Annotated in this window: 44 protein-coding genes; 7 read left to right on the top strand and 37 right to left on the bottom strand. The window is 41.8% G+C overall.

The genetic code is table 11. The annotated features are described in order from the left end of the window. Positions 1–333 precede the first annotated feature (333 nt). The 15 genes from dnaI to citZ form a co-directional block, all read right to left on the bottom strand. Complete coding sequence (dnaI, locus tag Q1J64_RS07640) at positions 334–1,275, bottom strand: primosomal protein DnaI (RefSeq protein ID WP_301108484.1); 942 nt, start codon at positions 1,273–1,275, stop codon at positions 334–336. A gap of 1 nt (position 1,276) precedes the next feature. Next, entirely contained in the window at positions 1,277–2,644 is a 1,368-nt protein-coding gene (locus Q1J64_RS07635; protein ID WP_301108483.1) for a replication initiation and membrane attachment family protein, read from the bottom strand. Between the two features lie 35 nt (positions 2,645–2,679). After that, positions 2,680–3,147: a transcriptional regulator NrdR gene (gene nrdR / locus Q1J64_RS07630; protein ID WP_301108482.1), complete on the bottom strand. Its 468-nt coding sequence runs from the start codon at positions 3,145–3,147 to the stop codon at positions 2,680–2,682. Positions 3,148–3,264: 117 nt separating this feature from the next. Beyond that, positions 3,265–4,287, bottom strand: a complete 1,023-nt coding sequence (locus Q1J64_RS07625; RefSeq protein WP_301108481.1) for a glyceraldehyde-3-phosphate dehydrogenase — start codon at positions 4,285–4,287, stop codon at positions 3,265–3,267. Between the two features lie 303 nt (positions 4,288–4,590). Next, positions 4,591–5,190 (bottom strand): dephospho-CoA kinase, encoded by a 600-nt coding sequence (gene coaE, locus Q1J64_RS07620; protein WP_301108480.1) that lies wholly within the window; start codon positions 5,188–5,190, stop codon positions 4,591–4,593. Between the two features lie 12 nt (positions 5,191–5,202). Beyond that, positions 5,203–6,075 carry a bifunctional DNA-formamidopyrimidine glycosylase/DNA-(apurinic or apyrimidinic site) lyase gene (gene mutM / locus Q1J64_RS07615; RefSeq protein ID WP_301108479.1) on the bottom strand — a complete coding sequence of 291 codons (873 nt, stop codon included), beginning with the start codon at positions 6,073–6,075 and terminating at the stop codon, positions 5,203–5,205. 10 nt (positions 6,076–6,085) lie between these two features. Beyond that, on the bottom strand, positions 6,086–8,710 hold the full coding sequence (gene polA, locus Q1J64_RS07610) for a DNA polymerase I (protein WP_301108478.1): 2,625 nt from the start codon (positions 8,708–8,710) through the stop codon (positions 6,086–6,088). Between the two features lie 314 nt (positions 8,711–9,024). Next, positions 9,025–10,047: a protease modulator HflC gene (gene hflC, locus Q1J64_RS07605; protein ID WP_301108477.1), complete on the bottom strand. Its 1,023-nt coding sequence runs from the start codon at positions 10,045–10,047 to the stop codon at positions 9,025–9,027. Beyond that, positions 10,044–11,030, bottom strand: a complete 987-nt coding sequence (gene hflK / locus Q1J64_RS07600) for an FtsH protease activity modulator HflK (RefSeq protein ID WP_301108476.1) — start codon at positions 11,028–11,030, stop codon at positions 10,044–10,046. The genes hflC and hflK overlap by 4 nt, the downstream gene beginning before the upstream one ends. Positions 11,031–11,114: 84 nt before the next feature. After that, positions 11,115–12,521: a two-component system histidine kinase PnpS gene (pnpS, locus tag Q1J64_RS07595; RefSeq protein ID WP_301108475.1), complete on the bottom strand. Its 1,407-nt coding sequence runs from the start codon at positions 12,519–12,521 to the stop codon at positions 11,115–11,117. A 5-nt stretch (positions 12,522–12,526) separates the two neighbouring features. Then, positions 12,527–13,222 (bottom strand): response regulator transcription factor, encoded by a 696-nt coding sequence (locus Q1J64_RS07590; RefSeq protein WP_301108474.1) that lies wholly within the window; start codon positions 13,220–13,222, stop codon positions 12,527–12,529. Further along, positions 13,212–13,697 (bottom strand): MaoC/PaaZ C-terminal domain-containing protein, encoded by a 486-nt coding sequence (locus tag Q1J64_RS07585; protein ID WP_301108473.1) that lies wholly within the window; start codon positions 13,695–13,697, stop codon positions 13,212–13,214. Before Q1J64_RS07585 ends, Q1J64_RS07590 begins: the two co-directional genes overlap by 11 nt. Positions 13,698–13,841: 144 nt before the next feature. After that, a complete protein-coding gene (gene mdh, locus Q1J64_RS07580) occupies positions 13,842–14,780 on the bottom strand; it encodes a malate dehydrogenase (RefSeq protein ID WP_301108472.1) in 939 nt (312 codons plus the stop codon). Between the two features lie 70 nt (positions 14,781–14,850). After that, positions 14,851–16,119 carry an NADP-dependent isocitrate dehydrogenase gene (gene icd, locus Q1J64_RS07575; RefSeq protein WP_301108471.1) on the bottom strand — a complete coding sequence of 423 codons (1,269 nt, stop codon included), beginning with the start codon at positions 16,117–16,119 and terminating at the stop codon, positions 14,851–14,853. 71 nt (positions 16,120–16,190) lie between these two features. Beyond that, a complete protein-coding gene (gene citZ, locus Q1J64_RS07570) occupies positions 16,191–17,306 on the bottom strand; it encodes a citrate synthase (RefSeq protein WP_301108470.1) in 1,116 nt (371 codons plus the stop codon). A 183-nt stretch (positions 17,307–17,489) separates the two neighbouring features. Here citZ and Q1J64_RS07565 point away from each other — a divergent pair, with 183 nt between their 5' ends. Beyond that, positions 17,490–18,455 carry an AI-2E family transporter gene (locus Q1J64_RS07565; protein ID WP_301108469.1) on the top strand — a complete coding sequence of 322 codons (966 nt, stop codon included), beginning with the start codon at positions 17,490–17,492 and terminating at the stop codon, positions 18,453–18,455. On the opposite strand, the gene Q1J64_RS07560 is transcribed toward Q1J64_RS07565, so the two are convergent. The 8 genes from Q1J64_RS07560 to Q1J64_RS07525 all read right to left on the bottom strand — a co-directional run bounded on the left by Q1J64_RS07560 (position 18,448) and on the right by Q1J64_RS07525 (position 28,426). After that, positions 18,448–18,831 (bottom strand): FxsA family protein, encoded by a 384-nt coding sequence (locus Q1J64_RS07560; protein WP_301108468.1) that lies wholly within the window; start codon positions 18,829–18,831, stop codon positions 18,448–18,450. The two genes, Q1J64_RS07565 and Q1J64_RS07560, sit on opposite strands and share 8 nt — an antisense overlap. Positions 18,832–18,888: 57 nt before the next feature. Beyond that, on the bottom strand, positions 18,889–20,649 hold the full coding sequence (gene pyk, locus Q1J64_RS07555) for a pyruvate kinase (protein ID WP_301108467.1): 1,761 nt from the start codon (positions 20,647–20,649) through the stop codon (positions 18,889–18,891). A gap of 37 nt (positions 20,650–20,686) precedes the next feature. Beyond that, positions 20,687–21,646: a 6-phosphofructokinase gene (pfkA, locus tag Q1J64_RS07550; protein WP_301108466.1), complete on the bottom strand. Its 960-nt coding sequence runs from the start codon at positions 21,644–21,646 to the stop codon at positions 20,687–20,689. 64 nt (positions 21,647–21,710) lie between these two features. Continuing rightward, positions 21,711–22,664: an acetyl-CoA carboxylase carboxyl transferase subunit alpha gene (accA, locus tag Q1J64_RS07545; RefSeq protein WP_301108465.1), complete on the bottom strand. Its 954-nt coding sequence runs from the start codon at positions 22,662–22,664 to the stop codon at positions 21,711–21,713. Continuing rightward, on the bottom strand, positions 22,661–23,533 hold the full coding sequence (accD, locus tag Q1J64_RS07540) for an acetyl-CoA carboxylase, carboxyltransferase subunit beta (protein ID WP_301108464.1): 873 nt from the start codon (positions 23,531–23,533) through the stop codon (positions 22,661–22,663). Before accD ends, accA begins: the two co-directional genes overlap by 4 nt. Then, the gene (locus tag Q1J64_RS07535) at positions 23,530–24,192 is read right to left on the bottom strand and encodes a FadR/GntR family transcriptional regulator (protein WP_301108463.1); all 663 of its coding nucleotides are present in this window, start codon (positions 24,190–24,192) and stop codon (positions 23,530–23,532) included. The genes accD and Q1J64_RS07535 overlap by 4 nt, the downstream gene beginning before the upstream one ends. A gap of 203 nt (positions 24,193–24,395) precedes the next feature. Next, a complete protein-coding gene (locus Q1J64_RS07530; protein ID WP_301108462.1) occupies positions 24,396–27,500 on the bottom strand; it encodes a DNA polymerase III subunit alpha in 3,105 nt (1,034 codons plus the stop codon). Further along, positions 27,485–28,426 carry a DHH family phosphoesterase gene (locus tag Q1J64_RS07525; RefSeq protein WP_301108461.1) on the bottom strand — a complete coding sequence of 314 codons (942 nt, stop codon included), beginning with the start codon at positions 28,424–28,426 and terminating at the stop codon, positions 27,485–27,487. The genes Q1J64_RS07530 and Q1J64_RS07525 overlap by 16 nt, the downstream gene beginning before the upstream one ends. 118 nt (positions 28,427–28,544) lie before the next feature. Between Q1J64_RS07525 and Q1J64_RS07520 the strand changes: the two genes are divergently transcribed. After that, on the top strand, positions 28,545–28,865 hold the full coding sequence (locus Q1J64_RS07520; RefSeq protein ID WP_301108460.1) for a YtpI family protein: 321 nt from the start codon (positions 28,545–28,547) through the stop codon (positions 28,863–28,865). 27 nt (positions 28,866–28,892) lie between these two features. Here Q1J64_RS07520 and Q1J64_RS07515 read toward each other — a convergent pair whose 3' ends face one another. Both Q1J64_RS07515 and Q1J64_RS07510 read right to left on the bottom strand, forming a co-directional pair. Continuing rightward, positions 28,893–30,200, bottom strand: coding sequence for a DRTGG domain-containing protein (locus Q1J64_RS07515; protein WP_301108459.1), 1,308 nt, complete (start codon positions 30,198–30,200; stop codon positions 28,893–28,895). 130 nt (positions 30,201–30,330) lie between these two features. Next, positions 30,331–31,008 carry a metal-dependent hydrolase gene (locus tag Q1J64_RS07510; protein WP_301108458.1) on the bottom strand — a complete coding sequence of 226 codons (678 nt, stop codon included), beginning with the start codon at positions 31,006–31,008 and terminating at the stop codon, positions 30,331–30,333. Positions 31,009–31,115: 107 nt separating this feature from the next. Here Q1J64_RS07510 and Q1J64_RS07505 point away from each other — a divergent pair, with 107 nt between their 5' ends. Continuing rightward, the gene (locus tag Q1J64_RS07505) at positions 31,116–32,210 is read left to right on the top strand and encodes a M24 family metallopeptidase (protein WP_301108457.1); all 1,095 of its coding nucleotides are present in this window, start codon (positions 31,116–31,118) and stop codon (positions 32,208–32,210) included. Positions 32,211–32,255: 45 nt separating this feature from the next. On the opposite strand, the gene ald is transcribed toward Q1J64_RS07505, so the two are convergent. Next, positions 32,256–33,377: an alanine dehydrogenase gene (gene ald, locus Q1J64_RS07500; protein ID WP_301108456.1), complete on the bottom strand. Its 1,122-nt coding sequence runs from the start codon at positions 33,375–33,377 to the stop codon at positions 32,256–32,258. Positions 33,378–33,614: 237 nt separating this feature from the next. Here ald and Q1J64_RS07495 point away from each other — a divergent pair, with 237 nt between their 5' ends. Then, positions 33,615–34,067: a universal stress protein gene (locus Q1J64_RS07495; protein ID WP_301108455.1), complete on the top strand. Its 453-nt coding sequence runs from the start codon at positions 33,615–33,617 to the stop codon at positions 34,065–34,067. A 47-nt stretch (positions 34,068–34,114) separates the two neighbouring features. On the opposite strand, the gene Q1J64_RS07490 is transcribed toward Q1J64_RS07495, so the two are convergent. The 5 genes from Q1J64_RS07490 to sppA all read right to left on the bottom strand — a co-directional run bounded on the left by Q1J64_RS07490 (position 34,115) and on the right by sppA (position 38,540). Further along, positions 34,115–35,338: an acetate kinase gene (locus tag Q1J64_RS07490; protein WP_301108454.1), complete on the bottom strand. Its 1,224-nt coding sequence runs from the start codon at positions 35,336–35,338 to the stop codon at positions 34,115–34,117. A gap of 154 nt (positions 35,339–35,492) precedes the next feature. Next, positions 35,493–36,407, bottom strand: coding sequence for a class I SAM-dependent methyltransferase (locus tag Q1J64_RS07485; protein ID WP_301108453.1), 915 nt, complete (start codon positions 36,405–36,407; stop codon positions 35,493–35,495). A 46-nt stretch (positions 36,408–36,453) separates the two neighbouring features. Next, on the bottom strand, positions 36,454–36,957 hold the full coding sequence (gene tpx / locus Q1J64_RS07480) for a thiol peroxidase (protein ID WP_301108452.1): 504 nt from the start codon (positions 36,955–36,957) through the stop codon (positions 36,454–36,456). A 27-nt stretch (positions 36,958–36,984) separates the two neighbouring features. After that, on the bottom strand, positions 36,985–37,521 hold the full coding sequence (locus Q1J64_RS07475; protein WP_301108451.1) for an RDD family protein: 537 nt from the start codon (positions 37,519–37,521) through the stop codon (positions 36,985–36,987). Positions 37,522–37,535: 14 nt separating this feature from the next. Then, positions 37,536–38,540 (bottom strand): signal peptide peptidase SppA, encoded by a 1,005-nt coding sequence (sppA, locus tag Q1J64_RS07470; protein WP_301108450.1) that lies wholly within the window; start codon positions 38,538–38,540, stop codon positions 37,536–37,538. A 106-nt stretch (positions 38,541–38,646) separates the two neighbouring features. Here sppA and Q1J64_RS07465 point away from each other — a divergent pair, with 106 nt between their 5' ends. Beyond that, positions 38,647–39,447: an NAD kinase gene (locus Q1J64_RS07465; protein ID WP_301108449.1), complete on the top strand. Its 801-nt coding sequence runs from the start codon at positions 38,647–38,649 to the stop codon at positions 39,445–39,447. Between the two features lie 64 nt (positions 39,448–39,511). Here Q1J64_RS07465 and mbcS read toward each other — a convergent pair whose 3' ends face one another. Next, positions 39,512–41,089, bottom strand: coding sequence for an acyl-CoA synthetase MbcS (gene mbcS, locus Q1J64_RS07460; protein WP_301108448.1), 1,578 nt, complete (start codon positions 41,087–41,089; stop codon positions 39,512–39,514). Positions 41,090–41,131: 42 nt separating this feature from the next. On the opposite strand from mbcS, the gene Q1J64_RS16700 reads away from it, so the two are divergent. Further along, positions 41,132–41,302: a helix-turn-helix domain-containing protein gene (locus tag Q1J64_RS16700; RefSeq protein WP_367183437.1), complete on the top strand. Its 171-nt coding sequence runs from the start codon at positions 41,132–41,134 to the stop codon at positions 41,300–41,302. 115 nt (positions 41,303–41,417) lie between these two features. Continuing rightward, a complete protein-coding gene (gene rpoN, locus Q1J64_RS07455) occupies positions 41,418–42,704 on the top strand; it encodes an RNA polymerase factor sigma-54 (protein ID WP_301108447.1) in 1,287 nt (428 codons plus the stop codon). Between the two features lie 102 nt (positions 42,705–42,806). Here the strand turns inward: rpoN and Q1J64_RS07450 are convergent, their stop codons facing one another. From Q1J64_RS07450 to Q1J64_RS07430, 5 genes are all read right to left on the bottom strand, one after another. Continuing rightward, positions 42,807–43,016, bottom strand: a complete 210-nt coding sequence (locus Q1J64_RS07450) for an alpha/beta-type small acid-soluble spore protein (RefSeq protein ID WP_301108446.1) — start codon at positions 43,014–43,016, stop codon at positions 42,807–42,809. A gap of 76 nt (positions 43,017–43,092) precedes the next feature. After that, positions 43,093–44,295 (bottom strand): tRNA uracil 4-sulfurtransferase ThiI, encoded by a 1,203-nt coding sequence (gene thiI, locus Q1J64_RS07445; RefSeq protein ID WP_301108445.1) that lies wholly within the window; start codon positions 44,293–44,295, stop codon positions 43,093–43,095. Continuing rightward, positions 44,292–45,425 (bottom strand): cysteine desulfurase family protein, encoded by a 1,134-nt coding sequence (locus tag Q1J64_RS07440; RefSeq protein ID WP_301108444.1) that lies wholly within the window; start codon positions 45,423–45,425, stop codon positions 44,292–44,294. Before Q1J64_RS07440 ends, thiI begins: the two co-directional genes overlap by 4 nt. 75 nt (positions 45,426–45,500) lie before the next feature. Further along, positions 45,501–47,192 (bottom strand): septation ring formation regulator EzrA, encoded by a 1,692-nt coding sequence (gene ezrA / locus Q1J64_RS07435; RefSeq protein ID WP_301108443.1) that lies wholly within the window; start codon positions 47,190–47,192, stop codon positions 45,501–45,503. A gap of 75 nt (positions 47,193–47,267) precedes the next feature. Next, positions 47,268–47,545: hypothetical protein (locus Q1J64_RS07430; RefSeq protein WP_301108442.1), on the bottom strand; the 278-nt coding region annotated here is incomplete at its 5' end.

Raw genomic sequence — 47,545 nt, 5'->3', positions numbered from 1 at the left:
CGAGGCTTGAGCTCGTGGTTCCACCCTTCTTCCTTCTATCCGTTAAACGGAAAGACGAAGCTTTCGATCGGCTAACGGGCCGTTACCGTCATCAGTTACTTATGTTCACTGACGCTGCTTGGAGGTGGTAAATGTATTTTTTCTGCCTGCAAGGGTTTCAGCCGTGCCCCTGCTCTCTGGAAGGTGAAAGAATCACTGTTGTCCTCTTCAATGCATTTCGATAAATTTATATTGAACTGAGTCATATTATAGAAAACTCTGCGGGAAAATGCAAGTATATTTTCTTATTTGATTTTTCCATAAGCTAACGCTAAATAATTTACAGGCAGGCGATCAATCACGCCAGCTTTTCCCGCCTAATATGAAGGGCTGACTGACCATGCGGATTCTCTCCATAATTCTTGCTGCTTTGATTGGTTCTTTTTCTCCTCGCTGAGAAGTTGTCAGATGGTGTTCCAGTTCGTTGTAATTGAAATTGGACGTGAAGAATACAGGCAGCTTTTCAGCCATGCGGTATTGCAGAATCGTACCCAGCACTTCGTCTCGAGTCCATGTAGACATCGTTTCAGCCCCAATATCATCAAGCATAAGAACCGGGGCTTTTTTAACGAAATTCACTTTTTCATCGAGCGTCTGATTTTGAATGGACTGCTTCATTTCACGCAGAAATTCCGGTACATAGACAACGACCGTCTGGACTTGGCGTGTAGCCAATTCATTTGCCAAGGCACCTAAGATAAAGGACTTTCCAATTCCAAAGTCACCATATAAATAAAACCCTCTGTCCGGTACTTCGCCTGTAGAATCAATAGTATTCAGGAAATCTTTTGCAGCCCTCATCACACGAACACGGCTGTCTTCCGAAATAAAGTCGACATTTGAAAGTCTCGCCTCCATAACCTCTTTCGGCATATACATGCTGTTGACCATTTTCGATACATTTCGACGCTCATCGTCAAGCTGCTTTGTTGGACAGATAACATAATCTAAATCAATCAAACGCTGTGAAATGACCAATTTCGGTTCAAAACCTTTCATGACGTTGATACAGCCCTGTAGATTCGGACAGCGATCGCATTTATGGGAAGCGGTCTTAAATTCATAAAGCTTTCCTAAACTACGGTTCACTACTTCTGTATTGATCTCATCAGAATGTTCGCTAATAAACTGCTGTACAGATGGATCTTCAAGTACTTCTGTTCGAAGTTCATCATATTGCGACGCTAATGAAGGTGCATTGACAACTCGCTTCATGGCATCTCCAATTCGTTCCATTTTACTTCACCTCGTTCTCCTGTATACCTAGTTCTTTCATTAATTTCTGCCGTTCTTCTTCCACATCAAAATCAGCAGGCACTTCTGCTATTTTCTTTTTATCATTGCGTTTAGAGAACCACTCAGGAACTTTTTCTTCTCGAGTTGCTTTCTGTTTTCTATTCGCGGTCTTTTTACCTTCAGTCTTCCATGCCAAATACTGATCATGCTCTTCTCTGGATAAACGCATAGCCGTTTTGGCATCCTTCACACCTTTTGATGCCCAATGTGAAGCAATGCGTTCAGCATACCCTTTGGTGATTTTACCATCATTACGAAGTTTTAAATATTGGAAAAGAACATTCACAACCCCCACAGGAAGCTCATGGGTTATAATCAGCGTTTCCGCCAACTTGAGATCTACTTCGAAGGGCTCTTTACCGTCACTCATATCACGCAACATCTCTTTAGGAGATATATTCTCTAAATAATGAATGTACTCCTCTTCCTTGCTCATAGCCGCTTTTGGAGACTCTTTCGATTGTGGTGTAATGAAAGCTGTTTGCAATTTCGGTGGCTTTTTTGAACGATTCATTTTATAAAATTCAGAAGCCGCTCTTTTCAGCCGTTCCTCTGTCACTGTATGATTGTCATCCATCGCCATCATCATGACACTTTGCATATCAAGCGGATTTAGAGAATATAAAAAGGCCAATTTTGCAATCATTTCCTGGGAAATGCTGCGAAGTGCAGATCTCGGCATCATCTGTTCTGACAGACCGCCATAGAACAATTCAAAATTGAAATCATATTGTTTAAAAGGGATGCCTGGCGCGGCTGTTTTCCCTTGAAAATGACTGCCCGCGGTGATTTCTACTGCCTGCTGATCTCCTCGGGAAGGCTGGAAAACATCTAAAAATGTACGAGAAATATCCGCATATTCTTGTTCCTCAATAGACTCGGACAGAAACCGGCTACGCAGCTGCCGATATGGCTTCTCCCCGATTTTACTGAATAAAAAAGTAGATAATAATGGATCATTAAAATAAGAAGGCGCATCCAAAGGGGGCAGTAGTTCATAAAGAAAAGAGCGCTTTTCATTTTCATTCCGCTTCTTATATGTACGAAGCAGCCCGATCGCTTCCAGTGTAATTCTCGCTTGAAAAATTTGTTGTAACGGAAATGACAGAACATTCATCAAATAATAATGAGAATGTTCTTGTGGTTCTTGGTTCTCTGCATCCGTCCAAAGCGTCAAAAATAAGCTGACGGCTTCTGAACCGATCAACGGCTGATAAAACAATGTGATCATCTGCCGATCGTACGCAGAAAAAGGGTGCGTTAATTTCACCCGGAAGGAATCGACAGGCTGCAGTTCTGTATAAAGCATGGTGACAATCGCCTCCTTCTATGGTCAAGGGTCCCCTATTCCTGCAAATCTTTTCTATTTTGCAAATGCTGTAATTCATCTATAAAGACCGTGATATCTTTGTACTGGCGGTAGACAGAGGCAAATCGTACATATGCGACTTCATCCACATCTACAAGTCGCTCCATTACCATTTCTCCTACTTGGTCAGATTCGATTTCGACAACTCCCGAGCTTCTTAACTCTTTTTCAATCGATATCACTATATCTTTCAGTTTTTCGACAGGCACAGCCCGTTTTTCACAAGCTCGAATTAAACCGCGAAGTAGCTTTTCACTGCTGAATTCCTCGCGAGTCGAATCCTTTTTGACCACGATCAACGGGGAATGTTCTACTTTTTCAAATGTTGTGAAACGAAAACTGCATTTTTCGCATTCTCTTCTTCTGCGAATTGAACGATTTTCTTCCGCCGGACGTGAATCGATAACACGCGTTCCATTGTAATGACAAGCTGGACATAACATAGTCGGTTCCTCCGCAATTCTATTAGGTATGTTCATTATAACAGAAACTCTCGGCACAACAACATGAGGGCAATGAAAAGCACTTCACCGTTCGAGGTGAAGTGCAGGATCTCGCTATTACGAAGTTACTCTATTGTTTAAAGCTGTTGCCACTTTTTTGGTCAGCTGCACAACACGTGCCGAGTAGCCCCATTCATTATCATACCAGGCAAGCACTTTAATCTTGCGGTTGCCCATGACCATCGTGGAAAGACCGTCAATAGTTGCAGATTCTGTTGTTGTTTTGAAGTCGATTGATACAAGAGGTTCTGTTGTGAAGCGAACGATTCCCTTTAATGGACCATTTGCTGCTTTTAAGAACGCATTGTTTACTTCTTCAACTGAAACGTCCTGCTCGACGTCTACTACTAAATCTACTAGAGATACGTTTGGAGTCGGGATACGCAATGCCAAACCATGAATTTTCCCTTCTAATTCAGGTAGCACTAAGGCCAATGCCTTCGCGGCACCCGTCGATGTCGGGATGATTGATTCACCGCATGAACGTGCACGGCGTAAGTCTTTGTGAGGATTATCTAAGTTTTTTTGGTCATTCGTATAAGCATGTACTGTTGTCATGAGTCCATTGATGATACCGAACTCATCGTTCAGTACCTTTGCCACAGGAGCCAGACAGTTTGTTGTACAGCTTGCATTCGAGATAACACTGTGTTTTTCTACATCTAGTTTGTCATCATTAACACCAAGCACAATTGTGACATCTTCATTCTTACCAGGTGCTGTCAAGATTACTTTCTTGGCGCCTGATTCCAAATGAAGCGCTGCCTTCTCTCGTGAATTAAAAACGCCTGTTGATTCGATTACAATATCAACACCGAGTTCTTTCCACGGCAGCTTTGAAGGATCACGCTGTGTGATCAGCTGTACGCGTTTACCGTCTACAATGATCGCATTTTCTTCGGCTTGAATATCACCGTCGAAAACTCCGTGTGTGGAGTCGTATTTTAATAGGTGAGCAATCGTTTCAGCTGGATATGTCGCGTTTACCGCAACTAAATTAACATCATCTTCCTTGATAATCTGACGAAAAACCATCCGTCCAATACGGCCGAGTCCGTTAATTGCAATTGTAGTAGTCATGAAAGTGATCCTCCTGCATGTATGTTATACTTATTATCCTTTATCGTTAATTAGTATAACATATATTACGATTAAGCCAACACTATTAGGTATTTATTTTAAAAAATAAATTTTCTGAACACATTTCCTCGTCAGCATTGAAGATATCCTTTTTGGATTAAATGCCGTAATCACTCATCACCTTTGACTTATGTAGCAGGAGAAAGCCTTTTCAATAGCCCACGATGTGTAGCATTTGACATTGCGAGTAACAAAACCATTGAGTATAGCTTAATTAGAATAAGGTTTATTATATAGACTGTTTCAAACTGGTTGGGCCTGCCAACTTTCGAGAATTTTGATTAATTGTCGCTTCGTTTCTTCGATAGTTCCATCATTATGAATGACTGCATCAGCGCCTTGTTCTTTTATTTTTAAGTCGAGCTGAGAAGCAATTCTGGCATCGGCTTCTGTTTCAGACAGTTCATTCCTAGCGATTAGCCGCTCCTTTTGCAGCTGTTTGGTGACTGATACAACTAGAATCTTCTCAACATATGACTGCAGCTTGCTTTCAAACAGCAGGGGTATATCCATGATCACTGTCTTAAATCCTTGCTCTACATATTGCTCTTTTTGTCTGACCATTTCACCCCGAATAGCAGGATGCATCAGTTCATTAAGCTGACGGCGCTTCGTCTCATCGGAAAATACGACACTTCCAAGCTTCTCGCGATTAAGTGAACCATCTTCCTGAATGACTTCATCGCCAAATACATTTTGAATTTCATTTAGTAAAGGTGAACCCGGTTCGACTACTTCTCGTGCAATGACATCCGCATCGACAATAGGGTAGCCTTTTTCACGCAGCATGTTTGCGACAGTACTTTTTCCGCTCGCAATGCTGCCAGTCAGTCCAATGATCATATCTCACACTCCCTATCTTTGGCAGGCAGGACAATAAACAGAAGTTCTGCCTGCAATCTGCATGCTCTTTGTAGGTTTTCCGCAAGCTGTACAAATCTTTTTGCTATACATATGCAAGCGGTCCTGCATTGTCCCCGCATTGCCATTAACCGAACGATAGTCTGAAATTGTGCTGCCTCCAGCATCGATACTCTCCTGCAATACACGGACAATTTCTTGAAAGAGCAGAATTTTGCGTTTTCTGCTGATTCTCTCCGCTTTTCTGCCTGGATGGATATTCATATGGAACAATGACTCAGTGGCGTATATATTCCCGCATCCTGAAATGACTTTGCCGTTCATAATGACTTCTTTGATCTGTTTGCCTTTATATTTCATTGACTCCGCCATCTCAAGAAAATGTTCCAATGCCCCTTCAGAAAAAGGCTCCGGCGCCATCTCCAACAACGGCGGAAAATCATCCTCTGATTGCAAGAGCCGCATTTCCCCAAATCTGCGAATATCAGAATAGACCAACAGACCGCCGTCTTCCATTTCTAAGAAAATATGTGCATGCTTTCGAAACTTTTCTTCTGTAATTTCATCAGGCGAATTCACGACAAACCAAGCGCCCGTCATGCCTAAATGGCTGACGAGCAAATGAGGCTGGTCTTGTTTTTGCAAATGAAAATAAATATATTTACTGCGGCGGACGATTTTCTGAATCTGCATCTGTTCCATATCTTGCAGAAAGTTCTCTACCGTTTTACCTTTGATGATCGTTTCTTTTCCAGCTGATTTGGAAGTAACAACCGTATCCGAAACAGACAGCTGTTTGATCGTCCGTCCTTCCACAAGCGGCGCGAGACCACGCACCACCCCTTCTACTTCAGGCAGTTCTGGCATAAATAATCACTCACTTTGTTTCGTACCAAGATTCGCCGTAATCCCAATCGACTTTCAATGGAACATCGAGCTGAATTGTCTGCTCCATTACTTCCGGTACGATTTCTTTTAATTTCTCCAACTCTTCAATCGGAGCTTCAAATATCAATTCATCATGCACTTGCAGCAGCATGCGAGCCTGCAGGTTTTCCTGTTCGAGCCGGGCATCCATATCAATCATTGCTTTCTTAATGATATCTGCTGCCGTACCTTGAATCGGCGTATTCATCGCCGTCCGCTCTGCAAAACCACGTAAATTAAAGTTCGAGCTCGTAATGTCCGGCAAATAGCGTCTTCTCTTAAGAAGTGTTGTCACATAGCCCTTCTGCTTAGCATCGATAATACTGTCATCCATATATTGCTTGACGCCCGGAAAGCTGGCCAAGTAGGTGTCAATGAACTCTCCTGCTTCTTTGCGTGTAATATTCAGACTCTGTGACAGTCCATAATCACTGATTCCATAAACAATACCGAAGTTCACGGCCTTCGCTGCACGACGCATATTGCTGTCCACTTCATCTTCTCCTACACCAAACACATCCATCGCTGTTTTCGTATGAATATCCGCACCATGACGGAAAGCATCAATTAACTTTTCATCCTGTGAAATATGTGCGAGTACCCGCAGTTCAATTTGGGAATAGTCTGCTGCGAACATAATCCAACCTGGTTTTGACGGAATGAAAGCAGCACGGATTTTGCGACCTTCTTCCAGACGAATCGGGATGTTCTGTAGATTGGGATTGATCGAGCTTAAGCGCCCCGTTTGAGTCAGTGCCTGCTGGAAACGGGTATGAATTTTTCCGTCTTCATGAATTTCTTTCGACAAGCCCTCAATATAAGTGGAATTTAATTTTCCAAGTTGGCGATATAGTAAAATGTGTTGAATAATTTCATGTTCACTCTCAAGCTTCTCCAGTACATCTGCTGCAGTAGAATAGCCGGTTTTCGTCTTCTTGATTGGAGTTAGACCAATTTTTTCGAATAAAATAACGCCAAGCTGTTTAGGAGAATTAATATTGAACTTTTCCCCTGCCATCTCATATATGCTTGTCTCAATCAATGACAGCCGTTCGGACAATTGTCGGCCGATTGTTTGCAGCACCTCTAAATCCGTCTTCACTCCTGCCACTTCCATCTTCCCTAAAATCTTCGCTAACGGCAGTTCGAGTTCATGAAATAACTCCTGCTGTTCATTCTCTTCAAGTTGCTTCTTGATGACTGGATAGAGTTCCCACACTGCATGCGCTTTTCTTGCTGTATGATCAACCAGTTTTTCAGAAGACGGCAATGCCCGTTTCGCCCCTTTTCCATAAACTGCTTCATCGCTCTCTACGCCATGATAGCCAAATGATCGGGCAATTTCTGAAACTTCACCAGTTGAGAAAGATGGATTGACGATATAGGCAGCCAGTATAAGATCAAAATCAGCTCCGTTCAGCTCCATACCGAGCCGCGCAATTGCCGCATATGCAGACTTCGAATCCGAAGCATATTTCAACTTCGTTTGGTCTCTAAGCCACTCTGTAAGTACAGTAGAGGATTTTGCAACTTCTATCGGAATGAAATACGTATGTTGTTCATCTGCCAGCCCTATCCCTAGGATTGCAGCAGACAAATAGTTGTCTCCATCAATTTCTACATGAAGAGACATCGTATCCGTTAACATGTCAGATGTAACTTCACTGAGAGTCTGAACATCCACTACTGACATAGGCTGTACTTCAACAGGTGCATCCATCTTTTCAAGAAGTGAGTTAAACTGCAGCTCTTTATAAAGTTGAAGGACTTCATCATCGTTCTTTCCTGCATAGTCCAAGTCATCCAATTTCTTGCTGATTGGTGCATTCACTTCGATCGTTGCCAGTTCTTTACTCATGAAAGCCTGCTCTTTATTGTTAACTAAGTTTTCCTTCATCTTCTTCGCAGTGATCTGTTCGATCGATTCATAGACTTTTTCCACTGAGCCATATTCCTTCAACAGCTTCAACGCAGTCTTCTCGCCAATTCCAGGCACTCCTGGAATATTATCAGATGCGTCGCCCATCAAACCTTTCATATCGATAATTTGCAATGGCGCAATGCCATACTTTTCTTCAATATGTTCAGGCGTATATTTTTCCAGATCCGTAATCCCTTTTCTTGTGATGCAGACAGTCGTGTGTTCATTTGCAAGCTGCGTCAAGTCTTTATCTCCTGAGATGATGACTACTTCTGCTTTTGCTTCACTGCATTCACGGCTCAGTGTGCCAATGATATCGTCCGCTTCATAGAGATCAAGCTCATACTGCTCAATCCCAAACGCTTCGACTAATTTACGAATATACGGAAACTGTTCAGAAAGCTCGGGCGGAGTCTTCTGTCGCCCGCCTTTGTACTCGGTGAACGTACTGTGGCGAAAAGTGGTTTTTCCTGCATCCCATGCGACCAATACATGCGTAGGCTTTTCATTATCTAGAATATTTTCTAGCATCATCGTGAATCCATATACGGCATTGGTGTGAATTCCTTTATCATTCGTCAGTAAGGGCAGCGCAAAAAATGCTCGGTACGCCAGACTGTTGCCGTCAAGTAAGACAATTTTCTTTTCCGTCAATGTATATTCCACTCCTTATAATCACTCGTTTCATACGTCAAAGCTGCTGTGCGGCAGAATACGCCGCTTCTGGAAAGCTCTCCAACGCCTGTCGGAGCTAAACGGCGTCTTCCGCTTTCGTAACCATCCAGCTGCAGCGGCTAGAGGCTCGGGTCATAAGTCAAAGCTGCTGTGCGGCAGAAAACGCCGCTTCGCATCTTCGCCTTATGCCTGCCGCCTCTAAACAGCCGCTTCCGCTTTCGTAAATAAAACATGCGTCATTTTCATCTAGTTTACCATGTAGGCACCTAGAATTGAAAATGACGCACTTTGTATTACTGTAAAGCTCCGGTTAACAGCTTGGCATATGGTGAGTCTGCAGGCAGGATGATCATTGTTTCATCATCTACAACCTTAGAATACGACTGCAGTGTGCGGTACAATTTATAGAACTCAGGATCTTTGGAAAAGGCATCATTATAGATCTTTGCCGCTTCCGCTTCCCCTTGCGCTGTAATGATTGCCGCTTCTTTCTTCGCTTTTGCCAGCATTTCCTGCACTTCTCTGTCTGTTTCCGCTTCGATTTTACGCTTCTCTGCATCCCCTTCAGATAAATAGGACTGTGCAGTAGACTGACGTTCAGAAATCATACGTGTATAGATAGACTGTTCGTTTTCTTCAGGAAGATCAATCCGCTTCATGCGCACATCAACCACTTCAATTCCGTAGTTTCCATCTTCCAGGAAATTATTGACCTTCTCTGTCACACGATCGTTCAAGCTTCCCCGTGAGGAGTCTTCGTCATTAACAACATCCACATAATTCAGACGTCCCATTTCATTTCGCACGACAGAATAAATGAATTCTTCTAAACGTGCTTCAGCGTTGACGATATTACGTGCGTTGGAAATCATTTTCCCGGGGTTAGTAATATGCCAAACTGCATAGTTATCGATAATAATACGCTTTTTATCCTTTGTCGTGATTTCAGCTTCCGATACATTAGATGTCATTTGATTTTTGGGCAGCGTGGATAAACTTTGAATGAAAGGTATCTTTATATTAATTCCCGGTTCTTGCACAATACGTGTGATTTCACCGAATTGGCGGACGACCCGGTATTCATTCTCTTTTACTATGAAGAGATTGGAAAGCAAAATGACGATGACAGCAAACACAACTGTTAATCCGATAATCAATTTAGCATAACGTTTGACATCAACATTTTTCTTAGGTTTGATCACTTTTACTTTGGGATCTCCTTCGGGCGATTTATGAGTTGCTTTTTTCTTCTCAGTTTCACTCATTTTCTTCATTGCTTCTTCTATCTTCTTGAAAGGATTCTGTTCATTGCTCATGAAGCTTTCCCTCCTTTCTCAGCTGATTGTCCAGCATTGTCGGAGTCGCTTGATTCAACAGGCGGAACTGGCTGCATTTGCTGCAGCGGTAAGTACTTCACTGTTTCACCGCTGTCGTTCATAATATAAAGTTTAGCCTTTGGAAGAACTTGCTCAAGCGTTTCAATAATCAAACGATCGCGTGTGATGACCTTGTTTTTGGCATACTCAGTGTACAAGTCTGTAAATAACGCAACATCTCCCGTAGCCTGTTCGACACGGGCAGTTTTCTTACCCTTTGCCTGAGATTTAATGGCATCCCGCTCACCAATCGCTTCTTTCGTTTTCTGGTTTTCATATTTCTTCGCTTCATTTATTTTTGTGTTTTTCGTTTCACGCGCATCTGTTACAGCCGTAAATGCTGCTCGAACTTCCGCATTTGGTAGTTCCACGTCCTGAAGTTTGACGCCTTGGATTGCCAGTCCGATATCATAATTATCTACCAGATTCGTTAACAAGTCGCGTGTTTTCGCTTCAATTTCTGCCTTCCCGTCTGTCAGAGCGGCATCGATTGTTGAGCTGCCGATCACTGAACGAATGGAAGCAGAAGCAGCGTCACGCAATATTTCAACTGGTTCTTCGGCATTAAACAAATATTTCTTCGGATCAACAATTCGCCACTGAACCGTTAAATCAGTCAGAACGATATATTCGTCGCCTGTAATCATTTTCGTTTCCTTATCGACGATTTCTCCGCTTTTATCCTGCTTATAACCGAAATGAATACTGTATGTTTCTTTTGATAATATTTCTGCCCGTTGGATCGGCCAAGGCAGTTTGAAGTGCAGACCTGATTCCACAACCGGCTCTCCCGCTTTCCCGAATGAAATCACTACGGCCTGTTCAGACTCATCTACTGTATACCATGTCGTAAAGACAATCAGTAACAGCAGTAATCCAGTAATTGCTAAACCGAGTGTCACAAGGATTCTTTTTGTTCCCATGCTAGTTCCTCCCTTTTCTATGTATGAATACTCTACGGAAGAGGAGGCGGTTTAGTTTCAACAAACCGATTTTTGTTTCAATTATTATTTAATTGGCAGCTGTAAACTGAATGTCGTTCCGATTCCTACCTCACTGTCGACCGTCACTGTTCCTTGATGAGCCTCGATAATATGTTTGACAATCGCTAAGCCGAGACCGGTGCCGCCTGACTCTCTGCTTCTAGCCCGATCAACACGGTAGAAGCGTTCAAATAAGCGCGGTAGCTCCGAAGACATAATCCCTATCCCTTGATCAGCGACCGCTATAGTAACGCTGCCTGACACTTCCTGGACGGAGATTGTAATGATGGTCCCATCCTGCGAATACGAAACGGCATTGTTGAGCAAATTCACCATTACCTGAACTAATCGATCATGATCTGCTTCGATCGACGGACATTCAGGTGCCTCTACGATAATTTTCATGTCTTTTTCTTGAACTTTTGTTTGAACAATTTGAATGGACTGCTCTATGACATCCATCAAATTGACTGAACGCCTAGTAATTTCAAAGCTTCCACGCTCCATACTGGACAAATGTAGCAGGTCTTCAATTAATAATTGCAGACGATTACTTTCCTTATAGATAATTTCAAGAAACTCTCTTTTAACAGCCGCATCATTAACCGCACCGTCTAGCAACATCTCTGAGAATCCTTTAATGGACGTTACAGGCGTTTTCAGTTCATGTGAAACATTTGCGACAAAATCTTTACGTACTTGTTCCAGACGGATTAATTTAGTGATATCATGCATGATAATTACAATTCCTAACCAATTGCCGTTTTCACCGATAACTGGCGCTCCGTACACTTCCAGATGGCATATTCCGTCATCTAGATAAACTTTTGATTGGAATGAACGCTTTTCTTCCGTTAAAAATATCGCTTCGATTTCTTTCTCTATGTCAGCCGGCAAGCCAATATCCTTATACGTTCTACCGATGAGTTCCTCGCTGTTTTTATGAAACGTTTCTTCATATACACGATTCACCAGATTTACAGCTCCCTGTCTGCCGAACATCAGCAAACTGCTGCCAATACTGCTGATCAACGTTTTCAATCGCTCTTGTTCCATCACCCGCAGTGTTGAATTATCTTGCAGATTACGCGCAATATGATTGATCGCCGCCGTTAATCGCTGATTCATTTGACCGTCCTCACGGTGTGCTCTAGCCAAATAATCACCTTGTGCCAACTGATGCGCGACGTCTGTGAAATGGTCAATTGGCTGCACATATTGCTGGAGTAATTTAGCCATCACGAACATCATGACGGTAAACACCAGCGCAAAAGTGAATAATAGGTAGACCCAGTATGTCTGCTGAATGACTGGATCAATATCTTTTGCAAATAAATGAAAAAATTGCCCTAAGATAATACCTAGCACAATTAATAAAATCGATAAAATGACTGCTGATGCAGCCAATAATCTTGAGTAATAATTCTTCATACTATTTACTCTCCGAACTTATAGCCGACCCCTCTCATCGTCTTGATATATCGGGGCTTCCTAGTATTTTCTTCAATCTTATCACGCAAATGACTGACATGAACGTCTACGATTCTTGTATCTCCTGCAAAATCATAGTTCCAGACAGCTTGAAGCAATTGACCGCGCGTCAGCACTCGATTTGGATGACGCATTAAGTATACGAGCAACTCAAATTCTTTCCGGGTGAATTCCAGTGGGATATCTTGAAGATAAACTTCAAAACGATCAGGGTAAACGAGCAATTGTCCAGCTTTCAGCATTTCTTCTTTCGGCTTGGCCCTTTCTCCAGTTCGCCTAAGGACCGCTCTTACTCGTGCAGCGACTTCTCTTGGACTAAAAGGCTTGGTCATATAATCATCAGCCCCCATCTCGAGACCTATAATCTTATCCATTTCCTCGCCTTTTGCAGTCAGCATGATAATTGGTGTATCAATATCTTGCCTACGAAGTTGCCTGCATACCTCAATACCATCTATTTTTGGCAACATTAAATCTAAGATGATCAAATCCGGACTTTCTTCCGTAACCATTTGAATGGCCTGCTCTCCATCCTGAGCAATTGCCGTCTCGTAATTTGCCTGTCTTAATGTAAATTCCAATAGTTTTTGAATAGGCTGCTCATCTTCTACAATCAGTATCTTCGACAACCTATTTTCCATTGGCGGTTTCCTTCTTCTCAGATCGGTCTGAATTAGACCTCTCAGGCGCTTTTACGACCAGCTCGCCACTCATTACCCGTGCACCCGCTTCATCTGTAGCGTCTACTGAAATCGTCACCTGATTGGTTTCTACATCCAGCTTGGTAATTTCTAAAATAAATTCGACAATTGCATAATGATATACAGGTTTCGGAAAATGAAGCTGCTGATTAATTATATGCGCACCTGGGCCCGGCAAATGTTTAGAAATCGCAGATGTCACAATTCCTGTGAGCATAATAGGCGGAACGATCGGCTGTCCATAAATCGTTTCGGCTGCATAATCATGTTGAAGATAAAGCGGATTTGCATCATTTGTCAATCCTAAATAAAGCATTAAATCTTTATCTTCAATTTTCTCCGTTAAACTAAGCCTCTCTCCCACTTCCAGCTCAGATAATTCTTTCCCCATCAATTTACGTTTACCTTTCAACAAAGAAATCTCCCCCTACGTATTCTTGTATGGTGCAGTAAAATCAGAAACTTTTTTGAATTAGATAAAGTATACCAATCCATCTGTAGAAAATCGAGCAGCAAAAAATCGGACAGCTAGTAAGCTACCCGATTCATGTGAAGGTTATTATGCTAAAACGTTCATGACCGCGCGAACAGAGTCGGCTGATTGCTCAAGACCGGCCTTTTCATTGTCTGTCAATTCAAGTTCTATGATTCTTTCAATACCACTTGCGCCTAATACAGTCGGCACACCTAAATAAATTCCGTCCATTCCATATTCTCCTTCTAAGAATGCAATTGACGGCAATACACGTTTTTGATCTTTAAGGATCGCTTCTGTCATCTCCACTAAAGCAGCAGCAGGCGCATAGTATGCAGAACCATTACCTAAAAGATTAACAATTTCAGCTCCGCCTTTACGCGTACGATCAACAATTTCTTCCAAGCGACCGGCAGAAATCAAGTTTTCAAGCGGGACACCGCCTGCAGTCGAATAGCGTACTAACGGAACCATGTCATCTCCATGACCGCCTAATACGAATCCTGTCACATCTTTCACTGACAAGTTTAATTCTTGCGCAACGAATGTACGGAAACGAGCTGTATCCAGTACACCTGACTGTCCTATTACCCGCTCTTTAGGGAAACCCGACTCTTTATACACTGTATATGTCATAGCATCCACCGGGTTAGTCAATACGATGATCGTCGTATCTGGAGAATGCTTTACAATCTCAGCTGTTACTGATTTCATTACTTTTTGATTGGTCTGAACTAGATCGTCCCGGCTCATTCCAGGTTTGCGTGCAATTCCCGCTGTAATGACTACTACATCGGAGTCTTTTGTATCTTCATAATTAGATGTACCAATGATATTCGCATCAAACCCTTGAACCGGACCAGCTTCGAGCATGTCCAATGCTTTGCCCTTTGTCGGATTTTCCATTTGGGGAATATCGACGATTACGACATCACAAAGTTCTTTTTGAGCTAAAAGGAATGCAGTTGTTGCTCCAGTAAAACCAATTCCGATAACCGATACTTTTTTACGCTTCAATGACATGTAAAACTCTCCTTTTCAGATAAAATATAATAGAAAAAGGGGGAACGAATCCCCCTTTCACCTATGTTTCTTATAGATTTTTGATTAGCTCATCAGCAAAACCTGATGTGCTGACTTCAGTTGCATTTTCCATTAGACGTGCGAAATCGTACGTCACAACTTTAGACGCAATTGTGCTTTCGATAGATGCAGTGATTAGATCAGCTGCTTCGTTCCAGCCAAGGTGCTGAAGCATCATAACACCTGAAAGAAGAACGGATGAAGGGTTAACCTTATCTAGTCCTGCGTACTTAGGTGCTGTACCGTGAGTTGCTTCGAAGATCGCATGTCCAGTTATATAGTTAATGTTTGCTCCTGGTGCGATTCCGATTCCGCCTACTTGTGCAGCAAGCGCGTCAGAAATGTAATCTCCGTTCAAGTTCATAGTAGCCACTACGTCGAACTCTTTTGGACGAGTAAGAATCTGCTGCAAGAAGATATCTGCAATTGCATCTTTTACGATGACTTTTCCCGCAGCTTCTGCGTCAGACTGTGCTTTGTTGGCAGCATCTGTTCCTTCTGCTTCTTTAATGCGGTCATATTCTCTCCATGTGAATACTTTGTCGCCGTATTCCTGTTCAGCAACTTCATATCCCCAGTTAGCGAATGCTCCCTCTGTGAACTTCATGATGTTTCCTTTATGAACAAGTGTCAATGATTTACGGCCTTCTTCGAAAGTATATTCTAAAGCAGCACGTACCAAACGCTTTGTTCCATCTTCAGAAATCGGCTTAATACCAAGACCTGAAGTTTCAGGGAAACGAATATTTTTAACGCCTAATTCTGTTTGAAGGAAGTTAACTAATTTCTTTACTTCATCGGAACCTTCCTGATACTCAATCCCTGCATAGATATCTTCTGTGTTTTCACGGAAAATAACCATGTCACAATCTTCAGGGCGTTTCACGGGTGAAGGTACTCCTTCGAAATAGCGTACTGGACGCAGGCAAGTGTATAGATCCAATTCTTGACGCAATGCTACGTTCAATGAACGGAATCCTCCACCGATTGGCGTTGTAAGAGGTCCTTTAATCGCAATTAGATACTCATCAATTGTGTCTAGAGTTTCTTTTGGAAGCCAGTCACCAGTTTCATTGAAAGCTTTTTCCCCAGCAAGAACTTCTAACCAATTAATTTTCTTTTTACCATCATAAGCTTTTTCGACAGCTGCTTCGATAACACGTGAAGCTGCGTTCCAGATGTCTGGACCTGTACCGTCTCCGATAATGAAAGGAATCGTTGCGTGATCTGGGACGTTTAATACACCGTTAGTTACTGTAATCTTTCCATCATTAGCCATTGTTGATATCCTCCTGATTTCAAAATCAGTGGGCCGGTATACGAGATACCGCCCCACAAATTTACTAGTTTTTATCGTTCATTGATTGGAACATACTTTTGCATGTCTGGTCCAACGTACTCTGCACGAGGACGGATCAGACGGTTGTTTTCGTATTGCTCCAGGATATGTGCAATCCATCCTGAAAAACGGGAAACTGCAAAAATAGGTGTGAAAATATCATGATCGATGTCTAATGAATGATATACCGAAGCGGAGTAGAAATCAACATTTGGAGGCAATTTCTTTTCTCCAGTTACAATTGATTCGATTTTCTCTGACATGTTATACCATTTCTCCTCACCGCGTAGAGCTGTGAGTTTTTTAGACATTTCACGTAGGTGCTTGGCGCGCGGGTCTCCCTGACGGTAAACACGGTGACCAAAGCCCATGATTTTTTCTTTGTTAGCCAGCTTTTCACGAATATATGGCTCGACCTTATCTTCATCGCCGATTTCCATTAACATATTCATAACTGCTTCGTTTGCTCCGCCGTGTAACGGACCTTTAAGAGCGCCGATTGCAGCAGTAACACCTGAATACATGTCAGAAAGAGTTGCAACACAAACACGTGCTGTGAATGTAGATGCGTTCAACTCATGGTCCGCATGAAGTACAAGTGCTTTATTGAATGCTTCTTCAGCGATATCTGCAGGCTCTTCCCCAGAAAGCATATAAAGGAAGTTTGCCGCATAGCTAAGACCTTTTTTAGGTGCAATTGGCTCTTGTCCTTTACGGATACGTGCGAAAGCAGTAACAACTGTTGCAACTTTTGCTTGAAGTTTGATCGCCTTTTTGTAGTTCTCTTCAGGTGACATATCTTCAGCTTTATCGTCGTATAATCCTAGAAGTGAGATCGCTGTGCGAAGAGCTGCCATCGGATGCACTTTATCGATTGGATACATTTTAAAGTGGTCGATTACCCCTTGCGGAATTTCAGCATGCTCTTCTAGCTGCTGTGATAATTCAGCAAGCTCGTCTGAATTTGGCAGACGCTTATGCCAAAGAAGGTAAACTACCTCTTCAAAACTAGCGTTATCCGCTAAATCGTCGATGCCGTATCCTACGTAAGTAAGAGTGTCTTCGATAATGGAGCTAATTTGAGTTTGTGCTGCAACGATACCTTCCAATCCTTTTGTAGCTGTCATGATATTCTCTCCTTCTTCCCAGTTTGGCCATCCTCAGAGAAGCTGAGTGCAGAATGACGGCCACCTGCTAATTATATTTTTATCTAAAACGCTTACAAAATCCATTATAAGCATCTTTTATAGATTTGTGAATGGTAAAGACTCTTTTTATTTATAAATATTCTAAAAGGCTGGCGAAAATCTATGATTACAGTTGACTCAAAACGCTTACAAACCTACACTCGTCAATGGTTACCTGCAGTACTCATTGTTTTGTTTGTATTGATAATACCCCCTATCGGATTTGCAGTGATTTTAGCTTTTCTAACTGCACCGCTAGTAACTTCTTTGATTTCATTAACTAGATTACCCGCTTTTTTAGCAACATTAATCATCATGGTTACTATAGGTATTTTGTTGTATGCTTTTGTTTTTTTCTCTATCAACGGATTTATTTCAATTATTTGGACCATCGAGGATCAGCTCGCACTTGTCTTAGAGATGATCAACTTTAAAGGCTTGCAATTTGATGTAGCAGCAGAACAAATTATTCAGTCAAGCCATGAAGCAATGGAAAATGTTCTTGCATTCTTCCAGAAGCTGTTTCAGCATATATTCAGTCTGTTTATGTTTTTGCTCGCTTATTTCTTTGCTCTGCGTGAGAGTGCATTAAATCGATTTTGGTTTTTAGTTTATTTCCCTCAAAAGTTCCGTCCTGCGGCAAAGAGGATTTTTTCAAAGGCAAGTCGCCTGATGGGACATTTTTTCTCAGTCCAGATTCGTCTCTTTATCATTACCTTTTTACTTATGAGCGCAGGCTTTTGGCTGCTTGGTTTTGAATCACATTTCACCAAAGCTTTTTTGGTGTCTTTATTCGACAGTATCCCATTTCTAGGGATAGGACTGGTGTTTTTACCGATGATTGCCTTTATGTTGTATGTCGATAACGTCCAGTTAACAATTGGATTACTCATTTTATATATCTTATTGCTCATTGTCCGACAGATGACAGAGTCGTATTTGTGGGCACATACTTTCAAATTGCGAACAGTTCATTCTTTCATCATCACTGCCTGCGCAGTGTATTTATTCGGATTATATGGCATTTTATTTTTACCGTTTTTCCTATTCCTCGCATTAAAAGTAAAGGAACATCCAGCATTCACATAACCCGGATTTGACCTTTTTTCATTTTATTGTAAAGCCATTTTACGATAAACGGATACAGTATTTTACGAGGCCCGCTGAATAATAGTAATAAACCAGTCAGATCCGTAATAAATCCAGGCATCAGTAAAAGTAATCCACCAATGAAAATACACGCACTGTCAATTAAAGCTTTGCCTGGCGTTTCTCGATTCGTCAAACGATATTGAAGATCTCTCCAAGCACGGAGACCTTGCTTTTTAGCCAAGTAGGCACCGCCGACACCTGTGGCAATTATGATGAAAATCGTTGGTAGAATGCCCAGCGCCTTGCCCGAATACATCAGTAGCGCCAGTTCTGCCGTTGGAACAATGATGAAAAGTCCTACTAACCATTTCATAACGTAACCTCCGAAAAGACCGCCTTCTCAAATTAAGAGAACGGCGGTCTGAATGTTTTACAATACTTTAGCATGCCCATTATAAATAACGCCTGTCGCTGCGTCCATTGTAATATCACTGCCATTTTTAATAATCGATGTAATATTTTCTGCGCCTACAATTACAGGAATTCCTAAGCTCAATCCAACTACCGCAGCATGGCTGGTCAATCCGCTGGTTTCTGTGATGATCCCCGCACATTTTTCAAGAGCGGCGTACATATCACGATCAGTAGACCGCGTCACGATAATGTCTCCTTCAGCTATTTGAGTCAAAGCTTCTCTTGCTGAAGTGATGATTTTAGCTTTACCAAACGCGACATTTTTACCAATTCCCTGTCCGCGGCCAATTAAATCACCAATAACATGAAGTTTCATCAAGTTGGTTGTACCTGCTTCACCCACCGGTACGCCTGCGGTGATAATGACTACGTCACCGTGCGTTACATATTGATGTTTGACACTTTCTTCAACTGACTCTTGAAGGATACCGTCTATATCGAGTGCTTTTTTACCGACAATCGGATAGACGCCCCACACAAGCGTTAGCTTATTGGAAACTGTTTCAGAACGAGTAACTGCAATAATTGGAACACCTGGACGGTATTTTGCAATCATTACCGCAGTTTGACCGCTTTCTGTAGGAGCCAAAATAACTTTTACATTCAGATTAAGTGCTGTGTAAGCAGCAGCCTGTCCAATCGCTTCCGTAAGATTCCCTTCTTTTTCCTTAGTTCGTGTGGAAACAACTGAATGGAAATCCATAGATTCTTCTGTAGAAATAGCAATCTTGTTCATGACTTTTACTGATTCGACCGGATAAAGTCCTGCAGCTGTCTCACCCGAAAGCATGATTGCATCCGAACCATCTAAGATCGCATTCGCGACGTCACTTGCTTCAGCCCTTGTAGGACGTGGATTTCTCTGCATAGAATCCAGCATTTGCGTTGCTGTAATAACCGGTTTACCAAACTGATTACATTTTTTTATCATCATTTTTTGCACAAGTGGTACTTCTTCGGCAGGAATTTCCACACCTAAGTCTCCACGCGCAACCATTAATCCATCCGACAGTTGAAGTATTTCATCTAAATTGTCGACGCCTTCTTGATTTTCAATCTTCGGTACAATATGAAGGTGTCCGCCATTATTATTTTCAAGCAATTCTCGGATTTCCATTACGTCTGAAGCACGGCGAACAAATGATGCTGCGATAAAGTCGACGCCTTGCTCAATACCAAAGAGAATATCTTTCTTATCTTTATCTGTAATACCCGGCAGCTGAACAGAAACATTTGGCACATTTACACCCTTATTATTCTTTAAAGGGCCGGCATTAATAACTTTTGTGTGAATTAAGCCTTTTTCTTCATCTTTACCCGTTACTTCCAATTCGATTAATCCATCATCAAGAAGTACAAACGATCCGCGATCAACGTCTTTGATCAATTCTTCATAGGTTACAGAAAATACCTCTTCTGTTCCAAGCACTTCTTTCATCGATATATCGATTGCCTGTCCTCTTACCAATTCAATCTGTTCGTCTTTCATTTTATGCGTCCGAATTTCAGGACCTTTTGTATCCAATAAAATACCGACGACTTTTCCTTTTTCTCTTGCCACTTTACGAATTCTTTCAATACGTACTCTATGTTCTTCTTGGGTGCCGTGGGAGAAGTTCAAACGCGCAACGTTCATCCCTGCGTCAATCAGTTTGCCCAGCAATTCATCCAATTCACTTGCCGGACCGATTGTACACACTATTTTTGTCTTTCTCACTAATTATCGCTCCTCTGCGTTGTGTTGACTCATGCAATTAAATGGATAGGGTTTCTGCTAAATCCAATAATGATAAGTCTAACTTCTCTCGTTTCGTAAAGACTTCTTCTAAATTATAGTCTACCACTTTATGATTTCTCATACCAATAGCAACATTAGTTTTTCCTTCCAGTAATGCTTCAACTGCTCTTGCACCATACTGACTCGCAATAACACGATCCCGCGCGGAAGGAGATCCCCCTCTTTGAATATGGCCTAAAATAGAAACCCGCGTGTCGACGTTCGCTTCTTTCTTGAGGATTTCAGCCAGTTCATTTGCAGGCATCATTCCTTCAGCGAGTACGATAATACTATGTTTTTTCCCACGGTTTGTACTTTGTTTTATTCGGTTAATAATGGAATCGACTTCAAATTCTTTTTCAGGTAATAAAATTGATTCCGCTCCGCCGCCTAAACCGGCCCACAATGCTAAATCGCCTGCGTCGCGTCCCATCACTTCAATGATGAATGACCGTTCATGCGAAGTTGCCGTATCCCGAATTTTATCAATTGCTTCCACAACCGTGTTCAATGCAGTATCAAATCCTATTGTAAACTCGGTACCGTTAATATCGTTATCAATCGTAGCGGGTACACAGGCACATGGTACGCCAAGCTTCACCAGTTCATTCGCTCCTCTGAATGAGCCGTCACCACCAATCACAACTACACCTTCTATACCATGCAGTTTAATTTGGTTCAGCGCTTTTTCCCGGCCTTCAACTGTGGTAAATTCAGGGCATCTGGCTGAACGTAATATCGTTCCGCCTCTTTGGATAATATCCCCTACCGAACCCAATTGAAACTGTTCGATTTTGCCATCAATTAATCCCTGATAACCATTAAATACCCCTGCCACTTGCAGCTCTTCGAAAATCGCTTTTCTGACGACGGAACGAATAGCTGCATTCATTCCAGGAGCATCTCCGCCACTTGTCAACACGGCAATCTTCTTCATTTCGCACTCCCCTTTCCTCGTTAACTGTTATGTAATGAGCAAAAGATGCGGTTGCCCGCACCTTTTATTCGGAAAATACACCAATATTACGGAATTTCTCATAACGCTGGTCAATTAATTCATCAGCAGAGAGTTCACATAATACATTCAAAGATCTGCGCAGAGTTTCCCGCATTTCTATTGCTTGCTGCGCTGCGTCCCGATGCGCTCCTCCAAGTACTTCCGGAATAATCTCATCGATAATCTTCATGTCTTTTAAATTCGGAGCAGTAATCTTCATCGCTTCAGCCGCCTGTTTAGCAAGTGACGGATCTTTCCACAAAATTGACGCAGCACCTTCTGGTGAGATAACAGAATATGTGGAGTTTTCAAGCATGTGAATATGGTTCGCGACACCTAAAGCTAAAGCACCGCCGCTTCCGCCTTCACCAATAACAACGGAGATTACGGGAACCTTTAAACCTGCCATTTCCACTAAATTACGGGCAATCGCCTCACTCTGTCCGCGTTCTTCCGCTGCCTTCCCCGGATACGCACCTTTTGTATCAATGAAGCAGACAATTGGGCGATTAAATTTTTCGGCCTGTTTCATTAAACGCAACGCTTTGCGGTACCCTTCAGGATGTGGCATGCCGAAATTCCGTCTGACATTCTCTTTCGTATCTTTCCCTCTTTGGTGTCCAATAATCGTAATTGGCATGTTTTCAAATGAAGCGATGCCCCCGATGATTGCCTCATCGTCCGCAAAATTTCGGTCACCGTGTAGCTCAATAAAATTTTCAAAAAGACGTTCAATATAATCAATTGTGGTAGGTCTTGCCGGATGTCTTGCCACCTGTACACGATCCCACGGTTCCATCTTTTCGTATATATCTATTTCTAATTTCGCTAAACGGTTTTTCAAATTAATGATCTCAGAAGAAAGATCCACATCATTGACAGCGGTATATTCTTCTAACTCATTAATTTTTTCACGCAGTTTCACAATTGGTTCTTCAAAAGCTAATGTTTTACTCATGCCAGTTCTGTCTCCTTCCCTGCGTGAAGTTGAATGATTTTACTCATCACGTCCACCATATCATTTCGATGAACTACTGCATCTACCTGTCCATGACTAAGTAGAAATTCAGCTGTTTGGAAGTCTTCCGGCAATTTTTCACGGACGGTTTGTTCAATGACACGTCTTCCCGCAAATCCAATCAGCGCTTTAGGTTCAGCAAGATTAATATCACCCACTGATGCAAAGCTTGCTGATACGCCGCCTGTTGTCGGATAAGTCATAATGGATACATACAGCAAGCCTTTATTGGAATGACGCTTTAACGCAACACTCACTTTTGCCATTTGCATTAAACTCAGTACCCCCTCCTGCATTCGGGCGCCGCCGCTCGCTGAGAAAATCAACATCGGAATACCAAGTTCTGTAGCTTTTTCTACAGTTCGTGTGATTTTTTCACCTACGACTGACCCCATAGAACCCATACGGAAATGTGCATCCATGACAGCAATTGCAACTGGTCGACCCTGGATCTTCCCAACGCCTGTCAACACCGCTTCATTCAAACCCGTGGCAGCCGCATCTGCTTTGATTTTCTCTGTGTATGAAGGGAAATCCAGAGGGTTTTCAGTTATCAGATGATCATCCATCGATGTAAAACTCTCAGCATCCAGTAACTGTTCAATCCTTTCGTGAGCAGTCATTTTATAATGATGCTGACATTCAGGACAGACCTTGCAATTTTTCATCAGATCTTTTGTCAGGATTACATGTTTACATTCCGGACATTTTGTCATGATACCTTCCGGTACATCGCTTTTTCCTTTTGCAGAAGGCATCGTAGTGTTTTCTTCTTTTGATTTCTTTTTAAACAATTCTCGGATACTCATTCTATTTCCCCTCTTTCTACTTCAACTCGGTTCATCCATTGTGTATAGCTGTTAATTGCCTGTTCTGTGTTTCCTGCCATCATTTCATCCAGCAGTGCGCTTACTGTTTCCACTTCATCGTATTCCATGATAGCCACGTCAAAAGCCACTCCGCTATATTGTTTTAATAAAAACCAAATTTTTAAAGACAGGCGATTTTCAGTTGCAACAATTGTTTCGCGAATTAAATCTTCTCTCAGGAAAACTGAATCTGCCTCACGCAGTTTCGTCTGCATGCCATGCCATACTGGCAAAGCACGTAATTCCTCATCCTCTGTCACAGTGATAATGGCTGCCCGTTCATGTATCATTCTGGTCTCTGTCACGTCTTGTACTGACCGAGACTGCTGCATAATGAAACTGGACAGCACCTCAACTAACTGATGCTTTTTAAAATCAGACAAATAGGTTCCTTCACCGCGCCTTGTCTCGATTAATCCAAGCAGTTCCATACTTCGCAGGGCTTCACGGACTGCCGACCTTCCAACCTGCAAATGTTCAGCAAGATGGCGTTCAGAAGGCAGTTTATCGCCATATTGAATGCCTTTTTCTTTAATCAGTAATTGCAGTTCTCCGATAATATCCAAAAATCTTTTGGATGAAGATTGTGAATTTTGCATAGAAGAACTCCTTTAATGTTCTGTCGGCAAAGTGGTCAGACCACCTTGTTTACTAGCATACAAAAAAGATTACACTCCGTAAAGGAAAAACCTGAAATTTCATCAGTTTTTTTCATCCTGACTGAACGCTCGCTTTGTAATAGATGGAGTTGTAGCCAGTAACAGCATGAGCTACTGGCTATCACAATCTAAATGATTGATTATTATTTCGCTTCTGGAGATAACGGAATGCACCGATCTACAATCAGCTGTACCGATTGATTGCGATATTCTATGGAGCCGGCGACTTGAACAAATTGATTTTCTGTCAAATGAATACTGATTTTCGCATACAGTTTCGGAAATACGGTACAGGAAATTTCTTCTGATTCATCTTGCAGTGTAAAAAAGGCCATTGCCTCTCCTTTTTTCGTTCGGATTCTTTTCACTGATAAAATCAATCCCATACAATTGACTTTCGTGCCAGATCGCATAGTAACTGCAGAATCGATGGAGTGAATGTTGTCAGACGAATGCTGTTTCAGCTGCTGAATCGGATGTTCCGATAAATAAAATCCTAAAGTATCCCGTTCAAACCGCAGCATTGTCATACGGTCCATCGTTCCTCCAGGCGTGTACTTCGGCCGTGAATTAAATTGAAACTGGTCACTGAATGCGTCATCCCCAATAAATAATGCATGAGAATGCGCCGCCTCAAACGAAGCAAGAAGAACAGATCTCGTCTCCCCAAATTCATCTAAAGCACCAGCTTTAATTAGAGGGATGAGTGCTTTTTCAGTGAAATGATCTGCGCCCATCGCTATAGCCATATCAAACATGGAATTCCAGTGATTTTTTTCACGCGCCTCAGCCAGCTGCTGATAGAAATTATAGGTTACTCCTTTAATCGCTCCCAGCCCCAGACGTATGACGTCACCTTCTACCGTGTGCCCGAAACGGCTTCTCTGAACGGAAGGAGGAGCAATCTTTATTCCTTTGGCTTGAATTTCGCGGATCAGTTCCATCGTCTTTTCTTTACTGCCAGTAAGAGAAGATAGATAAGCTGCATAAAAATACAGTGGTTCATTTGCTTTAAAAAAGGCCAGCCGATAAGAAATTAGCGTATATGCCACTGCATGACTCTTCGGAAATCCATAATCTGCAAATTTGACGATTAAGTTATAAACATTATTCGCTTTGAACTGGTCAAATCCTTTTTTTGTTGCACCGGCAATAAAATGCTGACGCTCTTCTTCCAATATTTGCTGATTCTTTTTACTAATGGCGCGACGCAGCAAATCTGCCTCCGCCATGGAGAACCCAGCAATTTCGACAGCAATTTTCATAATCTGTTCCTGATAAATGATAATGCCGTATGTATCCGACAAAATCGGCTGAAGTTCAGGAATTTCATAAACTGTCGGTTCCTGACCTTTTTTGCGTCGGCTATACAGTGGAATGAATTCCATTGGTCCTGGCCTGTACAGCGCATTCACAGAATATAAGTCCTTGAAATCATCCGGCTGAATAGTCTTTAGCGCCTGACGCATGCCAGGAGACTCAAACTGAAAAATCCCTGTCGTATCCCCAGTCTTAAATAAGCGGTACGCAGCCTCATCGTCTAATGGGATTTTTTCAAAATCGATATCCTGCTTTTTATTATATTGAATCATGGAACGGATACGGTCGAGCAGCGTAAGATTTCTCAAACCTAAGAAATCCATCTTCAATAAGCCAACTTCTTCTACATCTTCCATTGCCCATTGTGTTAAAAACACTTCCTCCGTACCTAGCTGAAGCGGGACAAAATGGACCAGTGGTTTTGATGACAGCACTACTCCTGCTGCGTGGGTTGAAGCGTTCCTTGGTAAATCCTCTAGCTTTTCAGCCGCTTGCTGCCATAGTGCTCTGCGAGGATCTACCGCTATCCAATCCTGCAATTTTTGCGATTGCTGAACGGAATCCTTAAATGACAGACCCCTATTGAGTGCGTTAGATATAAAGCGTACTTCTTCAGAGGTAAAATCCAAGACTCTTCCTACATTCCGCGCAACAGCCTTGGTCGACAGAGTGCCGAATGTAATGATTTGTGCAGAATATTGTTTACCGTATGTCTCCGCTACATAGTTTACGACTTCAGTCCGGCGATTATCTGCAAAATCAATATCGATATCAGGCATTGTTACCCGCTGAGGATTTAAGAATCGCTCAAACAGCAAGCCGTAATGAATGGGATCTACTTCTGTTATTCCCAATGAAAATGCCACCAGCGAGCCAGCAGATGATCCTCGACCCGGCCCTACAAGAATTTTTTGGCTTTTTGCGAATTGAACATAATCCTCAACGATCAAAAAGTAATCGGTAAAGCCCATTTCTTCAATTATAGATATTTCGTAATGCAATCGATCCATATATTCTTCCGGTATTTGCTGAAAACGTTTCTGAAGCCCTTGCAGACACTTTTCTGCAAGCAAAGAAGCGGGTGTTTGTCCGTCAAGAACCGGGAATACAGGCATCTGAAAAGGCCCTTTTGAAAGCTCTACATGACAGGAACCAAGAAGTTCTTCCATTGTCTGAAGCCACTGAGGTACATCGCGGAACCATTTCAACAGTTCATTCTGTTCTGGTAAATAGGCCTGCCGATAGCGGTTCGGCGGCTTTTGTGGATCATTTAGTTTATAGCCGTTGCGGATGGCAGAAGCTACTTCATACGCAGGAAAATCTTCAAGATGGAGAAACCGCGTCTCCTGACAAGCCGCAATACGCAGGCCACAGTCTTCGGCAAGTTGAATAATTGCTTCCTCTTCCGGATGGCAAACACCTGCGGGACGTGCAATCCCAATGAAAGCAGATGTTGAGTCTCCCCTACTTATGATCTGACGAATCACTTCATCTGAACGATAATTAGCCCAAGAGGAATCGGTTACCGCGCAAACTATGGAGCACGATTCTCTGTACGCATTCAGCCAAGCCAGCGGCAAGTTTTCTTCCTCACGTGTAGAAATGGCGCTGCTCATTTTCATCAGATTAGAAAAGCCTAGCTGATTGTGGGCATAGACATATACCAGCAGATCTTTTTCTTCCACTGTGACATATACCGAGAGACCAATGACAGGTTGGATACCATATTTCAACAACATCTTACTAAACGAGCGTACCCCGTATAATCTACTATTTACGATTGCAGCAGAACGGGCCCCTCTTTTTTGTAAAAGAGGAGCCAGTTCGTCTAATTTAACTATTCCACGCAGCAGATCTGCGCCTGTAATGATTTGCGGGTACACCAGGTCCATAGCAATCCCCTCAGCTCTGCTTAGTAATTTCGGCAAAGTTCCTGTAACTTCCCAATGACTTCATCTGCTTCTTCCCATGAATAAACGGTTGCTCCGGACGCGAGCGGGTGTCCTCCACCGTTGTATTGCATTGCAAGTTTATTGATTACTGGTCCTTTTGAACGCAGACGTACTCGAATCTGATCGTCTTCCTCAACGAAAATAATCCAAGCACAAATTCCTTTTACATTCCCTAGAGATCCGACTAATTCAGATGTTTCAGCGACTGTCACATCAAATTGCTTCAAAATTTCCTGTGTTAATTTGATATAGGCAGCTCCGTTTTCATCAATCGTAAAGTTTTGATAAATATACCCCTGCAAATGTAGAATTTTACGGTCCACTTCATACATATCAGCAAATAATTGTGTACGGTCAAAGTTTTGTTTAATTAAAGAACTTGCCACTTCAAAAGTTTTTTCAGTCGCACTTTGGAACATGAAGCGACCAGTGTCACCGACAATTCCCGCGAATAAAAAACGGGCGGCTTCTGGTGACATGTCCCAGCCGAACGAAGCCTTACCTTCTTCATATAGGGTATAAATCATTTCAGAACAAGAGCTGGCATCTGTATTCACCCAGCGTTCATCACCATACGGGTCTTCGTTCGGATGATGGTCAATCTTCAATAGCAAAGCGCCCCGATCAAAGTAAGATCCGTCAATTCTATCCGTATTTGCTGTATCTGTAACAATGACAAGCGCTCCATTATAATCTTCTTCTGTTACTTCATCAGGTTTAGATAAATAATTTAACAGCACATCATGTGTGCCTGCTGCCAACACACGCTTCTCTGGATAGTTGTTTTCCAATAAAGCTTTTAATCCCATCTGAGAACCGTAGGCATCCGGATCTGGACGGACATGTCGATGGATGATGATCGTCTCATACTGTTCAATTGTGTCAATGATTTGTCGTTTCATGCGGATTCCCCCAAGTTCTTGTACTAGTATTCGCAATTGCTGTGAAAAGCCGCTACAATATATAATGACTAAAAGTTAGAAACCAATAGATTATTTTTATGTAATGGAGGCTTTTTTGATGGAAATGGTCAATTTTCTGTTTGTATTTGGTATCGTCGCTTCCGGCGTTTTTTATTTCGTGTTTAAGACACGGCAATTTCGCACGAGCCATATGTTTCCTATTCGTAAGAAGATGTATGCCAGCATGGCAGGAACTGCACTTGGTGCCCTACTAATCTTTTTCGGTATCAATCAAATGCTGCTGTTTGATGGAATTCTGACATACATCGTAGTTGCGATTTTCATTTTATTCGGCGGCTATGTTGCGATCTTCAACTTTAAAGCAATGAAGCACTACAAGCAGTTCGTAGCAGAAGAACGTGCAATTAATGAAAACTGATGTCAATAGACATCAGTTTTTTGTAATTTATTTATCAAATAGCTGGAACATACCCATCGCTTTTGCGACGATGCTTCCGTTTGAAAACAATTCGATTTCGAGTTTAATAAAACGCCGGCTCAGATGCAATAGTTTAGGCTCCACTTTTACCGTTGCCCCCAACTGAACTTGTTTAATGAAATAGATCGTAATGTTTTCAGGAACACTTTCCCCTTTTTTCTGAATACGGATAGCCCGGCTGCCCGCCTCATTCAAAATAGTCAGCATCGCGCCATATGACAGAGAACCGAATTGATTCGTCATTTGCGGCACGACAGAGAATTCGATATTTTCCGGTTCATTCGGAATCGCCTTCATTTGATTTTTGATAATATCATCTATTGTTTCTCCTTGCTGAGGCTGACGCTGAGTCATTTGCAAGGCCTTTAATACGTCCTGACGGCTGATAATGCCCTCTAGAATGCCTGCATCTGATACAACAGGCATGAGATCAATTCCTTCCCAAATCATACTGTGACCAGCAGAAGCAACACTCACTTTCCCGCTGACCGTTATAGGATTCGGTGTCATCACTTTTCTGATAATATCTACGTTGGGCTTGCTCACTACATCACGCGAAGTTAGAATACCCACCAATTTCCCGTTAGATTCCACTACTGGATAGGCAGAGTGCGAAGTTTGATGATTGACCTCAAAAAATTGATCCACCGAGTCTTCAGGAGACAAAGTCACCGTTTGCGCGATCGGCGTTAAAATATCTTCTACCAATAAAATTTCCTTTTCAATTAACTGGTCATAAATTGCACGATTGAGCATGGTGGCCACCGTAAATGTATCATAGCTTGTCGAAATGACAGGCAAATTCATTTCATCCGCCAGCTGTTTCACTTCATCCGTTGCATCAAAACCTCCAGTTACGAGGACTGCAGCACCCGCTTTTATAGCAATTTCATGTGCTTTCAGTCGATTCCCTACAATGAGAAGACTTCCTGCGTCTATGTAGCGGATCATATCATCAAGCTGCATTGCGCCTATTACAAACTTTGTTAATGTCTTATGTAATCCGTCACGACCGCCCAGCACTACTCCATCTACAATATTAATGACTTCCGCAAATGTCAGGCGTTCTATATTTTCTTTTTTCTTTTTCTCTATCCGAATGGTACCGACGCGTTCAATCGTGTTGACAAGTTTTTGGTTTTCGGCTTCTTTTATAGCACGATATGCAGTTCCGTCACTTACTTCCAGTGCTTTGGCTACTTGACGGACGGAGATTTTTTCTCCAACTGCTAAACTTTCAATATAACGCAAGATCTGTTCGTGTTTTGTTGACATGGCTTCACCTTTTTCTTCAAGCTGTTTTGAACGATTTAGGCTTTTTGCTAATCATACCATAAATTAATCAAAAAGCGGTCAAAGACGACAGCAAAGCGTCTCGACCACCATTTTGCTTTTGGCAAATAATTTATAATTCGATAGTATCTCCGGCCTGCATGATTTTGACTTCATAGGGGGTTACAAGAGATGTAAAATCTTCCGGGTCCTGCTCGATCGGAGGAAACGTATTATAGTGGACAGGCACTGTTAACTTCGGTTTTAGAATTTCTACAGCCTTCGCCGCGTCTGCCGGCCCCATTGTGAAATTATCGCCGATTGGAAGGAAAGCAATGTCAATTGGATTTTCTGCGTACAATTTCATATCACTGAACAATGAAGTGTCTCCTGCGTGATAAATAACTTTCCCTTCAATCGTCAGCAGCAATCCTGCTGGCATGCCAGTATAAATGATTTCATTATCTTCCGTTGTATAAGAGGAACTATGGAACGCCTGTGTATACTTAACAGTACCAAAATCAAACTCCTTAGATCCTCCAATATTCATACCATGCGTCTGCAATCCTTGGAATCCTAAATAAACAGCCAACTCGTTTGGTGCTACCACAAGAATATTTTCTCTTTTAGCAATGTCCAATGTATCTCCGACATGATCATTATGTCCATGCGTCAATAAAATCACATCTGGCTTTTCATCTGCCGCATTAAGATCTGTTAACTTATTGCCTGTAATAAATGGATCAATAAGTATTGTTTTTCCTTTCGTCTCAATTTTCACGATTGAGTGGCCGTGATACGAGATTTTCACAAAGATCACTCTCCTAATTATAATGACTCGCTATACCTATTACCTTCTCTAAAACAGCATAAAACCCTCTTTTTTGTTATACTGACAGAAACAAAGGAGGCAACATCATGTCAAACTTGAAGAAAATTCAGGATTTTTTGGTTGAACGTCAAATTGACGCGGCATTAATCACAAATCCTGATAATATATTTTATCTGTCCAATTTCCGCAGCGATCCACATGAGCGGTTACTTGGCGTCATTATTTTTAAAGAAAAAGAACCGTTTATCATCTGTCCTTCAATGGAAGTATCCGATGTCAAGGCTATCGGCTGGCCGCATGATGTCATCGGTTATAAAGATACTGATAACGCCTTTGAGTTTTTGGAGAAAGCAATCATGGAACGTATTGCCGAGCTGACATTACTGGCGATTGAAAAAGACCATTTGACAGTCGATCGATTTGAAATTCTTCAGGAGCGTTTCCCTGCCCTGCTGTTTGCAAAGATAGATGATGCACTTGCAAAAAACCGTTTAATTAAAGACGAGAGAGAAATCGAACACCTACGAAAAGCCGCGCAATTGGCCGACTATGCAATTAAGGTAGGCTGCAGCGAAATAGCTGAAGGCAAGACGGAACTGGAAATCGTTCAAGCTGTCGAGCAGGCTGTGAAGCAAAAAGGTGCAGAAAAGATGTCATTTGAAACGATTGTTATTTCGGGTAAAAAAACAGCTTCTCCTCACGGCATACCCGGAGACCGCAAAATCGAAAAAGGTGATTTCATTCTTTTTGATCTAGGTGTGGTTTATAAAGGGTATTGCTCGGATATTACGCGGACTGTCTCATTTGGTGCACCAACTGAAGATAAGCTAAAAATTTATGAAACTGTTAAAAAAGCACAGCAGGCAGCCATCGACACTGTGCGTCCAGGAGCTCTTGCAAAAGAAGTCGACTTAGCTGCACGCACTATTATTGATGAAGCTGGCTATGGCGAACTTTTCCCTCATCGAATCGGGCACGGACTGGGTATTTCCGTCCATGAATATCCATCCATTACTGAACGCAATGAAATGCCGCTCGAAGAAGGTATGGTATTCACGATCGAGCCGGGGATTTATGATCCAGAAATTACAGGTGTTCGAATTGAAGATGATGTACTCGTCACCAAGGACGGTGTGGAAGTGTTAACGAAATTCCCTAAAGACCTTATAATCATTGAATGAACAAAAACAGTCCAACACGCATTTACGTGTTGGACTGTTTTTAGCTTATATTGTTTCTAAAACGTTATTTACATCAGTATGCTCGAGCTCTTGAGCTTCCGCCACTGCTTTATACGTAATTTTACCAGCTAGTGTGTTGATGCCTTTACGCAAAGCTTCATTATCTAAACATGCTTGCTTGACGCCTTTATTAGCAATTTGCAATGCGTATGGAATCGTCACGTTTGTTAAAGCCACAGTAGAAGTCTGCGGAACTGCACCTGGCATATTTGCAACTGCGTAATGGACGATGCCATGCTTAACGTATGTCGGATCATCATGCGTTGTTACACGGTCAGACGTTTCGAAAATTCCGCCTTGATCGATCGCGATATCAATCACTACAGAACCAGGTTTCATAGATTTCACCATTTCTTCCGTAACCAATGTAGGAGCCTTCGCACCAGGAATCAGTACGCATCCAATAACCAAATCTGCGTCTTTCACAGAATTCGCAATATTATACGGATTAGAAACGAGTGTTTGAATATCTTTTCCGAACTGCTCGTCCAGGTGGCGAACGCGCTCTACAGAAAGATCAAGGATCGTGACGTGTGCACCGATTCCGATAGCCACACGCGCAGCATTCGTTCCAGCTTGTCCTCCGCCGATAATAGTAATCTTACCGCGTGAAACACCAGGTACGCCTGCAAGCAGGATTCCTTTTCCGCCTTTAGTTTTTTCAAGATACTGTGCACCAATTTGAGTCGCCATCCGGCCGGCAACTTCACTCATCGGCGCCAATAATGGTAACGCACCGCTTGGTAATTGCACTGTTTCATAGCCAATTGCTGTTACTTCATTTTCAAGCAGCGCTTGGGTTAAGTTCACTTCTGGAGCTAAATGTAAATAAGTGAATAAAATTAATCCTTTACGGAAGTATTGGTATTCAGATGAATCAGGTTCTTTTACCTTCAATACCATATCAACATTCCAGGCTTCTGCAGCAGTTGCAACAATTATCGCTCCTGCTTCCTTGTATTCTTCATCCTGAAAGCTTGAACCCAATCCTGCACCCGTTTCGATTACTACTTCATGTCCGGCAGTTTTTAATGTTAATACACTTGCAGGGGCTATTGCCACTCGATTTTCATTGTTTTTAACTTCTTTTGGAACACCTATACGCATGCAAAATCCTCCTCAATTGAAAGTTACGTTAATCGCCCATGTAATCTTGCCGATTAATGTCAATTTAATCTTATCAGAAAATAAAAGTTTTTTCCTCTTTTTTTTTCAATGTACTCCACCGTTTTCAAATTAGAAAATTTTGAGAAATAATTTCGACAAAAAAGAAGGAATCTCATAAGCTATGACGAATAGAGTAGGTGTAGAAACAATTTAATTTTAAGGATGGAGTGGGTATTTATGGCACTAACGTACAAAAACATCATCGTAGCTGTAGATGGTTCTGATGAAGCAAAATGGGCTTTCAAAAAAGCTATGGCGATTGCAGATCGTAACGATGCAATTCTTCACTTAATTAACATCATCGATACACGTTCGTATGCAGCAGTTGAAGCATATGATCGTTCAATCGCTGAAAGAGCTCAAAAGTATGCAGAAGAACTTCTGACTGAGTATCGCGACGAAGCAACTAAAGCTGGAATTACTAATACTCAAATTCACGTGGAATATGGTTCACCAAAGACTTTAATCCCTCGTGATATTGCGAAAAAATTAGATGCAGACCTAATTATTTGTGGTGCTACCGGTCTTAACCGTGTGGAACGCTTCCTAATCGGAAGTGTTTCAGAAAACATCGTTCGTTCTGCAAAATGTGATGTACTTGTAGTCCGTACGCCAGAACACTTAGCTTAATCGAAAAACTCGTTCTCCATAACGGAGAACGAGTTTTTTATATCATGTTATTTTGCAGTTTCAAGTGACATAGACTCTACTAAAATATTTGCGATACGTATCGTATCACGAGCCAGCATGATTTCTTCATTTGTCGGGATTATTAATACTTTAACAGGAGAATGCGGGAAGCTGATATAAGCTTCTTGTCCTCTAACATTATTAAGGCTCGGATCAAAATAAACACCCATGAATTCTAATCCGTTCATTACTTTTTCACGCACAATCGTACTATTCTCACCTATTCCAGCTGTGAAAATAATCGCATCGACCCCGCCCATTCCAGCTGCGTACTGACCGATATGCTGGTGAATCCGATCGGTAAATACATCAAGCGCTAATTGCGCACGTTCGTTTCCTTGTTCAGCCGCTTCCGTAATATCACGTAAATCACTCGAAAATCCGCTTAAGCCAAGCAGTCCGGATTTTTTATTCAGCACGTTGACGACTTCGTCAGCTGACTGCTCTGTACGTTCCATCATATATGGAATTAGAGCTGGGTCTATATTTCCTGAGCGAGTGCCCATGATGACGCCTGCTAATGGAGTAAAGCCCATCGACGTATCGACTGACTTGCCTCCCTTTACTGCTGCTATACTTGCACCGTTTCCTAAGTGACAGGAAATGAGACGTGTGTCTTCAAGCGGACGGTTCAAAATCTTCGCCGCACGTTCAGTTACATATTTATGACTTGTACCATGGAACCCATATTTACGAATACCGTATTTCTCATAATATTCATATGGCAGTGCATATAAAAATGCTTTTTCAGGCATTGTCTGGTGGAATGCAGTGTCAAAGATCGCAACGGCCGGCACGTTTGGCAGCGCTTTCTTAAAGGCTTTAATTCCAACGATATTAGCCGGATTATGCAATGGCGCGAAACTGGAAATTTCCTCAAGCCTCTCAATAACTTCCTCATCAATTAAAACTGAATCACTGAATAGCTCTCCCCCATGAACTACCCTGTGGCCTATTCCGTCAATTTCAGCGTAAGATTCGACAACACCTTCACTCAGCAAATGCGCAAGCAGCATACTGACTGCCTGGGAATGATCAGTGATATCAGAAACCTTTTCAATTTTCTTTTCATTTGTGGACATTGAAAAAATAGAATTGTTCAAACCGATTCTTTCGAATAACCCCTTTGTAATCTCTTCTTCTGTCGTCATCTCGATCAACTGAAACTTTAAAGATGAACTTCCTGCATTAATCGATAAAATTTTCGGCAAATTTACCCACCCCTTGATCACTATTACGTTATTGAACGTTTTAAATAAGTATAATGCCTACTAATTTGAAACGCAATTGGAAAAATGAAATTTGCGTTATTTTTCTGAGAATAGTTTTGTAATGTAAAAAAAGAGAGAGAGAGCGACTGCTCAGTCACTCTCCCTCTTTCTCCATCCAAAGACTTACTTTAGCAAAAAAGCTTTGCATTGCACGCGCGTCACCTAATTCAGGAATCTTCGCAAGCAACACTTCCGGTATTACCATCTGTTCTTCTGGTTGCTGTAAAAGTAAAATACTTTTCGCAAAACGCTGATCAGCGAATAATGAATCCGGAAGTTCTAATAACCCCCTCAGCAGCTGGTGTTCTTTCAGAAACGTCAAAAGAGGTTCAGCGCCTTCCGCTGTCAGAATTCTGGACGGTACGACAAAAAATCCATAGCCTCCCGGTTTGACATAGCGCATTGACTGTTCAATATATAAGTAATGTGAAAAAGCGTGTCCTTCTTCAGGCATAAGTTCATAGTCCAATGCAACTTCATCATCTGGATAATATCCGACTGGAATATCACTGACAACCGCATCTACCAAATCCATCGGCAGCGGACGCATAGCATCCTGCAGATAAAATGATACGGGCAGCTCCAGTAAATTTGCAGTTGCGGCAGCAATTTGAATCAGTACATCGTCAATTTCCACTGCGCTTGCCGTGGCGTTTCCTTCGAATTGATTCAACACGGTAAAGAGCAGATTACCTGTTCCAGCAGCCGGATCTAAAAAGGTTGCGTCTTTTGCCTGCTTCAGAAATTTGTTAACCAAATAGCCAATCAAATAACCAATAGAATCAGGTGTCATTTGGTGATGCGCTTGAGCTGACTGCTTCATTCCTTTCAATAAAGCCAGCTGTATGCCTTTTCGTATTTCTTCAGGTTTTACGGGACTCTCCAATTCGACGGCACTTGGATCATCAAGCCACTTTTCACTGGCTGCCAGTACCGCATCTACATACAACCCATCTGCATTAGCTGCATATTCGTCATAATAGGTAAAAACTTTTTCCATATTGTTCATTGCATTTCCTCCATGAAGAAACCCACCTCATAAGGTGGGTCGCATTTTAATTCAGTTCTTTTACCGCTTTAATTGCTGCATCATAGTCAGGATGATCTGTTGCTTCACTGACATATTCCACGTATGTTACCTTGTCGTCACGATCCACGACAAAAATGGAACGTGTCAATAAACGAAGCTCTGTAATCGCTGTACCGAATGCCTTTCCGAATGAAAGATCGCGGTGATCGGAGTATAGATTCAGATTTTCTACCCCTTCAGTCTCTTTCCATCTCGCCTGCGCAAAAGGAAGATCAACTGAAATGGTCATGACTTCTACATCGTCCCCTAAAGACGTTGCTTCGTCATTGAAACGCTTTGTCTGCAGAGAACAAACACCCGTATCTACAGATGGCACAACACTAATCAGACGAACCTTGCCTTTTGAATCCGCCAGTGTAACAGGCTGTAAACCATTAGAAAGAACTGTAAACTCAGGTGCTTTGTCTCCAACCCTTACTTCTGAGCCTTCCAAATGAATAGGATTGTTTTTAAATGTAACATTTACCAAATCAATCACTCCTTTTAAGCTAGTGTACTAAATGCCGGGGTCTTCTTGCAACTGATGCTGTTCAGGGGCAGAGTTTTCAACCATTTTCATTTCTTCATAGACTCGTTCATGTACTACCGCTGTATCTGCAAAAATATCGTGCAGTGCAGCTTTTTTCGGAGTAAAAAGCACTAACAGGTAGGGAATCCACAACATTTGCGAAATAAAACGTCCAATTCCTTCTCTGAATAACACCGTGCTCCAGTCCAGGTTTTCCCCGTTCAGCTTAACAACCCGAATGCCCATGATCATTTTGCCTACAGTCTGACCCGCCAATTTGGTCATCAGGATAAAGTAGAGTAGCAATAATAAAAGTACTGCAATTTTATACGGACTGAATAAAAAGGCGAATGGTTTATTGATGGCAATATCAACCAGGCGGAATACAGGCTTGATAAAGATGCCACTGATTGCTGAAACCATTAAAAAGTCAATCACAAAGGCCCAAAATCTGATCCAGAATCCCGCATACTTCTGCTGGAAAAGAGATGGCTGTTCTGAATTCAGCATTTCATTCGTCATCATACATACCCTCCTCCTTACTCACCATATAGATACATCATCCGCGGCGCTGTATTTTCCGAAAGCAGCTTTTTCATGATTTGAGATTCAACATCTCCACCGAATACATCATGTGCTTTTAATGATAAAAGTGATGCTAAATTGTCAGTGGCACCATATTCAAAAACGGATGCATTTTCCAAATGATAGTCTTCCTTCATTGCAGAAATCACAGTAGGTAACTTTCCATAGTCATCCGCTAGACCTGCTTCTATCGCCTGACGTCCATTCATCACGCGGCCGTCCGCTACTTTTCGTACGTCTTTTTCATCCATTCCGCGCCCTTTCGCAATGATATCCACGAAACGATTATATGAATCATCAATCATTTCCTGAAGCATTTTTCGCTCTTCAGGTTTCATCTCTCTCGTCGGACTCATCATATCTTTATATGGGCCAGATTTAATTGTCGGGAAGTCGACACCGTATTTTTCAGCCAGTTTTCCATAATTGATTGATTGCATGATCACACCAATCGATCCAGTCAATGTTTCTGGATGAACGAAAATCTTTTCCGCTGGAGCTGAAATATAATAGCCGCCTGAAGCCGCCATTCCGCCCATGGCTACATAGATAGGAATATCTTTTGATTCTTGCATTTCAATGAACGCATCATAGATATCAGATGATTCCAATACACCGCCACCCGGCGAATTTACGGATAGTACAATACCTTTCACCGAAGGGTCCTCATTCAATTGAGATAACTGTGTCATAAACCGTTGGTGGTTATATTCTGTACCGCTGAATATAGAAGCCTCACCCGTATCTTGAATCACGCCGTCAACTGAGAGTACCGCAATTCGTTCATTCAAACTTCCATCTTCCACTACCGTCTCTTGCAGTTCCTGATCAATAGCCGTAATTTCATTAAGAAGATTATTCCAATCTCTTGTAAAGAACCATGACATTGTATTAATTCCAATCGATACAAATATCAAAGTTGCTGCTACTGCCACTGCAATCCATCTTTTCACTGTCATTCGTTAATTTCCTCCTTTGTCCACAACTTACTGTACGTTTCTAATCGTTCAAATGTTTCATTCATGCTACACTTAATCTATTAACTGAAAAAGGAGACGATTTCCAATGGCTACCGAACAGACAATCTATTTATTCAGCCGGCTTGACGAAGATATGATTCACAAGAAACTCTATGTCGAAAAGCAACTGACAAAAGAAGGTTTCTCTCTTACTCATGATCATGCGCAAGCTACTATTATTATCAGTATCGGCAGTGACGGCACATTTCTTCAAGCAGTGAGGAAAACGGATTTCCGACAGGACTGCCTGTATATTGGCCTTTCTGTAAAAGGTGAGCACGGCGTGTACTGTGACTTCAAATATGATGATATCAGTTTATTAGTGCAAACATTAAAACAGCCGAATGTAGAAGTGCGTCATTACCCGCTGCTTGAAATAACGATCAATCAACATAAACCCTTCCTTTGTTTAAATGAATTTAGCATCCGATCAACAATTATCCGCACATTCGTAATGGATATTTTCATTGATGAGTTGCTGTTCGAGACATTTTTAGGAGACGGATTGATCATTTCCACACCGACGGGCAGCACAGCTTATAACAAATCTGTCCGCGGTGCAGTGATTGACCCGCTGCTTCCTTGCTTCCAAGTTTCTGAACTGGCATCGGTCAATAATAACCGCTACCGAACACTTGGTACTTCATTCATTTTAAGCGGCAATCGAAAGCTGACGCTTGATATACAGCAGGAAGGTAATGAATTTCCATCCACTGCCGCCGATAATGAAGCACTCGGCGTGAAGCAAGTGGAAAAGGTGGAAGCTGTGCTCAGCGATAAGGTTATTCTTACAGCTAAATTGTCCAATAACTCCTTTTTCGAAAAGGTTCAGCGCACATTTTTCTGATTCAGAAAGCAAAGGACTGTTCAGAAGTCGGATAAAAACGACTTTTGGACAGCCCTTTCCATTTTTAATCTATTGGAGTCTGTTCTTTTTTACGAAGTTCTACACGCATAATTTTTCCTGAACTCGTCTTAGGTAATTCCTCCAAAAACTCAATTTTACGCGGATACTTATAAGGCGCAGTCATTTGTTTCACATGATTTTGCAAATCTTTGATCAGCTGTTCTGATGCCGTATCTGCATCACGCAGCACGACGAATGCTTTTACTACATTGCCGCGTTCTGGATCCGGACTGCCGACTACCGCGCATTCGCGTACAGCAGGATGCTTTATCAGCGCATCTTCTACTTCAAACGGTCCGATTGTATAGCCAGAGCTGACTATGATATCGTCTCCGCGTCCTTCAAACCAGAAGTAGCCCTCTGCGTCTCTCCTTGCCCGGTCGCCTGTTACATAATATTCGCCCCTAAACTGCATTTTTGTCCGTTCAGGATCATTCAGGTATTCTCGGAACAAGGCAGGCGTTGATCGATGTACTGCAATATCTCCTACTTCATCTATAGCCGCGATTGTACCTTCATCGGTAATGATCTCCACCTGATTTCCGGGTGTCGGTGTCCCCATGGAACCTGGTTTCGCTTCCATACCGATCATCGTGCCCACAAGAAGCGTATTTTCCGTCTGACCATAGCCGTCACGTACAGAAAGTGAAAATTGCTTATCAAAAATATCGATGACTTCACGATTCAGAGGCTCCCCCGCGGATACGGCGCTTTTAATAGAAGCTAATGAATAGTCACTGAGGTTTTCTGCTTTTGCCATGAAACGATACTCTGTTGGTGTACAACAAAGTACTTTGATTTGATATTCATCTAGGAAATTCAAATATTTATCTACATTAAATTTACCGTTATAGACAAACCCTGTTGCCCCACTTCCAAGTACAGATAGGAAAGGCGTCCAAATCCACTTTTGCCAGCCCGGAGCCGCAGTAGCCCATACACGATCGCCTTCCTCAATGCCCAGCCAATTCGGTGCAGTCGTACGCAAATGGGCATATCCCCAAGCATGCGTATGAATCACGCCTTTTGGTTTGCCTGTAGTTCCAGATGTATAGGACAGGAACGCGGTATCCATACCTTCTGTATCGCTCGCCGTAAACTCGTCTGAAGCATTTTTCTGCTGTTCAGTCAGAGGGATTTCTCCTTCCTCCGCTTTACCAATAATAAAAATTTTCACTTCATCAATATTGCTGACATGTTCCAACTGGTCATTGAAAGCATCGAACGCAATAATCGCTTTGGCTCCACTATGCTCGATTCGATATTCAATATCAGAAGAACGGAGCATTTCTGAACTAGGGATGACCACTAGACCTGCTTTAAGCGCACCAATATATGTAACATACGCTTCAATCATACGAGGTACCATAACTAATACCACATCACCTTTTGCCAAGCCATTTTCAGTCAGCACATTGGCTGTGCGATTGGCAGCTTTCATGAGTTCATCATAGGTAACTTCCTGCTTCTCATGTTGAGAATCTACGTAAATTAACGCTTTTCTACCGTCGCCCGTGGCATATTTTTCGAATTCGGAAACGATGTTGTAACGAGCTGGTGCGAGTAATTCTTCTCGGTTCATGTTCATTCCCCCTTTACATAATAGTATAAGTATACAAATACCATGAGTACATTTCAAAATTTTAGGGTCATTTTCTTCAATGAAAATATAATGATTCATTTAAACATACAATTAATACAATCCGCATTGGAACAGACTGACTGGAACATTTCTGCGGCAGCTCGTAAACTTAATATTTTAACATCCTACCTAACCTTCCAACAGGACCAGTAAAATATAGAAGATGTTTATAGGAATCGCGGTTTATTATGTTATGATGAAATCATCAGAATGTAAGCGCCATCATTTATTATAATTTGTATAACTTAATTATAGGGAGGTTTGAACTATGGAAATGATTCTACAACAAAAACAAGAGTTACGTTTGCGGATGACGCCTGAGTTACGTCATGCCATTGAGTTATTACAATTATCCACCTATGATTTAGAACAATATATTAGGGAACAGGAATTAGAAAACCCTCTGATTGAGTTACACGAAGCAGATAGAGGCGATACTTTTCAAGAAACTGCGACCAGTAAAACAGCCGCTCAAGGAATGGAGCAGCCGGATTGGATAAAACAGCATGAAGATAGTCGACGTGATCAACTGATCAAGCAAGTGAATTTGACTTTCGCTGACTACGACACACAACAGTTGCTGAAGACTTTAATTGATAATCTTGACGATAATGGATATCTATCTGGAAACATACACGTTCCAGACGAATCCAAATTAGAGTCAGGAATAGAACTACTACAGCAAATTGGACCTCCTGGCATCGGAGCACGCAATTTACAGGAGTGTCTAATACTGCAGGCAAAACAAAGTGAAAACTGCCCAGAATTGGCAGAAATCTTTATTCGGGATTATCTTATACTTGTTGCAGAACACAAATGGACCGAGATTGCTAAGGGTATGGAACTATCATTACATCATGTAAAAGAATTGCATGAGTACGTATTGACATTGAATCCCAGACCCTGTCCTGATCTCTCCATTTCTTCTACGGAATTCATGGTCCCCGACATCATCATCGAAGAGAAGGAAGGTAAGTTGTCATTCCGTTTAAATGATAGAGGGCTTCCAAAGATTGGATTACAAAGGGATTATGTATCTACTATGCAAGGGAAGTCAGAGTTATCCTCTTACCTTCGGGATTATCATAAAAAAGCTCAATGGTTGCTGTCGAGCATTGAACAACGTCGAAACACAATCATCCGTATCGTTACCAGCTTAATTCAATTACAGGAGGAATTTTTCAGGAGAGGTGCAGAGGCACTGAAGCCAATGACATTGAAAGATATTGCAGACAGCATTGGGATGCATGAATCAACAGTGAGTCGTGCGGTGTCTAATAAGATTATGCAAACACCTGTCGGTTCATTTGAAATGCGAACATTATTCACTTCTAAATTACCTGCACTGGATGGAAACAATATTTCACAATCAGCTGTTAAGTCTTTAATGCAAAAATTAATTGGAAAGGAAGATAAACGCAAGCCATTATCTGATCAAAAGATTGCTGATTCATTTTTAGAGGAACAAGGAATTTCGATATCAAGGAGAACTATTAGTAAATATCGTGAAGAACTTCTAATTCCATCATCCAGTAAGCGAAAATTGATTTTATAATGAAAGCAATCACAAAATAAAATCCATCGAATACACATAATTTGTGAATTCTAATGCAAAATAAAAAGACCGTTCTGCGTGAGCAGAACGGCCGACTTACAATTACTTAGAATATCCGTTCATTTGTGATTGAGCCTGACGCACTAATCGCTTAGTAATTTCTCCGCCGACGGAACCGTTGGCACGCGATGAAGCATCTGGTCCTAGTTGTACACCGAATTCAGAAGCGATCTCTTCTTTCATCTGGTTTAGTGCTTGTTGTACTCCTGGTACTAAAAGCTGGTTTGAGTTGTTGTTGTTGCTGTTTGCCATGTCGTTCACCTCCTTGTGACTATAGAATGGTCACTTTTGAAAAAATCATGCAGGAGATGTAACAGGAAATATTTTCTTAAAGTAAATCATCGAATTCCTCTTCAGTCAGCTTGCTCGGAATGACTGTCACACGGCCGTTTACCGCATCTTCAATCATCTCATTAAAGTCCTGGAAGCTCTCATAATAACGGACTTTTTCTACTTGAGGCTTCGTTTTTGAACTGGATGGCGTGAATACCGTACAACAATCTTCATACGGTCGAATAGAGATCGAATAGGTACCGATCTTTTCTGCGATTTGAATGATCTCTAATTTGTCCATTGCGATCAAGGGACGAAGTATTGGTGTATTCGTTACTTCATTGATTGCAGTTAGGCTGTCGAGAGTCTGACTTGCTACCTGCCCAAGACTTTCCCCTGTAATCAAACCAAGCGAGTTGGTCTCTTCACGTACACGATCTGCAATTTGCATCATCATCCGTCTAGTTGTCGTCATCGATAAATTGCTCGGAACTTGTTTGACGATCGCTTGCTGCAGTTCCGTAAACGGTATGATATGCAAACGGATCGTTGCGCCAAATTTCGACAGTTGCTTAATAATATCTTCGACTTTTTGTTTTGCAAGCTCACTCGTAAACGGCGGACTGGCAAAATGAATTGCATCAAACGACACGCCCCGCTTCATCATTAAATAACCTGCCACCGGACTGTCGATTCCTCCGGATAACAATAGAAGAGAATGACCATTTGAACCGACCGGCATTCCGCCAGCACCTTTATATATGTGCGATGAGATATACGCACCTTGTTTCTGGATTTCTACATATAATAAAATTTCAGGTTTCTTCATTTGCACAATCAATTCGGGAAACGAGCGAAGGACATGTCCACCAAGCTCCTGTTGCAGTTCACCTGTTACAAGCGGAAATCTTTTATCGGTACGCTTCACTTCCACTTTAAATGTTTTGCCAGCTGTTTCGGTTTTACTTAATACTTCAAGTGAAGTCGACTTAATCGCTTCAAGTGTTGGCTCACAAATTGCAATCGGACTGAACGACTGAATTCCGAATACGCTCGGTAATATTTCTATCGCTCTTTCCAATTCTTCGGGATGGTCTGAATATAAAAACATTCGGTCGCGTTCTGCGCGCATCGTAATGCCAGCAAGTTCCTGCAGAGCAGCTTTAATATTCTCTTTTAACTTACGTACAAATTTACTTTTATTTTTTCCTTTGAGAGACATTTCGCCATATCTAATTAAGATAGTATTCCAATTCATTTTCCAGTTCCCCTTTTCAATAGCTGCATCAATTGATGGATTGCATCCTTCAGCTGCTGAATTTCTTCTATAGTCTGATCTTTCCCGAGACTGATACGGATTACACCTTTTTCAAAATTTTTCGGAACTCCGATTGCTTCTATTACATGACTGACGCCTTCTGTTTTTGAAGAACAGGCGCTTGAAGTCGAAACATAAATTCCTTTTTCCTGCAAAAAATTAACTGCAACTTCCCCTGTAATATTTTTAAATGCAACGGCCAATATATATGGTACGCTCGCATTCGGAGCAAGTACCCTGCAATCTTCAATCTCTGAAAAAAACTGAATTAATTCATTTCGCCACTGAGCAAACTTTTCGAGATTATTTTCTTCCTTCATTAAACGGGCTGCTTTTGCCAAGGCAGCAGCGTGCGGTACAGAAACCGTGCCATTTCGCAGTCCACCTTCCTGTCCCCCGCCAAATGAAATCGGCTGGATCCGCAGGTTTTTCCGATAAGCCAAAAATCCGCTGCCTTTGATTCCATAAATTTTATGTCCGGACAGCGTTAGAAGATCCGGTGCGTCCTGAAAATCACCAGGTACTAATTTGCCAAAACTCTGAACACAATCCGAATGAAACACTGCACGTGATTCCCTATGAATAACTTTTGCACACTCAGCAATCGGCTGAATTGTCCCTATTTCATTATTCACATGAATAATACTGACTAAAAGGGTATCCCGTCGTAAACGCGACCTGAGCTCCTCGATAGAAATCCGCCCTTCATTATCTACAGTCAGGTATTCGACGTCAAAACCTTGTGTTTCTAAGTACTGAAATGTGTTCAGAACAGATGAATGTTCGATTTGAGTGGTGATCAGATGACGGCCTTTATGCTGATTAGTCATTGCATATCCAATGATGGCAAGGTTATTCGCTTCCGTACCTCCCGAAGTGAATATCCCTTCAGTCAGCCCCATTCCAATAATTTCGAGCAACTGAAAACGCGCCCGTTCCAATAATTTTTCCGACTGCTTGCCAGCTGCATGCAAGGAAGCGGGATTTGCGTAATACGCAGACGATACTTCCACGAAAGTCTGAAGTACCCTTTCATCCGCTTTAGTCGTTGCACTGTGATCAAAGTACATATTTATAACCTGCCTTTTTTTCAGAATGAGCGAAACAAAGCCACCGGGCAAACCGGTGGCTTTGTCGGAATATAATTACACGTTATGATGTAGCATTTCCTGTATCTTTTTCATTGCGCCCGGTTCAACATCTTCAACAGCAGTTGCAGCTTCTTCCAATGCCTTCATATATCGGAACTGCATAAAGGAATCCTCTGCCTGTAATAGCTTCTGATGAACTTGTGGATGAGAAGCACGATAACGGTTACCATACTGAATGATTCGCTCCACCAGCATTGCATTCTCAATCATATCTTCCGTTTTTCCACATACATCATCGACGACAGCTGTCGCCTTTTGAACATATGATTCTACTAAGCCCATATTCAGCGGCACTTCTTCCAGACTTTGCTTTACCAGGAAGATCTGTTCATCCGCTTCTTCCAGTTGAATCTCCATTTCATCTGGAATCCCAGGAATATTCGCACGATGCAGATTGCGATCTGCTGTCTGAAGCTGCTGAGATAGTCCAAGAAGTCGTGAGCGAACCTGATTTTCATCAATCCGAAGATTTTTGATTCGGTTGCTGAAGCTTTCTTGCTCTTCCACTAATGTATCCAATTCTTCCGCAATTTCCTGAAGCTCCGTCTGAAGCCCGGAATACGCAGATTCGTGATTATTTTGGCGTTCAATGAACAATTCTATACGTTTCGCTAAGGCATTCAGTTTCTTCATTGCATTTTGAGGAATTTGGGATTCTTTTTCATCCAGTCGATAGCTTTGCTGAACAAAATCCACTTCCCGTATCGATTCTTTAATAGTTTGCTGCAGTTCTTCAAACAAATCGAGCACATCATCCCAGCGTTCTTCTACATAATGACGCGAGCTTACTTCTTCCTCTAAAAGATCGTAGAAAGATTCGATGCGATCATGCAAGCAGGCTACTTCTTGTCCTACTTCAGCTACTTCCAGTAGTACAAGCTGCTGTTTCAATTCCAGTAACCGCTCTTCCATCTCATTAAATTGGGCAGGGAGGTTAAGATGGCCTAAATAGTAAGACTGCTCTTCCATTTCTGTGATTCCGTTACGCATTTCACGTAAAGAAGAGGGGATTTTCGATTGTATTTCCGTCAGCAACGAAGGTATCTCATGAATGATATGCGAAAGTCGGTCTCCTTTTGATGCCAATGAAATCACAATTTCTCTCGCCTGAAGATAATTTCCGTTTTCAATCAATGCATCATACTCTTCAAACCTCGGCATAAATGATTCCCACTCTGCCTCCAAAGGCTCCACGGCAGGTCCGAATGAATGTTGGTGCGCTAATATCGCTTTGCGTGCAGCACGATGCTGCTCTTTAATCGTTTCCATTTCAATACGATTTTTTTCTTCACTGCCGATTAATTCATTCAGTTCATCCAAAATAACGTGCATTTCTTTTTCGCATTGAGACAGAATTTCTTGAATGTGCTTTTCCGTTTCACTCGCTTTTTTAAAATGGAAGCGGTCTACTTGATCTTCTACATCAAACAGTAGCGAATCAACTTTCGGAATACGGTCATCAATTACTTCTGTCCATACGCTGCGCCAACGCTCAAATTTCTCTTCCGTCTGACCTGTCATATTCAATTGTTTAACTTTCGTCATTTCTTCAAATATCGGTTTATGTTGAATTTGTAGTTTTTCTTGTTCCAGTTTCCCAATTTCTTGTAAATGCTTTCGCCTAAACAGAAATGCGATTACTGTCAGTACGATGACAATAATTAATGGAATGATGAAATATTTCATCGTAATATGATCCCCCTATCCCACACTTCGCACACTAAGTCATTATATTAGATATTATAGTATATCGTAACACGTTTAAAGTATTTTCGTCTTGAAATCACATATTTTTTGAGAAATAACAGATATTTTATCAATTAGGCATATATTTTGGAGAAAAATAGATGCTTTCGTCTCTTTTTTTCTGATTTTTACCGTTGCTGTACAACGTCCTCTACTGTTTGGATATTCAAAACCGCTTCCCAAGATCAATTCACCAATGTATGCGTTACCTTTTGGTATCACATAAACTTTGGCAATTAATCGTTTTCTACTAACTGTATAACGAACTGTGCAGCTAAATGTTCCGTGACAGA

It is taken from the genome of Sporosarcina sp., from assembly GCF_029257255.1.
Lineage (GTDB): Bacteria > Bacillota > Bacilli > Bacillales_A > Planococcaceae > Sporosarcina.
This window is presented reverse-complemented; position numbering and strand designations above follow the sequence as displayed.

Excerpts from the sequence above, each read along its gene's own strand:
- dnaI (WP_301108484.1), bottom strand. The coding sequence starts at position 1,275 with ATGGAACGAATTGGAGATGCCATGAAGCGAGTTGTCAATGCACCTTCA.
- Q1J64_RS07635 (WP_301108483.1), bottom strand. The coding sequence starts at position 2,644 with ATGCTTTATACAGAACTGCAGCCTGTCGATTCCTTCCGGGTGAAATTA.
- nrdR (WP_301108482.1), bottom strand. The coding sequence starts at position 3,147 with ATGTTATGTCCAGCTTGTCATTACAATGGAACGCGTGTTATCGATTCA.
- Q1J64_RS07625 (WP_301108481.1), bottom strand. The coding sequence starts at position 4,287 with ATGACTACTACAATTGCAATTAACGGACTCGGCCGTATTGGACGGATG.
- coaE (WP_301108480.1), bottom strand. The coding sequence starts at position 5,190 with ATGATCATTGGACTGACTGGCAGCATTGCGAGCGGAAAAAGTACTGTC.
- mutM (WP_301108479.1), bottom strand. The coding sequence starts at position 6,075 with ATGCCAGAACTGCCTGAAGTAGAAGGGGTGGTGCGTGGTCTCGCGCCG.
- hflC (WP_301108477.1), bottom strand. The coding sequence starts at position 10,047 with ATGAGCAATGAACAGAATCCTTTCAAGAAGATAGAAGAAGCAATGAAG.
- hflK (WP_301108476.1), bottom strand. The coding sequence starts at position 11,030 with ATGGGAACAAAAAGAATCCTTGTGACACTCGGTTTAGCAATTACTGGA.
- pnpS (WP_301108475.1), bottom strand. The coding sequence starts at position 12,521 with ATGAAGAATTATTACTCAAGATTATTGGCTGCATCAGCAGTCATTTTA.
- Q1J64_RS07590 (WP_301108474.1), bottom strand. The coding sequence starts at position 13,222 with ATGGAAAATAGGTTGTCGAAGATACTGATTGTAGAAGATGAGCAGCCT.
- mdh (WP_301108472.1), bottom strand. The coding sequence starts at position 14,780 with ATGTCATTGAAGCGTAAAAAAGTATCGGTTATCGGAATTGGTTTTACT.
- icd (WP_301108471.1), bottom strand. The coding sequence starts at position 16,119 with ATGGCTAATGATGGAAAGATTACAGTAACTAACGGTGTATTAAACGTC.
- citZ (WP_301108470.1), bottom strand. The coding sequence starts at position 17,306 with ATGACAGCTACAAAAGGATTGGAAGGTATCGTTGCAGCACAAACTCAA.
- Q1J64_RS07565 (WP_301108469.1), top strand. The coding sequence starts at position 17,490 with ATGATTACAGTTGACTCAAAACGCTTACAAACCTACACTCGTCAATGG.
- Q1J64_RS07560 (WP_301108468.1), bottom strand. The coding sequence starts at position 18,831 with ATGAAATGGTTAGTAGGACTTTTCATCATTGTTCCAACGGCAGAACTG.
- pfkA (WP_301108466.1), bottom strand. The coding sequence starts at position 21,646 with ATGAAGAAGATTGCCGTGTTGACAAGTGGCGGAGATGCTCCTGGAATG.
- accA (WP_301108465.1), bottom strand. The coding sequence starts at position 22,664 with ATGAGTAAAACATTAGCTTTTGAAGAACCAATTGTGAAACTGCGTGAA.
- accD (WP_301108464.1), bottom strand. The coding sequence starts at position 23,533 with ATGAGTATCCGAGAATTGTTTAAAAAGAAATCAAAAGAAGAAAACACT.
- Q1J64_RS07535 (WP_301108463.1), bottom strand. The coding sequence starts at position 24,192 with ATGCAAAATTCACAATCTTCATCCAAAAGATTTTTGGATATTATCGGA.
- Q1J64_RS07525 (WP_301108461.1), bottom strand. The coding sequence starts at position 28,426 with ATGAAACGACAAATCATTGACACAATTGAACAGTATGAGACGATCATC.
- Q1J64_RS07520 (WP_301108460.1), top strand. The coding sequence starts at position 28,545 with ATGGAAATGGTCAATTTTCTGTTTGTATTTGGTATCGTCGCTTCCGGC.
- Q1J64_RS07515 (WP_301108459.1), bottom strand. The coding sequence starts at position 30,200 with ATGTCAACAAAACACGAACAGATCTTGCGTTATATTGAAAGTTTAGCA.
- Q1J64_RS07505 (WP_301108457.1), top strand. The coding sequence starts at position 31,116 with ATGTCAAACTTGAAGAAAATTCAGGATTTTTTGGTTGAACGTCAAATT.
- ald (WP_301108456.1), bottom strand. The coding sequence starts at position 33,377 with ATGCGTATAGGTGTTCCAAAAGAAGTTAAAAACAATGAAAATCGAGTG.
- Q1J64_RS07495 (WP_301108455.1), top strand. The coding sequence starts at position 33,615 with ATGGCACTAACGTACAAAAACATCATCGTAGCTGTAGATGGTTCTGAT.
- Q1J64_RS07485 (WP_301108453.1), bottom strand. The coding sequence starts at position 36,407 with ATGAACAATATGGAAAAAGTTTTTACCTATTATGACGAATATGCAGCT.
- Q1J64_RS07475 (WP_301108451.1), bottom strand. The coding sequence starts at position 37,521 with ATGATGACGAATGAAATGCTGAATTCAGAACAGCCATCTCTTTTCCAG.
- sppA (WP_301108450.1), bottom strand. The coding sequence starts at position 38,540 with ATGACAGTGAAAAGATGGATTGCAGTGGCAGTAGCAGCAACTTTGATA.
- Q1J64_RS07465 (WP_301108449.1), top strand. The coding sequence starts at position 38,647 with ATGGCTACCGAACAGACAATCTATTTATTCAGCCGGCTTGACGAAGAT.
- mbcS (WP_301108448.1), bottom strand. The coding sequence starts at position 41,089 with ATGAACCGAGAAGAATTACTCGCACCAGCTCGTTACAACATCGTTTCC.
- Q1J64_RS16700 (WP_367183437.1), top strand. The coding sequence starts at position 41,132 with ATGAGTACATTTCAAAATTTTAGGGTCATTTTCTTCAATGAAAATATA.
- rpoN (WP_301108447.1), top strand. The coding sequence starts at position 41,418 with ATGGAAATGATTCTACAACAAAAACAAGAGTTACGTTTGCGGATGACG.
- Q1J64_RS07450 (WP_301108446.1), bottom strand. The coding sequence starts at position 43,016 with ATGGCAAACAGCAACAACAACAACTCAAACCAGCTTTTAGTACCAGGA.
- thiI (WP_301108445.1), bottom strand. The coding sequence starts at position 44,295 with ATGAATTGGAATACTATCTTAATTAGATATGGCGAAATGTCTCTCAAA.
- Q1J64_RS07440 (WP_301108444.1), bottom strand. The coding sequence starts at position 45,425 with ATGTACTTTGATCACAGTGCAACGACTAAAGCGGATGAAAGGGTACTT.
- ezrA (WP_301108443.1), bottom strand. The coding sequence starts at position 47,192 with ATGAAATATTTCATCATTCCATTAATTATTGTCATCGTACTGACAGTA.